This window comes from Streptomyces sp. NPDC002779, from assembly GCF_042888685.1.
Taxonomy (GTDB): Bacteria; Actinomycetota; Actinomycetes; order Streptomycetales; family Streptomycetaceae; genus Streptomyces.
In genome coordinates, this window is the sequence record NZ_JBIAQC010000011.1 from 1 (window position 1) to 56,922 (window position 56,922).

Genomic DNA, 56,922 nt, shown 5'->3' on the forward strand with positions numbered 1-56,922 from the left:
CTGGCCATCTTCCTGATCCTGCTCGTCGGTATCGCCATCGACCTGCTGATCTTCAGCCCGCTGGAGCGCTGGGTGCTGCGCAGCCGCGGCCTGCTCGCGAGGAGTTGAGTCCCATGCGCCACCAGCCGGTCCTCCTCGTCATCGCGCACGGCAGCCGCGACCCGCGGCACGCCGCGACCGTGCACGCCCTCGTACGACGGGTGCGCTCGGCGCGGCCCGGACTGCGCGTGGAGACCGGCTTCCTGGACTTCAACATCCCCACCGTGCAGGGCGTGCTGGAATCCCTCGCGGCGGAGGGCGTGCGCGATGTCGTGGCGCTGCCGCTGCTGCTGACCCGCGCCTTCCACGCGAAGGCGGACATCCCCGCGGTGCTGCGGGACGCGCCCCGGCGGCTGCGGATCCGGCAGACGGAGGTGCTCGGCCCCTCCCCGCTGCTGCTCGGTGCGCTGGAGCGGCGGCTGTACGAGGCGGGTCTCACGCCCGCCGACAAGTCCTCGACCGGGGTCGTGCTGGCCTCGGCGGGGTCCACCGACCCGGAGGCGAGCGCGGTGATCGCAGACATCGCGCGGGAGTGGCGGCGCACCGGTTGGTGTGCCGTGCGGCCCGCGTTCGCCTCCGCATCCCTGCCCCGCACGGAGGACGCGGTACGGGAACTGCGGGCCCTCGGCTGCGAACGGGTGGCCGTCGCGCCGTACGTCCTCGCCCCCGGCTTCCTGCCGGACCGGATCGCGCGGGGCGCCGCCGGGGCGGACGTCCTGGCCGATGTCCTCGGCCCGGCACCGGAGGTCGCGCGGCTGCTGCTGGACCGCTATGACGCGGCCCGGGTACCGGTGCTGGCGGCCGTGGGCGCCTGACGGCGTCTCCCGGGAGCGGGCTGCCTACCCTCCGGTCATCTCCACCAGCTTGACCACGGTGTTCCAGTTCCGGGTGGTCGCGGTCAGGCCCTTGTTCAGGCGTGGCCTGGCCAACTGCTCGGCGAGCTTGGAGCGGCCGAGGCCGTTCGGGGCGTACAGGTACAGGCAGCGTTCGCCGAGCCGGAACTCCTCCGGCAGGAAGGCGGCCGGGGCGGTCTCGGCGAAGCGCTCGGCGGTGACCGGCTCGGAGAAGTACGTGACGTGCAGCTGCTTGCCCTCCAGCTCGGCGGCCGGGAAGGGACAGCCCTCGACGACCGCCGCCAGATAGGCGTGGTCGCGGACGATGACGTCCACGGCGAACCCGAACCGCTTCTCGACCGCCCGCGTGATCTCCGCGGCCCAGGTCTCCTCGTCGCCGCGCGCGGCGGAGAAGACGGCCTGGCCGCTCTGGAGGTAGGTGCGCACGTCGTCCAGGCCGAGCCCGGCCATCAGGACGCGCAGCTCCGCCATCGGGACCTTCTTGGCGCCGCCCACGTTGATCCCCCGCAGCAGCGCCGCATACCTCGTCGTCATCCGCACACCATAAGGCTGCGCGGGGGTGGGCAGTCGGCACATAGATGTAAGGGGCTTCCTCCTCCCCAGTGGGGAGAAGGCGGGGTCCAGGGGGATGATTCCCGCCGCGTTCAGCTCACCGATCAGCACGACGAGATGCCTTTATCCGCCGCATACCTTCAAAGCGGAAGGTGGCGGCAGGGGGCTGCCACCGCATACAAGGGGGCAAGCCCATCATGGGGAACGGAGACATACGGGTGCGGGGTCTGGCCGCCCGGGCAGGCGGCTGGAGCGTCCGGCACCGATGGGCTGCCGTCGGCATCTGGGTGCTGTTCGTCGTCCTGGCGATGGGGCTCGGTTCGGCGGCCGGCCGGGTGGACGTGGACGAGAGCCAGGCGCTCAAGGGCGAGACGAAGACCGCCGCGCAGATCATCGACGATTCCGGGATCGACGAGCCGGCCGGCGAGACCGTCCTGGTTCAGGCGAAGGACGCCGGCCTGAAGGCCACCGACACCGAGTTCCGCGCCGCGGTCACCGCGGTGATGGACGCGGTCGAGGCGACCGGCAAGGTCACCGGCGTCACCTCGCCGTACGACGCGGACACCCTCTCCGAGGACGGCCGCAGCGCGCTGGTGCAGTTCGACATGCGCGGTGACGCGGAGACCGCGAGCGAGCGGGTCGAGCCGGTGCTGAAGGCGGTGGCCGAGGTCCAGAAGGACCATCCGGCGCTGACGATCGAGGAGATCGGCGCCGCCAGCATGATGAAGACGTTCGACGACGCGTTCGGGGACGACTTCAAGAAGGCCGAGTACTCGGCCGTGCCCGTGGCCCTCGGCATTCTGCTGATCGCCTTCGGCGCGCTCGTCGCGGCGCTGCTGCCGGTGCTCCTGGCGATCACCGCGATCATGGCGACGATGGGTCTGATGGGCATCGTCAGCCATGTCATGCCGATGGGCGATGTCGCCAACTCGGTGATGCTGCTGGTCGGTCTGGCCGTCGGCGTCGACTACTGCCTGTTCTACCTGCGCCGCGAGCGTGAGGAGCGGGCCGCCGGCAAGGACCCGCAGACGGCGCTGCGGATCGCCGCCGCCACCAGTGGCCGGGCGATCGTGGTCTCCGGTGTCACGGTGTGCGTGGCGATGGCGGGCATGCTGTTCACCGGTATCGCCGACTTCGAGGCGATGGGTCTTGCCTCGCTGATCGTCGTGGCGGTCGCCATGGTCGGTTCGGTGACCGTGCTTCCCGCGGTGCTGTCCCTGCTGGGCCACCGGGTGGAGAAGGGCCGCATACCCTACCTGCACCCGGAGAGCAAGCTGCGCCGCAAGCGCGGCAACGTCAACCGGGACAGCCGCCTGTGGACGGCCATCCTCGGTGCCGTGCTGAAGCGGCCGCTGATCTCGGCGGTCGTCGCGACCGGCGCGCTGCTCGCGGTCGCCGCTCCCGCGGTCGGCATGAAGACCCAGAACCTCACGCTGGACCAGGAGTTCGGCGACTCGCTGCCCATCGTGCAGACGTACAACCGGGTCAACGACGCCTTCCCCGGCGGCTCCGAGCCGGCCGAGGTGGTCGTCAAGGCGGACGACATCAACGCCCCCGAGGTGCAGAGCGCGCTCGCCGACTTCAAGCGGGAGGCCGTGGACTCGGGCGCCTCGCGCGGCCCGGTCGAGATCAAGCTGCACGACGAGCAGAACCTCGCCTTCGTCTACGTCCCGCTGGTCGGCGGCTCCGACCTCGACAAGGCGGGCGAGAGCCTGGAGAAACTGCGCGACGAGGTCCGTCCGGCCACGCTCGGCAAGGTCGACGGCCTGGAGGCGCCGATCACCGGACAGGTGGCGGGCAGCCACGACTTCAACAACCAGCTGGCCGGAGCGGTCGTCCCGGTCTTCGCGTTCGTGGTGGTCTTCGCCTTCCTGCTGATGCTGCTGTCCTTCCGCTCGCTGACGATCGCGATCACCTCGATCGCGCTCAACCTGCTGTCGGTGGGCGCGGCCTACGGCATCCTGGTCGGCGTCTTCCAGCACGGCTGGGGGGCGTCCCTGGTGGGCGCGGAGGGGGTCGGCGCCATCATCAGCTGGCTGCCGCTGTTCCTCTTCGTGATCCTGTTCGGCCTGTCGATGGACTACCACGTGTTCGTGGTCTCCCGGATCCGCGAGGCGCGGCTGAAGGGCCGTACGACGAACGAGGCGATCAAGCACGGGGTGGTCACCACGGCGGGTGTCGTCACCAGCGCCGCGGTCATCATGGTCGCCGTGTTCGGGATCTTCGGCACGCTGTCCATGCAGTCCATGAAGCAGATGGGCGTGGGCCTCGCGGCCGCGGTGCTCATCGACGCGACGATCATCCGGGGTGTGCTGCTCCCGGCGGTCATGGCACTGCTGGGCGAGCGCAACTGGTACCTGCCGAAGTGGCTGGAGCGCCTGCCCGACCTGACGCACGACGAGGCGCCGGAGGCGGTCGCCCAGCCGGCGCGGGACGACGAGGGGGAGCGCGTCCCGGTCTGATCCGGACCGCATGACACGAGGGCCCGTCGGTCACGGGGGAACCGACGGGCCCTCGGCTGTGCTCACCGGCCGGGGAGTTCGGCCTCGATGAGGTCGGCCGCCCGCCGGGTGCCGCCCTCCTCGGCCGTCCGCGCCGCGATGTCCTTCAGCCGCCCGGCCACCTCCGGGTCGTCGACGAGGGCGAGCGCGGTCTCCCGCAGCGCCTCGGCGGTCGCCTCCTCGGTGGACAGCTGCCGGGCCACACCGAGCGCCTGGAGCATCTCCGCGTTGCCGAACTGATCCACGGCCTGCGGTACGGCGATCATCGGGGTGGCCGTGGCCATCCCCTCCTGGCTGCCGCCCGCGCCGGCGTGGGTGACGAACAGGTCGGCCTGCTTGAGCACGGCCAACTGCGGCACCCAGGACCGCACTTCGACGTCGGCCGGTACGTCTCCCAGCTCGGCGGGGTCGACATGCCGGCCGATCTGGAGCACCAGGTGCCAGCCGGGCAGTTCCCCGAAGGCCTTGACGCACTCCCGGTAGAAGCCGGGCTGCTTGGTGAAGGACGAGCCGAGCGAGACGAGGACGACCTTCTCGGCCCCGGCGGGCCGCTGCCACTCCCCCTCGGCTCCCCGGTCGCCCTGGCAGGCGCCCACGAAGGAGTACACCGACTCGTCGACCCGGTCGGCGTTCGGCTGCAGCGCCTTCGGGATCAGCACGAGGGAGCGGTCGGGGCGGCCCGCGAACCGGTCCGGGTGCAGGGTGATGCCGTTCTCCTCCAGCCAGGACCGGAAGCGGGCGTAGTAGGCCCGGCCGCGCTCGGTGCTCTTCGGCTCCGCCCACATCGGCTCGGCGACCTCCTCCTCGTAGCCCTCCCAGGCGACGAGGTTCGGTGAGAGCGAGATGGCGGGGACGCCCCAGCGGTGGGCGAGGACGCGGGCGGGGTAGGCGGTGATGTCGTGCAGGACGAGGTCCGGCTCGTCGCCCCGGTAGGCCTCGACGAGCTGGGGCAGCGCCTGGATCGCGTCGGCCAGGAACGGCTCGACGTTGTCCAGCAGGGTGCTTCCCCAGGCCGCCGGGTCGGCGTCCGGGCCGGGCAGGGTGGAGTGCCACAGCTTCGGCTCGGCGCCGGTCTCGGCGACCTTCCCGGCGAACGCGGGCGGGATCGCGTAGGTGACCCGGTGTCCGCGCGCGACGAGCTCACGGATCACTTCGAGGCTCGGGTTCACGTGGCCGTGGGCGGCGATGGAGAACATGGCGATGTGCGCGGGTGAGGTCATGTCCCGGAGACTAAGCGAGACGATACGTCTCGTGCAACTTATATAGAGTGCGGGGCGGCGCCGGCACCTCTGGTTGTCGGGCTGTCACCTCTGGTAGCGGGCGAGGACCAGGTTTCCGTCCTTCTCCAGGCGCTCGCGCAGGTCGTCGAGTCCGATCGCTCCGCTGTAGTACTCCTGGAGGGCGGGGGTGGCGACCTTGTCCTTCCACTCCGGGTAGCCGCGGACCGACTGGGCGGGCGCCGAGCGCAGGTGCTCGGCGAGGGCGGTGCCGGTCGCCCAGTCGTGCTCGGCGGTGCGCAGCGCCGGGTCCTTCAGCGCCTCGGTGCCGGTGGGCAGCATCCAGTCGCCGAGGGCGAGCCGGACCATGTTCCGCGGCTGGAGCAGGAAGTCGATGAACTCGGCCGCCTCCTCCTGGTGCGGGCTGTCCGCGGCGATGGAGAGCGTCTGCGGGCTGACGCCCTGGGTGAGTCCGTCCGCGCCCGCGGGGGCGGGCAGCACCTGCCAGTCGAAGCCCTCCGGGGCCTGCTGCACGATCTGCTGGCGGTAGGAGAAGCCGAGCGGGACCATCGCGTACCGGCCGCCGAAGAAGCCGGGCAGGGTGTCCGAACCGCCGCTGCCCAGGGTCGAACCGGAGGCGCTGCCGTCGGAGTTGACCTGGTCGTGGATCGTCCTCGGGACCACCTCGTCGGCGGTCCCGAAGCGGATCTCGACCTTGCCGTCAAAGTCCCGGTGGAAGAGCTGCCCGCCCGCCGACAGGGAGAGGTTGAGGGTGGCGGAGACGGGTTCCTTCAGCGGCCAGGCCACGCCGTAGGTGCCGTCGCCGCTCAGCTCCTCGGTGATCTGCCGGAACTCCGGCCAGGTCCAGGGCCGTTCGGGGGTGGGGATGCGGACACCGGACTTCTTCAGCCAGGTGGCGTTGGCGATGAGCACGCGCGGCTCCTGGAGGAACGGCACGCCGTAGATGCCGTCCCCGAAGGTCACCGTCTGCCAACTGCGCTCGGGGATGTCCGCCTTGAGACGGCCGGAGAGCAGGCCGGTCAGATCGGCGAGCTGGCCGCCGTAGGCGAAGTCGGCGAGGTCGTCGGAGGCGTCGTGCACGATGTCGGGTGCCTCGCCGCCCTCGAAGGAGGTGAGCAGCTGGTCGTGGACGCTGTCCCAACTGCCCTGCACGTACTCGACCTGGACGTCCGGATGGCGCGCGTTCCACTCCTCGACGAGTTCCTTGTTGACGGCGACGGACTCCTCCTGCCAGGCCAGGGACTGGAAGCGGAGGGTGATCCGTCCGTCGTCGGGCTCACCGTCGCCGGAGCAGCCCGCGAGGAGGAGCAGGAGGACGAGGATCCAGCGTGCGCGCATCAGTTCTTCACCGCCCCGGCGAGCATGCCGCCCGTGATCCGGCGCTGGACGATCGCGAAGACCACCAGGGAGGGCAGGGTCGCGAGGAACGCGGCCGCGGCCAGCGGGCCGAGGTCGGCGACGCCCTCAGCGCCGATGAAATGGGTAAGGGTCACCGGCAGGGTCTGCTTCTCCGGGGTCTTCAGCAGGACCAGCGCGAAGAAGAACTCGTTCCACGCGGTGACGAAGGCGAACAGCCCCGTGGCCACGATGCCCGGGGCGAGCAGCGGTGCGGTCACCGAGACCAGGGTGCGCAGCTTGCCGGCCCCGTCGACGGCGGCCGCCTCCTCCAGTTCGGTGGGCACGGCCCGGACGTAACCGACCAGCATCCACAGCGCGAACGGCAGCGCCCACACCACGTACACCAGGATCAGCCCGGCCAGGGAGTCGATCAGCCGCAGGTTCTTCAGCACCAGGAACAGCGGGATGATCACCAGGACCAGCGGGAACGCCTGGCTGACGACGACCCAGCCGGTCGCGGCGCGCGCGAGCCGGGTGCGGTGCCGGGCCATGACGTACGCCATCGGAGTCGCGATCACTACGGCGATCAGGGCGGCCGAGACCGCGGCGATCAGGGAATTGCCCGCGGCCCGCAGCAGCGGCTGTTCGTCGAAGGCCTGGCGGAAGTTGTCCAGCGTGGGGTTCTCGGGGATCCAGGTGGGGTGGAGGCTGCCGAGTTCGCGGGGCGGCTTGAAGGCGGTGGAGATCAGCCAGAGGAAGGGGAAGGCGAGGAAGACCAGATAGCCGAGCAGGGCGGCGTACTGGCCGGCGCGGGCCGCGGGGCGCGTCCTCATGACTCGTCCCCTCCCCTGAGCCGGCCCACGAGGAACAGGGCGAGCAGGACCGAGACCAGGGCCACCATCACACATCCCATCGCCGCGGCGTAGCCGAACTGCCCGTAGCGGAAGGCCTCTTCGTAGGCGAAGAGCATCGGCAGCCGGGTGCGGCCGCCGGGGCCGCCGCTGGTCAGGACGTAGACCAGGGCGAAGGAGTTGAAGTTCCAGATCAGGTTGAGGGCCGTGATGGCGAGGGCGACCGGCCGCAGCGCGGGCCAGGTGACGGTCCGGAAGCGCCGCCAGGCCCCGGCGCCGTCCACGGCGGCGGCCTCGTGCAGTTCGCGCGGGGTGTTCTGCAGGCCGGCGAGCAGGGCGACGGTGGTGGTGGGCATGCCCGCCCAGACACCGACCACGATGACGGCGGGCAGGGCCGTGGCCAGGCCGCTGAGCCAGTCGCGTCCGTCACCGAGGTGCAGGTCGCGCAGGGTTTCGTTGAGGATGCCCGCGTCCGCGTTGTAGACCAGCCGCCACATCACCCCGACCACGACCTCCGGCATGGCCCACGGGACGATCGCCAGGGCCCGGGCCAGCCAGCGCAGTCTGAGGTCCTGGCTGAGCAGCAGGGCGAGACCGAGCGCCAGCAGGAACTGCGGCACGGTGACCCCGACGGCCCACACCAGACCGATCCGGAACGACTCCCAGAACAGGGTGTCCTGCCACAGGTCCCGGAAGTTGAGGCCGCCGATCCACTGGGTGGGCTCGGTGCGCCCGGACTGCGAGTCGGTGAAGGCCAGCAGGATCCCGTACAGCAGCGGTCCGACGCTGAGCAGCAGGATGGGGATCAGCGCGGGCAGCACCAGGAACCAGGCCCCGCGGTCCAGCGGCGCCTTCCGCGCGGACCGCCTCGTCGCGGTCACCAAGGTCACGTGAGCGGCTCCTCGTGGGGCTCGTGACGATCTCGGACTGGGCCTGGTCATGGTCGTGACCGGGGCGGGCGTCGTCAAGACACCGCGCACACGTTCCGACCTGTGCGAATGCGAGACTGGCCAACGGATGACCACTCACCGAGGGCGACATGGAGGCGGACGATGGACGAGATGCGGGCCCGGGAGGTCCTGGCCGCGGCGGGCGTGCTGCCCGGTCCGGCGCGGGACGCGGCTCTCCTCGCCCTGGGCGAGAACGCCGTGTTCGCCGCCGGTGACCTGGTCGTCAAGGTGGGCCGCGACGCCTCACTCCTGGAGCGGGCCCGGCGCGAACTGGACATCGCGGGGTGGCTGGCCGAGGCGGGCGTCCCGGCGGTCCGGGCGGCCGGGCCCGAGCCGCTGCTGGTCGAGGGACACCCGGTGACGGTGTGGCACCGGCTGCCCGATCCAGTACGCCCCGCGGAGCCGCACGATTTGGCCGAACTCCTACGGGTCGTCCACGCCCTGCCCGCGCCCTCCTTCGCCCTTCCGCCACGCGACCTGCTGGGCGGCGTGGAACGCTGGCTGCGGCTCGCGGGCGACGCGGTCGACCCGGCGGACGCGGCGTATCTGCGGGCGCGGCGGGACGGTTTCGCCGCGGCGGCGGCCCGGCTGACGCCGCGTCTGCCGGTGGGCCCGATCCACGGCGACGCGCTGCCGCGCAATGTCCACGTGGGCGCCGATGGGCCGGTGCTGGTCGACCTGGAGACCTTCTCCGCCGACCTCCGCGAGCACGATCTGGTCGTGATGGCGCTGTCCCGTGACCGGTACGGGCTGCCCGCGGCGGCCTATGAGTCGTTCGTCGCCGGGTACGGCTGGGATGTGCGGGAGTGGGAGGGGTGCTCGGTGCTGCGGGGGGCCCGGGAGACGGCCAGTTGTGCCTGGGTGGCTCAGCATGCGCCGGGCAATCCGAAGGCGCTGGAGGAGTTCCGGCGCCGAGTGGCTTCGCTGCGGGACGGGGATCCGACGGTGCGGTGGTATCCGTTCTGAGCGCCTTTTGATGGGGCCGTATGTCGTCGGGCGGCTGCGGGCATCCTGCGGCTGAGCGCGCAGTTCCCCGCGCCCCTAGGGGGCTTGGATCGAGCCGGCCGCTTCGCGCAGTTCCTTCAGTACGGTGCGGACCGCCTTTCTCGCCGTCCGCTCCGGGCGGTAGAGGGCGTCGATGGTGCGCCTCGCCCGGACTCCGCTGAGGGGTCTCAGCGTCAGTGCCGGGTGGGGGCGCATCGTCCAGCGGGGCATCAGCGCGATGCCTCCTCCGGCGGCCACCGCCTCGGCCACCACCGCGAACTCGTTGATGCGGTGGGCAATGCGGAGCCGCCGGCCGGCCGCCGCCGCGATGGCGTCGATGGTGGCCATCACCGGGAAGCCGTCGTGCACCGTGATCCAGGGCTCGTCGGCCACATCGCGCGGGGTGACGCGGCGCTTCGCGGCCAGCGGATGCTCCTTGGGCATGGCCACGTCCAGCGGCTCGCGCAGCAGCGTGGTCACCGTGACCGTGTCCGGCCAGGGCGGGGCGTGCTCCAGCCGGTGGGCGAGGACGATGTCGTACTCCCGGGTCAGCCGGGGGAAGTCCTCCTGCGGTACGTCCTCGTCGGCCAGCCTCACCTCCGGCTTGCCGGGACCGGCGAGGGCGCGCAGCAGGAGCGGGAAGAACGCGCCGCCCGCGCTGTGGAACGCCGCCACCGACACCTCCCCGTCCGGCCGCCCCACGAACTCCTCGACACTGCCCCGAGCCCGCGCCAGCGCCGTCTCCACCTCCACGGCCGCGCCGGCCAGCGCCTGCCCGGCGTCGGTCAGCACCAGCCGTCTGCCCTGCCGCTCGGTGAGCGGGACCGGGATCGCCCGCTGGAGCAGCCTGAGCTGCTGGGAGATCGCCGAGGGTGTCACCAGCAGCGCCTCGGCGACCGCCGTGACACTGCCCAGTTCGCCCAGCTCCCGCAGGATCCGCAGCTGTCGTTCGTCCACGCCCTCAGTGTAGGGACCCGATGTAGCGGCGCTAAAAGATCCTTTTAGAAACTGGCCCTGGGCTACAGAGACGATCCGGGGCACCGTAGGGGCGTGTCCGACGTCCGACGTACCGATGCGGTACTCCTCCTTGTCGCGATCGTCTGGGGATCCAGTTATCTCTCCGCCCAGACGGCCACCGCCGCCCTGCCCGTCCTGCTGGTGCTGTTCGCCCGCTACGCCCTCTCCGCGCTCGCCTGTCTCGGCGTCGTCCTCTCCCGGCGCGGCGCCCGCCGGTGGACCCGGGACGAGCTCCGCGCCGGGGTGCCGCTCGGTCTGACGCAGGCCGCGGTGCTCATCGTGGAGACGTACGGCGTCGCTCACACCACCGCCGCCAACGCCGGGCTCATCATCAGCCTGACCATCGTGCTCACCCCCCTCCTCGACCGCGCCGGGCGCTCCGGCGGCATGCCGGCCGCCTTCTACGCCGCGACCGGCGTGTGTGTCCTCGCCGTCGCCCTGCTGATGTCCGGCAACGGCTTCCACGCGCCCCGCCTCGGCGACCTGCTGATGCTGGGCGCCGCGCTGATCCGGGCCGGCCATGTCGTCCTGGTCGGACGGCTGACCGTCGGGCGGGCGATCCGTCCGCTGCAGCTGACGACGGTGCAGACCCTGGTCGGCACGGTGCTGTTCCTGCCGGCCCTCGCCGGCTCGGGGCTGCCGACGCTGGCCCGCGCCGACGCGGCGACCTGGACCCAGCTGGTCTATCTGGCCCTGTTCTGCAGTGTGTTCGCCTTCCTGGCGCAGACCTGGGCCGTGCAGCGGACGTCCGCGAGCCGGGCCAGCCTGCTCCTGGGCACCGAGCCGCTGTGGGCGGTGGCGGTGGGCATCGCCCTGGGCGGCGAGCACCTGACCGCGCTGACCGGTCTGGGCGCCGCCCTGATGCTCACCGGCACCTACTGGGGCCAGGCCGTGGAACGCACCCACCGCACCCCTCCTGCCCCGCCCGATCTGCCCGCCCCTCGCACCGAACAGGACCCCGCATGTCCGAGCACGCCACTTACCAGCGCCTGATCTCCCTGCTGGACGGCGCCGGCGTCGGTTATGAGCTCCTCGACCACGCACCCGAGGGCGCCACCGAGGCCGTCTGCGCGCTGCGCGGCCACCCCGCGTCCCAGGCGGCGAAGTGCATCGTGCTGCGCGTCAAGACCGACCGCCGGACCACCCGGCACGTCCTCGCTGTGGTCCCCGGCGACCGCCGCGTCGACCTGGACGCCGTCCGCTCGCTGTACGCGGCGCGCTACGCCGGCTTCAGCGACCCGGAGACGGCCGAGCGGCTGGCCCGCTCGGTGCCGGGCACGGTCCTGCCGTTCAGCTTCGATCCCGAGCTCGACCTCGTCGCCGATCCGGAGGTGGTGCGCAGCCGAAGCTGTACTTCAACGCGGCCCGGCTGGACCGGTCGATGCGGATCTCGGGCGCCGACTACGCACGGCTGGCCGAGCCGCGGATCGAGCGGATCGCGGGGCCCGCCCCCGAGTGACCGGAGGGCTCACACGGTCTCGTCCGCCGGCACCCGCAGCGGCCAGGTGCCGTCCACCACTGCCTGCTCGTCGCCCTTGCGGCGCAGGAAGTCCTGGAAGTCCGCCGCCCACTCGGCGTACCACGCGATCTGGCGGCGGTGGAGCTCCGCCGGACCGAGGGACGCGATCTTGGGGTGGCGGTCGGCTATCGCGCAGGCGAGCCGGGCCGCGGCCAGGGCGTCCGCCGAGGCGTCGTGGGCGGCGTCCAGCCGGACGCCGTACTCCGCGCAGACCGCCTCCAGATTGCGCTTGCCGCGGCGATAGCGGTCGACCCAGCGGTCGATCGTGTACGGGTCGACGACGGGCGCGGGGGCCGTCCCGCCGAGGCGCTCCCGCAGCGACGGCAGGCCGTAGCGCCGCAGTTCGGCGGAGAGCAGGCTCAGGTCGAACGCGGCGTTGTAGGCGACGACCGGCACGCCTGTCTTCCAGTAACCCGTCAGGACATCGGCAATGGCGTCCGCCACCCGGTCCGCGGGCCGGCCCTCGCCGGCCGCGCGTTCGTTGCTGATGCCGTGCACCGCCACCGCGTCCGCCGGGATCACCACGCCCGGGTCGGCCAGCCACTCCCGGCGCCCGAGCTGCTGCCCGCCCCTGACCTCGATCACGGCCCCGGTGACGATACGCGCCTGGCCCGGATCCGTCCCGGTCGTCTCCAGGTCGAATCCGATCAGCAGCTCACGGTGCCAGCCCATGGGCGGTCCCCCTCCTTGGTGGTGCTCTCCCCCAGTGGTCTCCACCCTCCCACGGGCCACTGACAATCAGAGGAGCGCGTTCCGCTTACCCCTTCGGGCACTTCGGGCAGACCGCCCGAAACGCCCGCATGGATTCAGGACACCGGCCTCGAATCCGCCCACGCCACCTCGAACTCCTCGCGGTATGTCGGAAAGAGCCCACTGTCATGCCGGTCGCCCGACTTGACCACCCGGCTCCCGCCGCGCAGCACCAGCACCGGCGCCTCCATGCCCCGGGTGCGGCGCAGATAGGACTGCAGGACCGCGATGCCGTCCGAGCCGTCGCCGTCGACCAGGTAGGCGGTGAAGCGCGGCGTCTCGTCGTAGACCTGGATCTCGAAGGCCCCGGGGTCGCGCAGCCGGGCGCGGACCCGGCGCATGTGCAGGATGTTCATCTCCACCGAGCGGCTCAATTCGCCGCGCTTGATGCCCAGTTCCCGCTCGCGCCGCTTGACCGCGCTGGACGCCGGGTTCAGGAACAGCAGCCGCACCCGGCAGCCCGACTCGGCCAGGCGCACCAGACGGCGGCCGGAGAAGTTCTGCACCAGCAGGTTCAGGCCGATGCCGATGGCGTCGAGCCGGCGGGCCTCGCCGAAGATGTCCTCGGCCGGGAACTGCCGCAGCAGCCGCACCCGGTCGGAGTGCACGGCCACCACATCGCCGTACCGGTCGCCGACCAGGTCCTCGACCGCGTCCACCGGCAGTCGGCGCGCGGACGGTACGTCGCCACCCGCGCCGAGCACCTCCAGCAGCCGCGCCGAGGCCCGTTCGGCCTGGCCGAGCACCGCCTCGGACAGCGCCCGGTTGCGGGAGACGACGTTCCGGGTCACCTCCAGCTCGTCCAGGGCGAGTTCGACGTCCCGGCGCTCGTCGACATAGGGCGCGAAGCACGGCCAGTGCTGCACCATCAGCTCGCGCAGCTGCGGCAGCGTCAGGAAGCTGAGGACGTTGTCGTCGGCGGGGTCGAGCAAGTAGCCCTTGCGGCGGCTGACTTCGCGGACGGCGACCGCGCGCTGCACCCACTCCTGCCCGGCGGGGCCGGCCGCGGCCACCACCCAGTCGTCGCCGTGGACGGGCTCGTAGACGGGACGCAGAACAGCGGCCACCACCGCGCGCAGCCGCTGTTCGACGAGGTTCAGCCAGATGTAGGCCCGGCCGGCCCGCTGCGCGCGGGTCCGCACTTCCTGCCAGGCGTCGGCGTCCCAGTCCAGTTCCGGTCCGATGGCGCCGGCGTCCATGGGGCGCGCCAGGGACACCGTGCCGGGCGGGACGTCTGTGGAGTTCCCCTCGTGACCCTCGTCACCAGGGGGCAGCTCCCGCCCTCCCGAGCCCACCCGCGCACCGCCTTCCGCTCCCCCGAGCACTCCCCGTGTCAACGATCAAGGAAGGGTACTCCGGGACCGGTGGGCGGTGCAGCCCGATGGACAGGGTCGTTTCCCAACTGGCTCAGTCGAGACGCCCGTTCGCGCCGGCCAGCTCGGCCGGAGTGAGCGGATTCATAGCGGTGACGTCACGCGGCGCGAGCGAGAAGCCCTGCCAGTGGACCGGCATGGGCTGCTGGTCCTCGTCCCGGGCTATGTGGTGGAAGCCGACGTTCACCCACATGATGGGGTTGGTCAGGGTCTGGCCGTCGACCCACTTGTCGACCGACTTGGGGTGCCCGGTGGGGCAGTTGCCCTTGTTGTTGCTGGCGTACTGCTCGCACTTGTTGTACTGCGTGAAGTACACGTCGTGCTTGGTGAACCCGCGGCCGCTGTACTTGGCGTTGGGGCCGGCGACGAGCTCGTAGGAGCGCGGGTGGCCGTCCTTGTTCTTGCCGGTCGCGCTGACCACGCGCCACCAGCGCATGTTCTTGGCGTCGCCCGCGGTCTCCTTGGTGATCTTGGTGCGGGTGGTCTTGTTGGTGGGCGCGCGGTCGCCGGGTGCCTGCGCGGTGACCTTCGAGTCGTACTGCTCGACACGGCCCTTGGAGGAGCCGTCCAGCCCGAAGTTGAGCCGCCAGAAGACGTTGTGGCTGTGGCTGAGGGGCCTGGCCTTCGGGCCCTTGCCTATCGGCCAGCCCTGGCCGTCGCCGGCGTCGTAGTCCTGCGGTGCGAGGCTGCCGGTGGCGCCGACGTTCAGGTGGATGGTGCCGTCGTCCGAGAAGCGCCACTCGGTGATGTACTCGTACCAGCTGACCTTGTTGACGGCGTAGACGAGCAGGTCCTTGCCCTGCTTCTGGTAGAGCTTCTGGCCGCCGCTGACCGGCTGGTTCAGCATCCGGTACGCGTGCCCCCGCGCGCGTGTCGTGGTGCACAGGCCCTTGACGTTGCGGGTCTCGGTCGACTCGGGCGCCCGGACCTTGACGGTGCGGATGGTGCCGCCCGGGCACTCGCCCGCGGCCAGGTTCTCCAGACCGTCCCCGAAGTAGTAGCTCGTGATGTCGTCGTACTCCTCCGAGCCGTCGTCGTAGGGCACGTGGATCTGGGCGAGCTTGGAGCTGTTGAGGACCTTGATCGGCTTGCTCTCGCCGGGCGGCTGGTAGGTGATGTCCTCCAGGATCATTCCGGCCATGGCCTCGTGGCGCCAGCACATGCGCCAGGTCGTGCCGTTGGAGAGCTTCTGCTCGATGCGGTAGGCCGCGCTGCAGTCGGGGGCGGCGGCGGGCGCCGCCACGGGCTGGGCGGTGGCCGGTCCGGCGCCCGTGGCCGCGCCCGCCGTCAGCCCGGCCACGGCGAAGGCGGCCAGGGCCGTCCGCGTGCGGGCACGGCTCACTCTGTTGACGCGCATGAGGAATGGACTCCCTTGCATAAGGAGCGAAGGCGGAAATGGAGTGAAGACGGAGAAGGAGTGAAGGCGAGAAGGAGTGAAGGCGGAGAAGGAGTGAAGGCGGAGAAGTGAAGTGATCAGCGGTCGAGTTCGGCGACCGTGCGGGCGCTCAGGTCGATCACCAGGTGCCGCATGTCGATCCACGGCCCGTTGAGGGCCTTGGGGAACAGCCGGGCACAGCGGTGTTCGCCGCACCGGTCCAGTGCGGCGGGCTGGGCGCCCGGAGCGGCCCGGAAGACCATGCTGTCGACCTCCAGCTGGTCCGGGGAGGTCAGTTCCTTGCCGGTGGCGTCCTTGTAGTCCGCCTTCAGACCCGCGCTCAGCGGGCTGGCCAGCAGGATCTTCATGGCCTCGGTGTTCTCGGAGCGGCCCAGCGGCGGCTGGACGCCTTGCTCGGTGCCGGTGTGCTCGACCTTGCCGGTGTCGAGGTTGACCGTCTTGATGACCAGCGTGTCGTCCTTGTAGTCGTAGAACGTCACGTCGGCGCGCCGCGGCGCGGCCGGGTCGTCGAGTTCGTCGGTCTCCGGCTCGGCGAGGTCGATGCCGAGGGTCTGCGGGCCGCGGTCGCCGTCGACGTCCTCGCTGGACCGCTGCAGCTGGCGGTTCAGGGCGATCCGCTCGACCCTGGCCAGCTCGTCCTCGGTGAGCGGGTCGCGGCCGGTCCCCCGCTCGCCCTCGGCGGGCGCCTCCTGGACGACGCCGGGCTCGACGGCCTGGTCCTGGCCCGCTCCCTGCGCCTGTCCCGGGGCGCTCTGCCCGGTCCCCGTGTTCCGGTCGCCGGTGTCGTCGGCTCCGGCCGTGCCCGGCAGGGTGACCGCGACCATGGCCGCGGTTCCGGCCAGCGCTATCGCCGCGCCGGCCACCACCTTGCCCAGATGGCGGTGCACTGTCTTGCGCACGTTTTTCCCCCTACTCCCCCTGGGTCCCCGGGAGTATGTGATGTGCCCCACTGGTTCGGCATACCTGGGTATGCCTGGTCGATCGATAAGAGGGACATAAGTCGGGGGTGGTTCCCTCACTTTCGGGGAGACTCGAAGCCAAGGCGCCCCGACGGGGGCACTCCACCTGAAAGAGTCGTGTGCATGCAGGTCTGGCCTGGAGAGGCATATCCACTCGGTGCCACGTATGACGGCGCCGGCACCAACTTCGCGGTCTTCACGGAGGCCGCGGACAGAGTAGAGCTGTGTCTGCTGCATGACGACGGCTCGGAGACGGCGGTGGAACTGCGCGAGAGCGACGCGTTCGTCCGGCACGCGTACGTGCCGGGCATCATGCCGGGACAGCGGTACGGATTCCGGGTGCACGGGCCGTACGCCCCCGAGCACGGCATGCGCTGCAACTCGGCGAAGCTGCTCCTCGATCCGTACGCCAAGGCGGTGAGCGGCTCGATCAGCTGGGGCGAGGAGGTGTACGGCTACCACTTCGGCGCGCCCGACAAGCGCAACGACCTGGACTCGGCGCCGCACACCATGTCGTCGGTCGTGGTCAACCCCTACTTCGACTGGGGCGACGACCGGCGCCCGCGCACCGAGTACCACCACACCGTGATCTACGAGGCCCATGTCAAGGGCCTCACCATGCGGCACCCGGGGCTCCCGGAGGAGCTGCGCGGCACCTACGCGGGCCTGGCGCACCCCGCACTGATCGAACACCTCACCGAACTGGGCGTCACCGCGCTGGAACTGATGCCCGTACACCAGTTCGTGAACGACCACCGGCTGGTCGACATGGGGCTGAACAACTACTGGGGCTACAACACCATCGGCTTCTTCGCCCCGCACAACGCCTACGCGTCCTGGGGCGACCGCGGCCAGCAGGTGCTGGAGTTCAAGTCGGCGGTGAAGGCGCTGCACGAGGCCGGCATCGAGGTCATCCTGGATGTCGTCTACAACCACACCGCCGAGGGCAACCATCTGGGCCCGACCCTGTCCTTCCGGGGCCTGGACAACCTCTCCTACTACCGGCTCACCGACGACCCCCGCTACTACATGGACACCACGGGCACCGGGAACTCCCTGCTCATGCGGTCCCCGCACGTCCTCCAGATGATCATGGACTCGCTGCGGTACTGGGTCACCGAGATGCACGTCGACGGCTTCCGCTTCGACCTCGCGGCCACCCTGGCCCGGCAGTTCCACGAGGTGGACCGGCTGTCGTCGTTCTTCGACCTGGTGCAGCAGGACCCGGTGGTCTCCCAGGTGAAGCTGATCGCGGAGCCGTGGGACGTCGGCGAGGGCGGCTACCAGGTGGGCAACTTCCCGCCGCTGTGGACCGAGTGGAACGGCAAGTACCGCGACACCGTACGGGACCTGTGGCGGGGCGAGCCGCGCACGCTCGCGGAGTTCGCCTCCCGGCTGACCGGCTCCTCCGACCTGTACCAGCACGACGGGCGGCGGCCGCTGGCCTCCATCAACTTCGTCACCTGCCACGACGGCTTCACCCTGCACGACCTCGTCGCGTACAACGACAAGCACAACGAGGCCAACGGGGAGGACAACCGCGACGGGGAGAGCCACAACCGGTCGTGGAACTGCGGAGCGGAGGGAGAGACCGACGATCCGGCCGTGCTGGAGCTGCGGGCCCGCCAGATCCGCAACTTCCTCGCCACCCTGATGCTCTCCCAGGGCGTGCCGATGATCAGCCACGGTGACGAGTTCGCGCGCACCCAGCACGGCAACAACAACGCCTACTGCCAGGACAGCGAGCTGGCCTGGCTACGCTGGCCGGACCCCGACGACGAGGACGGCAACCGGCTGCTGGAGTTCACCCGCGCGATGGTGTGGCTGCGCCGGGACCATCCGGTCCTGCGCCGGCGCCGCTTCTTCCACGGGCGTCAGGTGGAGGGCACGCACGACGACCTGTCGGACATCGCCTGGTTCACCCCGCAGGGCAAGGAGATGACCCAGCGGGACTGGAACTCGGCGCAGGCGTCGGCGCTGACGGTGTTCCTCAACGGCAACGCGATCTCCGAGCCGGGCCCGCGCGGGGAGCGCATCAGCGACGACTCCTTCCTGCTGATGTTCAACGCGTCGCCGAAGACCCTCGACTTCGTCGTACCGGTCGACCACGGCCGGCAGTGGCAGGTGGTCGTGGACACCGCGCGCGTGGACGGCGTTCCGCCCGGCACCGGGCCCAAGGTGCAGGACGGGGACCGGCTGACCCTGGTGGACCGCAGCCTGGTGGTGCTCCAGCGGCCGGTCTAGGAGCGGGGGTGCGGACGCCCGGCCACGCGCGCGTGGCCGGGCGCGTCATGTGAGGGGTACGACCCCGCCCGCGCGGTCAGCGCGAGGACGCAGGCGAGGGCGGCGGCCAGGCTCGCCGCCCCGAAGGCCGCGGCGGGGCCGTACGTCTCGGCGAGGCGGCCGGTCACGGCGACCGCCAGGGCCTGGCCGCCCACCAGGGCGCTGGTCGCGACGGCCATCGCCTCGGCCAGCCGGACCGGCGGCACCACCCGCTCGGTGAGCCCGAACACCGTGATCAGATGCGGCGCGTAGGCCACCCCGAGGACGGTGACCACGGCGTACAGACCGGCCAAGCCGTTCGTCCACAGCAGGGGCAGCGACAGCGCGAACGCCGCCGCGGTCGCCGCCCGCCACCGCGCCGGGAGCCCCACGCGCGCGGGTACGGCGGCCATGGCGAGCCCCGCGACGGCGCTCATGACCCCCATGGCCGCGTACACGAGTCCGGCCTGCTCCGGCCGCCCGAGCCGCTCGGTGAGCGCGGTGATGCCCGCCTGGCAGGCGCCGAACATAGCTCCCTGGAGGGCGAGCGCGGCGCGCAGCGAGTGGACGGCGCGGGGCATGCGCCCGAGCCGCTCGGTGCGGCGCGCGGCGGCCGGACCGGTCACCGTGGCCGTCGGGTGGAGGGCGAAGGCGCCGCCGCACAGGGCCACCAGGAACGCCGCGCCGAGCAGGGCGTGGGCGGGGTGGGCCAGGACCGCGGCGAGGCCCACCAGGGCGGGGCCCAGCACGAAGGAGACCTCGTCCAGGGTGCTCTCGAAGGAGAGCGCGGCGCCGACCACCGGCTCGGGTGCCCGGTGCCGCCGGGCGAGGGCGACCAGGCGGGCGCGGGCCAGGGGGCCGACCAGCGGCACGCTCGCGCCCGCGCACGCGCCGAGGAGCGCGAGCCAGGGCGTGGCGAGCCCGGCGAGCGCCCCGGCCACCAGCGCGGTGATCGCGAGGGCGTTGGCGAGCGAGAAGGCGAGCACGACCGTGCGCTGCCCGTGCCGGTCCGCGAGCCGGCCCACGAGCGGTCCGCAGACCACCTGCCCGACGGCCAGCGCCCCACCGGTCAGACCGGCGGCGGCGAGGGAGCCACTCGTGCGGGCGACGAGGAGAACACTGCCGAACTGGATGGTGGCCGTGGGCAGTCTGCCGAGGAACGACACCCCCGGCAGCAGCGGCCCGGTCAGGCCGATCACCTCACGGTATGTGTCCAGCGCCCGGCCCCGCCCCACGGATCCCATCGCTCGAAACTAGCCACGCGCGCGGGGCCACGTGGAGGGGACGATGACACGAAGGGCGGCTGGGCGGGTACGTACGTTTCCATGACACCTGAGCGACCTGACACGGTGGCGCCCACGGCCACGTACCGGCTGCAAGTGCAGCCCGAGTTCCCCTTCGCCGCCGCGGCCGAGGCGGTGCCGTACCTGGCCTCGCTCGGCGTCTCGCATCTGCATCTGTCCCCGGTGCTGGAGGCGGTGCCCGGCTCGGCGCACGGGTACGACGTCGTCGATCACGGGCGCGTGCGGGAGGAACTGGGCGGCGAGGACGGGCTGCGCGCGCTGGCCCGTACCGCCCGGGAGCACGGCCTCGGCCTGATCGTGGACATCGTGCCCAACCACATGGCGATGGCGCCGCGCCACAACCGGGCCCTGTGGGAGGTGCTGCGCGAGGGCCCCAAGTCGCCGTACGCGCGCTGGTTCGACATCGACTGGGAGGCACAGGGCGGGCAGGTGCTGCTGCCGGTGCTCGGCGGACCGCTCGGCCAGGAGCTCGGCCGCCTGGAGGCCGACGGCGACGTGCTGCGCTACTACGACCAGGCGTTCCCGCTGCGCCAGGGCACCGAGGACCTGCCGCTGCCCCAGCTCCTGGACGCCCAGTGGTACCGCCTCGGCTGGTGGCGGCTGGCCCGCACCGAGCTGAACTACCGCCGGTTCTTCAGCATCTCGGAGCTGATCGGGGTGCGGGTGGAGGACCCGGAGGTCTTCGAGGCCACGCACGACAAGATCCTCGCGCTGCTCCACGAGGGCGTGATCGACGGGCTGCGCGTCGACCATCCCGACGGGCTCGCCGACCCCGACGGGTATCTGCGGCGGCTGCACGAGGCGACCGGGGGCCGCTGGACGGTCGTGGAGAAGATCCTCTCGGACGGGGAGCACCTGCCCGCCGCCTGGCCCGTCGCCGGGACCACCGGCTACGACGCCCTGCGGCACATCGACGGCCTCTTCACGGACCCGGCGGGGCACGAGGAACTCCTCGGCGAGTACCGGCGGTTCGCGGCCCCGCAGACGGACCGGGGCGGACAGTGGGAGACGACCGTGCGGCGGGCCGCGTACAAGGTCCTCACGCACGAGCTGGCCGCGGAGACCGAGCGCCTGACCCGGGTCGCCGACCGGGTCTGCACCACCTCGGCGGATCCCGCGCTGCGCGACCGCGCGCCCTGGGCGCTGCGCACCGCGCTCCAGGAGCTCCTGGTCCGGCTGGAGGTCTACCGGCCCTACGCCTCCGGCGACCCGGCCGCCGTCGTCACCGAGGAGGCGGCGGCCGAGGCACGGCACGCCTTCGTGGTCCCGGAGGAGGCCGACGCGGTCGACGTCGTACGGGACCTGGTGCTCGGCCGGGACGGGGACGGGCCCGACCGGACGGAGTTCCGTACCCGCTTCGCGCAGACGGCGTCGGCGCTGCGGGCCAAGTCCGTGGAGGACACCGCGTTCTACCGCTATGTGCCGCTGCTGTCGGCGACCGAGGTGGGCGGCAACCCGGGCGGTCCCGCGATGTCCCCGGAGGACTTCCACGCCTACTGCGCGCGCGTGCAGCGCGACTGGCCGACGACGGGCATCGTCGTGTCGACGCACGACACCAAGCGCAGCGCCGACGTCCGGGCCGCGCTCGCGGTGCTCACCGAGTGCCCCCAGCGGTGGGCGGACGTGCTGTCCGAGGTGACCCGCGCCGGTGAGAACGTGCCCGACGCGCAGCTGGCGTGGGCCGCCTGGCAGACGGTGTTCGGGCTCGGCCCCGCGGACCCGGAGCGGGTGCGGGAGGCGCTGCTGAAGCATGTGCGGGAGGCCGGCCTGTACACGAGCTGGACGGAGCAGGAACCGCCGTACGAGGAGGCGGTGGCGGCCTACGTCGAGGCGGGGCCCTGCGGTCCGCCCAGCGCCCACGTGGCCGCCCTGCGCGACCGCCTCGGCCCGCACATCCGGGCGAACCTGCTGGGCACCGCCCTGGTCCACCTGACGATGCCGGGCGTGCCGGACGTGTACCAGGGCACGGAGGGTGAGTACCGGGCCCTGGTCGACCCGGACAACCGGCGGCCGGTGCGCTTCCCGCCCCTGGAGACGGGGGAGAAGAACACGCTGACCGCGGCGGCGCTGCGGCTGCGCGCACGCCGGCCGGCCGCTTTCGGTGCGGCGGCGACGTACACCCCGCTGTCCGCGCAGGGTCCGGCGGCGGCGCACTGTGTGGCGTTCGCGCGCTCGCAGGAGGTGGTCACCGCGGTGACCCGGCTGTCGCTGCGGCTGGCGGAGGCGGGTGGCTGGCGGGAGACGGCGCTGGAGCTGCCGCCGGGGCGGTGGGCCGACGTGGTGACACCGGGACGGGAGTTCACGGGGCACGTGCGCGTGGAGGAGCTTTTCGGGCCGCTTCCGGTGGTGCTGCTGGAGCGGGTCTGAGGGCACGGGGGGCGGGCGCGCGCCACGGTGGCGCGCGCTGCTGGGCGGGCCGTACGACCGGCTCGCCGCCGCGCGCGCTCCCCGCGTCCGCCGCGTGCGGGCGGCGCGTCGTGGTGTGCGGGCGGCGCGTCGTGGTGTGCGGCGCCGCTCCCTCCGTTCCCGGCATGTCGGGGGCCGCCGGTGCCCGTCCCCTCCCCCACGGCTCCCGTCGGCACCGGCCGCCCCGCCGGTCGGCGTGGCATGCCCCTGGGCGCCCCCTGGAGCCTCCCCCTGGGTCTCCTTGACAGTGCTCGGCGGCCGTGGGGTACTGCGGATTGCGAGGCCGGGCGGATGTGACGGGGGTGAGTCTCCTGCCGGAGCTGCGCTACCCCTCGGTGACCGAAGTCGTCTCGGCGGCCCGGGCGTTGGCAGCCCAACGGCCGGGCCTGTGCACGCTGCGGGAGGTGGGCCTCTCCCGCGCGGGCCGCCCCCTGCAGCTGCTGTCCGTGGGCCGTGGGCGGCGTGCCGTGCTGGTCGTCGCGGGCGCCCACGCCAACGAGCCGACCGGCGGCCCGACCCTGCTCGCGCTGGCCGAACGGGTCCTGGACGAGCGGACGCTGCGGTCCGGCACCTCCTGGCACTTCCTGCTGTGCGCCGATCCCGACGGGGCGAGCCTGCATGTCACTCCGGCGCCGCGCAGCCTGTTCGACTACCACCTCGGCTTCTTCCGGCCGGCGGGCCCCGAACAGCCGGAGTGGTCGCCCGCGGTCCTGCCGCCCGACCGGCTGCCGCCGGAGACCCGCGCCCTGACCGGGGTCATCGACGAACTGCGCCCCTACCTCCAGGCGACCCTGCACGGGACCGAGCTGGGCGGCAGCTGGGTGCAGCTGACGAAGGACCTGCCCGGGCTCGCCGAGCCGTTCGCCAAGTCGGCGGCGGAGCTGAACATCCCGGTGGAGACGGGCGCCTCGGACGCCGCGGGCTGGCCCGCGTCCGGGCCGGGCGTGCATGTGATGCCGGCCGCGGGGGCGGGAGCGGCGTACCCGAGCATGCCGGACGACGCGCGGCAGAGTACCTGGCACCACGTGCACCGGTACGGGGGGATGACGGCGGTCGTGGAGGTGCCGATGTGGGCGAGCGACCTGGTGGACGACCCGGTACCGCATCCGGCGCCGACGGCGGCGATGCGGCGGCTCGCGGGCCGGCTGCTGCGGGACACGCGGGAGGTGGAGCGGGTGCTCACCGAGGTGCTGCCCCGGCTGGACGGCGCCGACGGACCGCTGCTGCGGGCCACCCGGTGGGCGCTGGAGCTGGTGCCGGGGCTGGCGGCGGACTGGACGCGCGGGGCGCCGGTGGACGACACGCGCGCGTACATCGGCAGTGTGGACGCCTTCGCTCGCCGGCTGCCGCTGCGGGCGGCGGCCATGCTGCTACGGGTGCTGCAGGAGACGGACGACCGGGCGGCGCCGGGTCTGGAACGGCTCGTGGCGTCCTGGAGCAGCTCCTTCGAGCGACGGTTCCGGGCCCGCTGGGTGCCCTTGGAGCACCAGGTCGAGCACCAGTCCCGCACGGTCGTCGCGGCGGCCCGGCACGCGCGCGACCGGGTGGCCTGAGAGCCGCCACGCGCGCGTGCCGGGGGCGCGCACCGCTCAGTGGTCCAGGGCGAACACCGCCCCCGTCCGCGCCGCCAGCTCGCACGCGTTGCTGAACTCCCGCCGGTACTCGACCGGACGGCCGTTCCACTGGCCGCTCGCCCGGGCGGAGACCGGGGCGTAGATCATCGGGCAGATCGCGTCCCGCTGGGACAGGCGGTCGAGGGTGCCGTCGACCGCCGCGAGGGCCGCGCAGGCCTCGGCGGCGCGGGCGTGGCCCTGGGGCGGGCCGCACATCAGCAGCGTGCCGCGGGTGTGACTGGAGTGGGCGTCGCCCGTGGTGAGCGTGAGGTAGAGCCAGTTGCCCGGGAGGGTGTCCCGCTCGCCGGCCTGCGCCGGAACCGTCGCGAGGACGAGGAGGGAGGCGGCCGCGAGCAGAACGCCCCGGACACCGGCCCGTCCCGCCTTCACCGTGGTGGAGTGTGTCATTCCCGGTGCATCGGCACCGCGGCCTCGGAACCCCACCCCTGCTCACCCGAACGGGAACCCCCGCGGGCGTGGCGGGAGGCCAGGTCGAACGCGGCGAGCACCACCCGGGACTGGTATTCGACCTGGCGTGCGACCGGTATCCACCGCGCGCCGCAGCCGTCGCGGTAGTCGGCGCACCACAGGTCGATGAGCCGGTCCAGCTCGGGCAGCACACCGGCCGGGTCGCGGCCGGAGCCGGCCACCAGCCGGTGCAGCAGTCCCGCGGTGCGCAGCGCCAGCCGCCGCCCGGCGATGCGCAGGGTGGCCAGGTGGGCGGTGCTGAGCGGGGGCAGGGGATGGGCGTCGGCGGTGACGATGTCGGGGTCCCACGCGTCGGCGAGCCCTGGGCAGACCAGGACGTAGTCGTCGACCGGGGCGAGCAGGCGGGCGGTGTCCTGGGTGGCGGGCAGGTGGTGGCGCAGGCGGACGAGGAGCCGGGCCAGCAACCGGGAGTCGTGCCGCAGGGCGCGGCTGACCGTGCGCAGGACGGCCACCGCGTCGGCGGGTGCGGTGTCGTCCTCCACCGCGGCCACGCCCCACATGGGTGCCTCGACCACCGCGGTCACCGTGCCGTAGCGGTAGGGGTGGAACCAGGTCGACTCCACGGCGGCCTCGGTGATGGCCGCGGCGAGGTCGCCCCGGCGCGGCGGCGGAATCAGGTAGACGGCCGGCCCCAGGCGCGGCCAGTACAGGGTGTCGTACGGGCCGAGTTCGCGGGGGATGCGCAGGCGGGCCGCGGTGTGCGCGAGGCGACGCGGGAAGCCGGGCAGGTCGTGGGTGAGCTCGGCGAAGCCGCCGCCGACGTCGACGCCGTGCAGCGAGCACTGCAGGAAGGGGCGCAGTTCGTCCTGGAGGTCGAGCAGGGCGCGGGTCTCGGGCAGCGTGACGCGGTCCGCCCCGTCGGGCAGCCACTCGGGCTGTTCCAGGAAGCCGGGGCGGAAGAAGTTCCGGAAGTAGCGGCCGAGGGTGTACGGGCCCTGGAGCCAGCCCTCGTTGCGGCGCAGACCGTCGGGGTCGAGGCACAGCAGGAGGTTCCAGGTGGCGTCGGCGTCCTGGTGCCGGCGGGGGTCGGCGAGGGCGCGTTCGGCGAGCCGGAGGGCGGTGGCGCCGCCCACGGGTTCGTTGGCGTGCGGTCCGGCGACGACGAGGGCCTGGCGGCTGCCGTGGCCGACGGAGAGCAGCCACAGCGGGCTGCCTCCGCGGGAGGTCCCGACGCGGCGCAGCCGGGCGTCGGCGGGGTGGCGGGTGACGAGCGCGGCCGCCCGGACGCCCAGCTCGTCGGCGGTCGGGTAGCGGAGGAGTGGCAGCAGGGCGCACCTCCGCGAGCCGGTGCCGTCGGTTCACCTGTTGTGCCTGAGGTACGTCCAGTCAGTCACGGCTGCGGCGGGTACGTCAACGCCCGCGCAAGCAAAGGGATTTCCCCCACCGCACCCCGTAAAGCCAAGGCCAGAGCTAAGGTTCGGCTTAGTTCACGGTGAGCCGGAAGGCCAGCTGTCCAAAGCCGACCTGGTCGCCCTCGCGGACCACGGCCGCCCCGATGACGCGCCGTCCGTTCACCGTGGTGCCGTTGGTCGAGCCGAGGTCCCGCAGCACCCACATGCCGCCCTGGCGGGTCAGCTCGGCGTGCACCCGCGAGACCGTCTCGTGGGTGAGGCGCAGTCCGCTGGCGGGGTCGCGCCCGATGCGCAGGGGGTGGCCGCCGCCGGGGTGGGGCAGCAGCAGCTTGGGCAGCCGCTCGGCCTGCCAGGCCCTGCGCAGCCGTACCCCGAACCCGGAGACCGCCTCGACGCTGCCGAGCACCATCTTGGAGAACCGGTTCTCCTGGGGCAGGTCGGCGGTGAGGGCGAGCAGTTCGTCGGCGCGGCGGGCGGCCAGGGCCAGCTCCATGCGCCGGATGAACGTGTCGTGCGAGAGCCGTCCCAGGGCGACGCCGTCACGGAGCACCTTCAGCGCCTTGTCGCGCTCCGCGTCGGAGAGCCGCGCGGGGTACGTGGGGAACTCGAAGGACGACGTCACGTCGTGATTGTCGGTCAGCCGGGCCCGGGGTGTCCAGAAGACGAGAGAACACCCGCCACGCGTGCGTATCCGACGACACCCGCCGCAAAAGGGAAGATTCAAAAGCGGATCGATCTCGTTTGAAGCACCATGGACGGGCTACATCACGGTGAGCAGACGAAGGGGAACCGTCCGTGCAGTTCGAGGTGTGGGCACCGCAGGCCGGCCGTGTGACGCTCCATTGCGGGGACGCCACGCGCGCGTTGGAGCGCGATCCGGAGCGAGAGGGCTGGTGGCAGGGGGAGGCGGACGCCGAGGACGGCACCCGGTACGGCTACGCGCTGGACGACAGCCCCGTCCTGCCCGACCCGCGCTCGCGCCGCCAGCCCGACGGGCCGGACGGACGCAGCGCCGTCGTGGACCACGGGCGCCACACCTGGCGCGCCGCATGGGCCGGACGCCCGCTGCCGGGCGCGGTCCTCTACGAGCTGCACGTGGGCACGTACACCCCCGAGGGCACCCTGGACGCCGCCGCCGAGCGGCTCGGGCACCTCGTGGAACTGGGTGTCACCCACGTCGAGTTGATGCCCCTGTGCCCCTTCCCCGGCCGGCACGGCTGGGGGTACGAGGGGGTGTCGCTGTGGGCGGTGCACGAGCCGTACGGCGGCCCCGAGGCGCTGAAACGGTTTGTCGACCGGGCGCACGACCTCGGACTCGGGGTGGTGCTCGACGTGGTGCACAACCACCTCGGCCCCTCGGGCAACTACCTGCCCCTCTTCGGGCCCTACTTCACCGAGACCCACCACACGCCCTGGGGCGCCGCCGTCAATCTCGACGCTCCCGGCTCCGACGAGGTGCGCGACTACTTCGTGGGCAGCGCCCTGGCCTGGCTGCGCGACTACCGGGTCGACGGACTGCGCCTGGACGCGGTGCACGCGTTGCGGGACACGCGCGCGTGCCACTTCCTGGAGGAGCTGTCGACGGCGGTGGACGCGCTGTCGGCCGAAGTGGGGCGGCCGCTGTTCCTGATCGCCGAGTCCGACCTGAACGACCCGCGGATCATCACCGCGCGCGAGAACGGCGGACTGGGACTCCAGGCGCAATGGAACGACGACTTCCACCACGCCCTGCACACCGCGCTGACCGGCGAGGCCCAGGGCTACTACGCCGACTTCGGGCGCTCCCCCCTGGCGTCCGTCGCCAAGACGCTCACCGGCGGGTACTTCCACGACGGCACCTACTCCAGCTTCCGCGGACGCCGGCACGGACGGCCCCTGGACCGCGCGCGGACGGCCGGACACCGCCTGCTGGGCTACACCCAGACCCACGACCAGATCGGCAACCGCGCCCTGGGCGACCGGCTCGCCGCCTCCCTCTCCCCCGGCCTGCTGGCCTGCGCGGCCACGCTCACCCTGACCGCGCCGTTCACGCCGATGCTGTTCATGGGCGAGGAGTGGGCGGCCGGCACGCCCTGGCAGTTCTTCACCGACCACACCGACCCCGAACTGGCCGAGGCGGTACGGCGGGGCAGGCGCCGGGAGTTCGCCGCGCACGGCTGGGCCGAGGAGGACGTGCCCGACCCGCAGGACCCGGCGACCCGGGACCGCTCCTGCCTGGACTGGTCCGAGCCCGAGCGTGAGCCCCACGCGCGCGTGCTGGCCTGGTACCGCCGGCTCATCGCCCTGCGGCACGAGCAGCCGGACCTGACCGACCCGGACCTCGCCGACACCAAGGTGGCCTACGACGAGCGGCAGCGCTGGCTGGCCTTCCGGCGCGGGGACGTCCGGGTGGCCGTCAACCTCGCCGGGGAACCGGCGCGGATCCCGCTGGGGCCCCGTCAGGCGCGCGTTCTGGCCGCGTGGGAGCCCGTGGAGGCACCCGGCGCGGACGGGGTGCTGCAGCTGCCCGGGGAGTCGTGCGTGGTGCTGCTCCAGGAGTGAGCGCCAGCCCCTTCCGCTCGGACAGGGCCTACGACTCCTCGTCGTCCCGCAGTTCGGTGACCCGCTCCAGCAGGATCGCCTCCCAGGCCAGGTCCAGTTGCCGGCGCAGCTGCGGCAGGGGGGCGGGGCGGGTGCCGGCGAGGGCCTCGGCGAGGTGCAGGACGGTGTCGCAGCGGGCCAGCCACAGGCCGCGCAGACAGGGGCGGGCGCCGTAGCCGGCGAGGGTGGCGGCGCGGACGGCGGCCGGGGAGCCGACGGCGCGGGCGAGTCCCGCGATGTCCTCGGCGGGGTCCCCGGCGACGGTGTCGGTCCAGCCGAGGACGCCCCGCACCCGGCCGTCCGCGCTGACCACCAGGTGCTCGCCGGTCAGGCCGTGGTGGACGAGGACGGCGCTGCCGGACTGGGCGGCGAGCTGCACCGCGGCCGGCTGGGTGAGCTGGTGCAGCCGGGCGGGATCGAAGTCGTCGGCGGGGTCGAGGCGCCGGGCGGCGCGTTCGGCGGCCCGGCGCAGCCCTTCCAGGGAGCGCGGTCCGGTGCGCGGCACGCCGAGCGCCTCGGCCTGCCGCAGGGGCACCTCGCGCAGCCCGGTGAGCAGCCCGGCCAGGTCGGCCTCGCCGAGGGCGGACACGTCGTGCACCTCGGCCGAGCCACCGGACACCCTGGTGTCCAGCGTGTAGGTCAGCCCGGTCGCCCACTCGCCGTGCGCGACGCTCGTCGGCACGGCGACCGGGACGTACGGCCGGACCAGGTCGCGCAGCCGCAGCTCGCGGCGCTGCCGGGCGGCGGCCTCCCGGTCGGGCGCGAGGCGCAGCACATGGCGGGGGCCGACCCACCAGGTGGCGGACCCGCCGCCCTCGGCGACGGGCCGGACCTCGGGTCCCGCGGTGTCGTCCGCACCGTCCTTGAGCAGGGAACGGACCAGTCGGCGGACGGTGTCCGCGGTGGGTGTCGGTGCCTGGGTCATGGGTCGCGCCGTAGGTCGGGGGGAGGGTGCCGGGGCTCCTGGGGCCGTCTCAGTCCACTATGACCATCTCGCGGGTCGTGTCGTTGAGGCGGCGGCCGCCGTCCTCGGTGACCGTGACGATGTCCTCGATGCGCACCCCGAACCGGCCCGGCAGGTAGATGCCCGGCTCCACGGAGAAGCACATCCCGGGCACCAGGGGCTGGTCCTCGCCCTCGATCATGTACGGCGGCTCGTGCGTGGTGACGCCGATGCCGTGCCCGGTGCGGTGGATGAAGTACGCGCCGTACCCGGCGTCCGTGATGACCGCGCGGGCGGCCCGGTCCACCTCCTGGCAGGCGACACCGGGCCGGACGGCCTGGAATCCGGCCTCCTGGGCCGCGCGCACGAGGTCGTGGATCCGGCGCTCCTCGTCGGTGGGCTCGCCGACGTGGACCGTGCGGGAGGTGTCGGAGCCGTAGCCGCCGAGGAGGCCGCCGAAGTCGAGGACGACCATGTCGCCGCGCTCGATGACGCGGTCCCCGGGTTCGTGGTGCGGGTTGGCGCCGTTGGGGCCCGAGGCGACGATCGTGAAGTCGACCGTCTCGTGTCCGTGTTCCCGCAGCAGCCGGGCCAGGTCCGCGGCGACCTCGGTCTCCTTGCGGCCCGCGAAGGGAACCTGCCGGATCTCCTCGTACGTGGCGTCCGCGGCCGCGCCCGCGGCTGTCAGCCGCTCCAGTTCCGCCGCGTCCTTGACGGCCCGGAGCATCGGCAGCGCCTCGGTGAGGGAGGCGTAGGAGGAGTCGGGCAGGGTCTTCGCCAGGCCCAGAAGGTGCATGGCCCAGGCGTTGTCGCTGATGCCGAACCGGCCGTCCCGCTGCAGCAGGGCCGCCGTGACGGCGTAGGGGTCCTTGCCGTCGGTCCAGTCGAGCAGGGTCAGCGCGGGCGCGCCGGTCGCCTTGGCGGCGTCGGGGGCCTCCAGCGCGGGGACGATCAGGCCGGGGTCCCGGCCGGGGACGAGGACGAGCAGGGTGAGCCGTTCGGTGACGGCGGTGGGCGCGTATCCGGTGAGCCACACCAGGTCGGGTCCGGGCGCCACGAGCAGCCCGGCGAGTCCGGCGTCGGCGGCCGCCCGCGCGGCGCGCTCCATACGGGCGCGGTAGTCGTCGGCGGTGAAGGGAGCGGGCGTAGGGGCGGTCATCCGGGCCTCCCTGGGCGGGTGAAGGTGACTACGGGCAGCATCCTGCCCGGACGGCGGGGGCGGCGCGAGCCGGTCGGCGGACCCGGGCTCATCCCTCCAGGGCCATCCTGGCGCCGAGGAGCAGCAGCACCCCTCCGGAGACCTGTTCGAGCCGGCGGCGCACTCCCGCGCGGGACAGCAGGCTCCTCAGCCGGCCGACGAACCACACGTACAGGCCGTAGTAGCCGATCTCGTAGACCGCCCAGAGCGCGGCGAGGCCCACCATGGCGGGCAGGTGCGGGGCGCCGTCGGGCACGAACTGCGGCAGGAAGGAGAGGGCGAAGACGGCTGCCTTGGGGTTGGCGAGGTTGAGCAGCAAGCCCGCGCGGTAGGACGCCCAGCCACTGCGGCCACCGGCCTCCCCGGCCTCGCTCGCCGGTTCGTCCCGCGTGCGGCGGGCCGCCCGCAGCGTCTGCACGCCGAAGCCGACCAGGACGACCGCGCCGACGACGCGCATCACGTCGTACGCCACTTCCGAGGCGGTCAGCAGGGCGGTGAGGCCGAAGGCGGCGACGACGCCCCAGACGAAGACGCCGGTCTCGTTGCCGAGCACGGTCAGGAAGCCGGAGCGGCGGCTGTGCAGCGACTGCCGGATGATCAGGACGGTGCTGGGTCCCGGCGAGGCGGCCACCAGGGTGCAGGCCCCCAGGAAGGCGACGAGAGTGGTCAGCATGGGGTCATGGTGGCGGGGAGGCCGCCGTGGGGACAGTGGTTTTCCGGCAGCGCTCAGGTGACGACGCCTGGGGTCACGGTCAGCTGCTGGTAGCCGCCGCTGCGATGACGCACCGTCAGGGCGACCTCGGTACCGGGGCTGATCCGGGCCACCGCGCGGGCGAGGTCGGCGGCGTCGTCGATGCGGGTCGTGCCGAGGACCAGGAGGACATCGCCGCGGACCAGGCCGGCCGAGTAGCCGGGGCCGGGCACATGGACGCCGATCACCTCGGCGCCCGCCTTGTCGGCGTCCACGGCCTCCACCCCGAGGGTGGCGGTGGCCGGCGCGGGGGCGGGGCTCGGGGTGGCGGGCGGGGCGGGGCTCGGGTCCGCCGGGGCGCTCATGGGGCCGGGGCCCGCCTGCCGCAGCTCGGCGAGCTTGCTCATGCCGATCACCGTGGCGGCGACCGTGCCCAGTCCGACGCCGGACAGGACCAGGACCGTGCCGACGAACAGCGCGAACAGCACGGTCCTGAGCCGGCGTCCGCGCCGGCGCGCGGCATGCGGGCGCCGGGGGGCCGGGGGCCTCGTGCCGCCGCCGGGCTCCTGGCCGGGCATCGGCTTGGGACGCAACGCGGTGTGTTCCATGGCTCGCCTCCCGGCGGAGGTTACGGATCGCCTCCGGCTGGAGGACTACCCGGGGCGCCGGCGCACGACGTGCCACGAACGAGTGAGACTGACCGCTGGTCAGGAGCGGAAGTCTCCCTGGTCACGGGAGGCGAGTGCGGCCACCAGCTGACGCGCCGCCCCCTGGAGCGGACCGGTGTGCACCAGTTCCGTGCGATGCACGAGCCGGGGTGCGGTGACCGGCACGGCCACGCCGCCCGGCACGTCCGTGGCCGCCGAGCGCGGGAGCAGGGTCAGGCCGTGCCCGGCGACGGCCAGCGCGCTGAGGCCCCGTACGTCGGTGCCCTCGTAGCGCAGGGACGGGCGGAAGCCCTGGCCGCCGTTGGCCGCGCGGAGCTGGGTGAGCGGCAGTCCCGCGTCGGGGGCGTCGAGCCAGCGGGCGTCGGCGAGATCGGCGAGGCCCAGCCCGGGGCGCCGGGCCAGGGGGTGCGCATGCGGCAGCAGCACGCACACCGGTTCCTCGCCCGCGCCGCGTGTGGTCAGCGGTGCCACGTCGGGCAGCCGCAGCGGGTCGCTGGGGGCGGCCAGGCCGTCGACGAGGCCCAGATCGGCGGAGCCGGTGGCGACGGCCGCCGGGATCTCGTCCCGGGGCAGCGCCTTGAGGGTCACCCCGGCGGCCGGGAGCGCGGCGAGGACGCGGGGTCCGAGCGCGGTGGGCGCGGCGGCGAGGGTCAGTCCGTGGGCGGGCGCGGCGGCCATCCGGACCACGTCCGCACGGGCCGCGTCCAGGCGCAGCAGCAGCGGGGCCGCGTGTTCCAGCAGCCGTGCGCCGGCCGCCGTGGGGGCGACGGGCCTGCGGGTGAGCAGGGGGGTGCCGAGGTCCTGTTCGAGGGCCGCGATGTGCTGGGACACGGCCGACTGGGTGTACCCGAGGTCGCGGGCGGCCTCGGAGAAGGAGGCGAGACGGGCGACCGTGACGTAGCTGCGCAGCAGATGCGGGTCCATGCCCTTGAGGATGGCATCAGCAGCGCTTATCGAGCATGCAGGAATCATCGTTGGACGTGAACTCGAGGGCACGCCCAGGATGGCGGGCATGACCGAGACCTTCGCGCGGATCGCCCTGGTCGGCGACCGCTCCCCCAATGTCGTGTCGCACACCCGGATCCCGCTGCTGCTGGACGCCCTCGCCGCCCGTGAGCGGCTGGTCCTCGACGCGTACTGGATCCCGACCGAGGAGGCCGGCGAGCCGGGCGCCGTGGACGGGTTCGACGCGCTGTGGGTGGTGCCGGGCAGCCCGTACCGCAGCGAGGCCGGGGTGATCGGGGCGATCCGGACGGCGCGCGAGCGGGGCATCCCGTTCCTGGGGACGTGCGCCGGGTTCCAGCACGCGGTGCTGGAGTACGCCCGCCATGTCTGCGGGCTCACCGGCGTGGCGCACGCGGAGAACGACCCGTCCGCCGAGGACCCGATCATCGAGCCGCTGGCCTGCTCGCTGGTGGGCCACGAGGCGGCGGTCGCCGTCGAACCGGGCTCGCTCGCGCACTCCGTGATCGGCTCGGAGCGGACCGTCGAGCGTTACTTCTGCGCCTACGGCCCCTCGCGTCACCTCGACACGCTGACCGCTCACGGCCTGCGCTTCTCCGGGCGCGACGAGGACGGCCAGGTCCGGATCGCCGAACTGCCCGGCCACCCCTTTTTCCTGGCCTCCCTCTTCCAGCCGGAGCTGTCCGGGGACGGCTCCCGACCACACCAGGTGGTCACGGCCTGGGCCAGGGCGGCCGTCGAACACGCAGGTCAGCGCTTTTGAGGCGGGCGGGCCGGTCCCGTTGTCAGTGGGGGCTGTTACGTTCTGTGACATGACCGATCACGCACTGCAGAGGCTGCGCCAGGATCCGCGGCCGGCCGAACTGGCCGCCCTGCACTTCGACTTCGACCTGAGCCGTGCCGCCCACGGCCATGTCGAGCCGGTCCGCCTCGCCTCGGGCGGCCCGATCGAGGTCGTCGCGGGCAGCGGCGCGGGCGGTACGTACTTCGTGTGCGCGGACGGCTCGATGCTCTACGCCGATTCGGAGGGCGGGGCCGGGATCATCGGCTCCACCGTCGACGAGGCGCTCGAGGTGGTGATCGGCCTGCCCTGCTGGTTCGACTGCGTGAACCTGTCCCCGCGCGACGGCGAGCAGGCGGTCCTCGCGCGTGTCGCGGAGCTGGAGGCGGAACTCCGCGCGGACGACGCCGGCTTCGACGCGGCCCGGACCGAACTCCGCGCCACCCTGGGCCTTGCCGAGCGTTCCCCGCTCAGACTGGTCACCCTGCTGCACACCGCGCTCCTGCGCACGGAACCCGACTTCCTGCTGCTCACCGAGGAGGAGGGCGGCGCCTACCGACTGCTCGACGAGCACCCCCGTCCACCGCTGTGGGAGCCGGTGCTCGCCCGCGGCCGGGCGGATCTGGCCCTGCTGCGGGCGGGCGACCGCACCGCGTGGGACGCGGTGGCCGGGGATCCCGTACGGCGTCGACTCGCGCTGCGCGCCGCGCAGTTCGACCGCCGGGACGGCGACCTGGAGCTGCTCCGGCAGTTGCTGCGGCGCGAGACGGAGTCGTCGATGACGGACGAACTGCGGCTCGCCGCGGTCCTCGTGGGGCGGCACGGGGACGTGACCGATCTGCCCCTGCTGCACGAGGTCCGCGAGACGGACTTCGACACGCACTGCGGGCTCAGCGAAATCCCCGAACCGGGAGCGGGCTCCGCGGAGTTGTCGCGCTGGGCCGAGGAGCTGGACGACGCGATGTTCGGCACCGATCCGGCCGACGAACCGCTCGCCACCTGGACCGAACTCGCCCTGGACCAGGGCCTGACCGAACTCGCCCGGGTTGCGCTGATCCGCGCACTCGACGAGATCTTCCTGGATCAGAGCACCCTGCGACGGCCCGACGATCCGACCCGGCTGGAGACGTCACGGATCAACTGGCTCGCCCATGACCTGGAGCGGACCGGCGACCTCCCCCAGGCCCTGCGCGCCCAGCGCCTGTACGCCACGCTGCAGGACACGGCGTGGGACCGGATCTCGGCGCTGCTGGACCAGGCCCGGCTGGAACGCGCCTGCGGACAACTCCCCTTGGCGAGAACCACCTTGGCGTCGGTGCGCGCGCTCCTGGCCGACCCCGGCGACGACTCGCTGCGCCACTGGACCCGGGTGAACTTCGGCCGCTTCATCGCCGAGGAGCACTACGCCCTCACCCGGGCCCTCGCCGACGCCGGCCTCCCGCGGGAGGCCCGCGCCCTGCTCACCGCGGCCGACGCGATACTCGGCGAGCTCTCGGAGAACCCCGCCGAGGGCCTCCGGGAGCTCGCCGGGAAGACCGCCGAGCGGGTGGGTGACGTCGGGGGCCTCAGCTGACGGGCAGCGCGGGCGGCCGGTCCGGCAGGAAGCCGTGGGCCCGGCGGGCGAGGTAGGCGGGCTTGTAGCGGTCGACCTCGCGGTGCCAGTTCAGGATGCCCGCCATCCAGTTCCGCAAGTCGGCCACATAGGTCCGCATGGCGTCGCGCGCCTCCTGAGAGAGGCCGAAGTCGTCGTACAGGACCGGTAGTTCATGCGCGACGACGTGCTCGAACTGCTGCATGCGCTGGGTCGTCAGGTCGTGCACCACGCCGAGCGCGGTCGGGTAGTCGCAGCCGAAGAAGTTCTGCACGACGAGGATCGCGTTGTGGATCTCGCCCTCGTACTCGATCTCCTTCTGGTACGAGAAGACGTCATTGAGGAGGCAGGCGTAGTCGACAGCGGCGTTCTCCAGCGAGCGCACCGGACCGCTGCGGTAGACCTCCGGCGGTACGGAGGGGCCGTGGCCCATGCGGCACAGGGCCATGGTGAGGTCGGAGCCGAAGGTGGCGCGGCGCATCTCCAGGTAGTCGACCGGATCGGGGATGCGGTTCTGCATCTGGTTGGACAGCTCCCACACCCAGCTCTCGGTCATGACGTTGACCGCGTCCTTGAGGGTGCGCCGCTGCGCGGGCGTCATCCCGGCGGTGGTGCGGGCCCACAGGTCTGCGAGCGCGCGTTCCATGGCGTTGGCAGGGGCCGGGGTCTCCTCGCCGGCGACGGGCATGCAGGCCGCCAGGCGCTGGGTGGTGAGGCGGGCGGCGGCCAGGTCGCGGCGGTGGCCGAAGACGAGGGGGTAGTAGTCGTCGCCGTAGGTGCCCCAGGCGAGCCAGTCGGCGCTCAGATCGAGGGCCTCCTCGGTCGCGTCCGGGTCCAGGCCCGCCGAGCACAGGGCCAGGTCGGCGGCGGCGAGCTTGTCCTCGTCCCAGACGCCCTCCTCCAGCATGCCCATGCGGTGCGTCCAGTCGACGAGCCGCCGTCGGGCGCCGGGCAGATGGGGGCAGAGCTGCACCTGGAAGGGCATGTAGAGGTCGGGGATCAGGGACGGTCCGACCTTCTGGTACGGGACATGGGTGTAGGCGCGCAGGCGTTCGGCGCCGGCCGAGGCGAGGAGGGCGCCGACGTCGGCGGCGGAGGTGCCGGGGCCGGTGAGGCCGTGCCAGGGGCTGGTGGAGCGGGCGCGCTCGTTCATGTACCGGCTGGAGCGCATGTGCCATTCGTGGCCGCCGGACTGCCAGTCCTGCAGTCCCTGGGTGTAGGCGGCGACGGCGGCGACCTCGTCCGGGGTCAGGCCCCGTTCCACGGCCAGCGCCGGGACCTCGGTGAGGGCGGTGTGCTCGAACTGGTGGAGGCGGGAGGTGAGGACGTCGTTGACGGTGTCGGCGGCCTCCTGGGTCGTACAGCCGAAGAAGGTCTCCAGCACCAGGACGCCGTTGCTGAGCTCTCCCTCGTCCTCGACCTCGCGCTGGTAGGAGAACAGGTCGTTGCGCAGGTGCACGGCGTCGGAGAAGGTCTCCATCAGCACCCGCAGGGGCCGGGCGTCGGCGACCGCGGCGGGCACCTCGGCCCGCGCGTACTCCACCAGGCCCGCGGACCAGGGGGCGCCGCCCACCTTGCGGCGCATCTCGATGTACTCGACGGGGTTGGAGATCCGCCCCTCGTTGATGTTGGACAGCTCCCACATCGACTCGTTCAGCAGATGCTCGGTGGCGACGGCGAAGCGGCGGCGCCAGTCGGCGGACATCGCGGGGACCGTGCGCGTCCAGAGGTCGGCGAGACCGGCCTCCACCGGGTTCTCCGGCTCGGGCGTCGGCGTGGTGAGGTCCAGCGGCATGAACAGGGCGAGCCGGTCGAGGTGGGCCTTGCCGGCGGCACGGTCCTGGGTGCGCTTGTACATGTCGAGGAAGTGGTCGTCGAAGAAGAAGACCCACACGTACCAGTCGGTGATCAGGGAGAGGGCGGGGCCGTCGCACTCGGGGTGGGTGTAGGCGCAGAGCAGTCCGTAGTCGTGTGCTTCGAGATCGGACTGCTCCCAGATCCCGGATCCCTCCAGCATGCCCATCTCGCGGGCCCACGCGGTCGAGTGGGCCCGGGCCTCGTCGACATGGGGATTGAGCCGCGCGGGATACGGCATGTAGAAGTGCGGGAGTTCGAAGGGCTGCGTCATGGCCGGGCACTACCCGGCGCCACCGGCGACCATCCTCGGGCCGGGACATGATCACACCATCGCGTGAATCCGGGATGAACCTCCGCATTCCCAAGGGCCCTTGTGGCGTTCACCTCTACGCGCGCAGACTACGGAGGTTCTCGCGTCCCTCCTCCCCTCCGGAGTCCCGATGGACCAGCCCCGAGCCCTGTCCCGCCGTACCGCCCTCGCCTCGCTCGCCGGGGCGGCGCTGGCCGGCACCGCCGCGTGGCCCGCCTCGGCGGGCGAACGCCACGGCCGCGCGGTCCGGTTCGCCACCTTCAACGCCTCCCTCAACCGCTCCGCCGAAGGGGCGCTCGTCACGGACCTGTCCACGCCGGACAACGTCCAGGCGCGCAATGTCGCGGAGACGATCCAACGGGTCGACCCCGATGTGCTGTTGATCAACGAGTTCGACTACGTGGCCGGTGGCGCCGCGGTTCGCCTCTTCCGGGACAACTACCTCGCCGTGGGGCAGCGCGGCGCCGGGCCGGTCCGCTACCCGTACGCCTTCACCGCGCCGGTCAACACCGGTGTCGCCTCCGGGGTCGATCTGGACGGCCGCAACGGCGCGGTGACGACGCCCGGTTCGGACGCGTACGGGCAGGACGCCTTCGGGTACGGCTGGTTCCCGGGGCAGTACGGCATGGTGGTGCTCTCCAAGTATCCGATCGCCACGCGCGCGGTGCGCACCTTCCAGCGCTTCCTGTGGAAGGACATGCCCGGCCACCTGATGCCGCCGGGCTACTACAGCGCCGAGGCGACGGCGGCCCTCCGGCTGTCCTCCAAGAGCCACTGGGACGTGCCGGTGCGGATCGGCCGGGACACCGTGCACTTCCTGGTGTCGCACCCCACGCCGCCCACCTTCGACGGCCCCGAGGACCGCAACGGCCGCCGCAACCACGACGAGATACGGCTGTGGGCCGACTACATCGGCGGGCGCGGGCGCGGCGCCCATCTGTACGACGACCGGGGTGTGCGCGGCGGACTGCGGCCGGGTGCGCGGTTCGTGCTGGCCGGCGACCAGAACGCCGACCCGTACGACGGCGACAGTTACGGCGGCGCCATCCGGCTGCTGCTGGACCACCCGGCGGTCCGCCCGCCCGCCACCGCGCCGTCCAGCGCGGGAGCCGTGGAGGCGGCGCGGCTGCAGGGCGGCGCCAACGCCTCGCACACCGGTGATCCGGCGTACGACACCGCGGACTTCAACGACACCGCCCCGGGCAATCTGCGCGTCGACTACGTGCTGCCCTCCCGCGGTCTGGCACCCGGCGCGAACGGCGTGTTCTGGCCGACGTCCGACGATCCCCTGTACCGGCTGGTCGGTGGCGGCGCGAACGTTCCCACCTCGGACCACCGGCTGGTGTGGCAGGACGTGTACGTCCGCTGAAACGCGCGCTCTTGCCGAGGCCGGGCCGGGACGCCACCGTAAGCGCATGACCTCCTTCACGCTCCCTCATGAGCTGCACGGCGACGGGCCGCACAAGGTGTTCGCGGTGCACGGCTGGTTCGCCGACCGGTCCGCGTACGCGAGCGTCCGGCCCGACCTCGACGGTACGTCCTTCACCTACGCGCTGGTCGATCTGCGCGGCTACGGCGAGGCGAAGGACGCCGCCGGCCGCTACTCGACGGCCGAGGCGGCACAGGACCTGCTGGACCTGGCCGACCGGCTCGGCTGGGAGCGGTTCTCGGTGGTGGGGCACTCGATGGGCGGGTCGGTGGCCCAGCGGCTGCTGGCGCTGGCGCCCGGGCGGCTGCGCCGGATCGTGGGTGTCTCCCCGGTGCCCGCGTCGGGGCTGCCGCTCCCGGCCGAGCAGTGGGAGCTCTTCGCGGACTCGGCGCACCGGCCGGAGAACCGCCGTACGATCATCGACTTCACCACCGGGGGCGTCCGGCCCGCGGCCTGGCTGGACCGGATGGTCAGCCGTTCGCTCGCGGTGAGCGACGCGAAGGCGTACCGGGCCTGGCTGGACTCCTGGGCCCGGGAGGACTTCCACGCCGAGGTGGCGGGCGCCCGGGTGCCCGCGCTGGCCGTCGCGGGCCGTCTCGACCCGGCGCTGTCGGCGTCGCTGCTGCGCGACACCTGGCGGCGCTGGTACCCGTACGGCGAGGTGCGAGAGCTGTCCGGCGCCGGGCACTACGCCATGGACGAGACCCCGCTGGAGCTGATCCAGGTGGTGGAGGCCTTCCTCGACGCGGGCGACGAGGACGACACCGGCCCCGAGGGCGGGGCGGAGCGGTCCGGCGCGGCGGCCGAGGGCGAGGAGGCGTGACCTTCCGCCCGTCCCCGCCCGTCCCCGACGTCTTCGACCCCCGCCAGTACGCCACCGGCGTGCCCTACGCCGCCTACCGCGTCCTGCGCGACCATCACGCCGTGGCCTGGCAGGACGAGCCCGAGGTGCTGGGCTGGCCGGCCGGTCCCGGGTTCTGGGCGGTGACCCGGCACGCGGACGTGGTCCGGGTGCTCAAGGATCCGCTGACGTACTCCTCCCAGCTGGGCGCCACCCAGATCCGCGACCCCGACCCGGAGGACCTGCCGTTCATCCGGCGCATGATGCTCAATCAGGACCCGCCGGGGCACGGCAGGTTACGGCGGCTGGTGAGCCGGGCGTTCACCCCGGGCCGCGTCGACCGGTTCACCGCGGTCGCCGAGAAGCGCGCGCAGGACCTGTTCGCGCGGGCGGTGGAGACGGCCCGCGAGGCGGACGGCACCGTCGATCTCGTCGCCGCCGTCACCGACGACTACGCCCTGCTCAACCTGGCCGACCTGCTCGGCGTCCCGGAGCCGGACCGCGGGCTGCTGCTGCACTGGACCCAGCGGGTCATCGGCTACCAGGACCCCGACGAGGCGGGTCCGCCGGTCCTGGACGACGCGGGCAAGCCGGTCAACCCCCGCTCCCCGGCGATGCTGCGGGACATGTTCGCGTACGCCCGTCAACTGGCCGCGTACAAGCGGCGGTACCCGGCCGACGACGTGCTGACCATCCTGGCGCACGACGCCGAACTCACCGCGGCGGAGCTGGAGATGTTCTTCTTCCTGCTCACCGTCGCCGGGAACGACACCGTGCGCGGCGCGGCGCCGGGCGGCCTGCTGGCACTGGCCGAGCACCCGCAGGCGTACGAGAGACTGCGCGCCGGGGACATCGAAATCGAGCCCGCAGTGGACGAGTTGCTGCGCTGGCATCCGCCCGTGCTGACGTTCCGCCGTACGGCCGACCACGACACCGAACTCGCCGGGCGGCGGATCCGTGCCGGGGACAAGGTCGTCGTCTTCCATGCCTCCGCCAACCGGGACGAGCGGGTCTTCGCGGAGCCGGACCGGCTGGACCTGACCCGGGCCCCGAACCCGCACGTCTCCTTCGGGGACGGCCCGCACGTCTGTCTCGGCGCGCACTTCGCCCGGCTGCAACTGCGGGTGCTGTACCGGGAGGCGACGCGGGTCCTGCCGGTGCTGCGCACCGCGGGTCCGGGCGGGCGGCTGGTGTCGAACTTCATCAACGGCATCAAGTCGCTGCCGGTGCGGGTGACGTGAGTCAGCGGCGCACCTGGATCAGGGCGTGGGTGCCGCCGGTGCGCCAGCGCTGGTCCTCTGCGGCGGTCAGGGCGGCCTCCGTACCGGCGTCCAGGCCGGTGATCACCTCCGACTTCAGGGTGCGCAGGGCGGCGACCGGGCCGGGGAAGCCGGCGGTGACGTCGGCGAAGGGGGTGGTCGGCGGCCATCTCCGGTCGCCCACCAGGCGACGGTAGTTGAGGTCGCCCTTGAGCACGGTCAGTGTGGCGGCGGTGAGTTCGTCGCGGAAGTCGGTGGGCATCCGCTCGTAGGGCAGGGGCGCGCAGGAGAACGGGTGGGCGCGGATGGTGAGCCGGCCGTCGGTCAGCGCGGCCCACAGTGTCTCGCCGTACGTCCGGGCCGCGCCCTGCGCGGACCTGAGCCGGTGCAGGGCGTCGAGGACGTCGGCGGGCGTGGCGTCGGAGACGAAGTACGGGTACGGCTTGACGTGCAGGACGGCCCGCCGGACGCGCCCGCCGGTCAGGAGGTGGGCGATCAGGAGCAGGTCGGGGATGAGTTCGCGGCCGGCGTTGTCGGCGATCAGGCAGAGCAGCGGGGCCGCCGGGCCGGGCGTCAGCAGCGACCACAGGGCCGCGCTGTCGTCGGCGACCAGGGGCGGGGTGCCGCCCGGCGCCGTCCCGTCGGCGGCGGAGAGCCGGAAGCCGAGGTCCGCGCGGTTGCCCCACAGGGAGCCGTGCAGCAGGGCCCGGTCCTGCTCGTCCGGGGACAGCGGGGCGAGGTCGTCCAGCGCGGCCAGTTCCTGGTCCGTCTCCGCGGAGTTCAGTTCGGCGAGCTTGGCGGGCCGGAAGGGGTCGATGCCCTGCCAGGGGCCGGGGGTGAAGTAGCCGACGGCACCGAGGAGCCGGCGGTAGAAGTAACTCTCCGCCCACAGCCACGGCACGTCGGTCCAGGGCCGGCCCGCGTAGGCGGTGGTGCCCCATTCCCGCCATCGGTCCCGGTCGTGGGCGTCGTGGGGAAGGGGTTCGATCACACCCTTGGTGCAGTTGTCGAGCAGCACGTCGAGCGCGTCCTGATGCTCGGGCCCGTACGGAACGGCCTCGCGGACCTGACGGATGATCGCGGGGTGCCGCTCGGTGAGCACACGGTGCGGGAAGGAACCGGGTTCATCGCCGAGAATCACGGCAGGGATCGCGCGCATACGCCCGACGGTACCGCGCGCGGGATGGCCCGCAGCGCGTCACGTCTCGGGCCCCGGCCGACCGGTGAGGGCGAGGAGCGGGTGCGACGGGGCACCGGCACCATGCTGCGGATCAGCAGGGGCACATCTCGGCGGGTAGGCGGGGCCGGGCGGCTGGTGGCCAGGGCTTGGGCCTGGGCTTGGGGCAAGGGCATGGGCCGGGAGGGCCGGGCGTCGGAGGGCGCGGAGGGTACGGGGATTGATGGCGACCGTATCGCGCGCAGGCCCGCTCTCAGCAGCGTCCCTCTCGCACTCCGGCCGGCCGGCCGGTGAGACGACGGGTCGCCAACACCACGCCGCGGATCAGCAGGAGCGCACCTCAACCACCTGCCAGCCGGCGAGCCGGGGCTCAGCGGGCCGGCGGGCCCGAGGGGCAGCGGGCCGGGAAGCCGGGGGCGACCCCGCGCGCCGCCGCTCGACGGGACACTGCCACCACACCGCGGATCAGCAGATGCCACGCCTCGGCAGGCCGGGGCCGACGGGCTGGCGGGCCCGGGAGGCCCCGGCGGCCGAGGGCCGGGGGCCGGGAAGCCGGGGGGGGGCGACCCCGCGCGCCGTCGGGTGGCGGGACACTGCCGCCGCGCCGCGGATCAGCAGATGTCACGTCTCGGCGGGCCGGGGCCGACGGGCGGACGGGCCCGGGAGGCCCCGGGGGCCGGGAAGCCGGGGGCGGCCCCGCGCGCCGTCGGGCGGCGGGGCACTGCCGTCGCGCCGCGGATCAGCAGGCGCCACGCCCCGGCGGCCGGGGGCCGACAGGGCCGGGGAGCCCGGAGGTCCGGGAACCCGGGCTCAGCAGGCTCGGGTCTCGCGTTCCAGTTGGCCCGTGAGGGCGAGGTAGCGGGGGCGGCGGGGTACCGGGACCATGCCGCGGATCAGTAGGTGCCACATCTCGGCGACGCGGCGGGGCTGGCGGGCCACGGGTTCGAGGGCGCGGCCGACGACCCGGGTGCCGACGAAGAAGCAGGCGAGGGAGTGGGCCGCGGCGTCGACGTCGACGTCCGGATGGACGTCCGACTCCTTGACCGCGCCCAGGAGTTTGCGGGTGGAGATGTCCAGCCACTCCGTGAAGGGGTGCCGCAGGGGCGCCTTCACGGCCACACCTCCGGTGGCGAGCCGGAGCCCGGCCCGGGGGATCGGGCCCTCGACGGAGAGCCGGGTGATGCCGAAGGTGGTGCGCATCAGCGCCTCCAGGCAGGAGTAGCCGCGGGCGTCCATCTCGTCGGCGATCTGGCGGGAGGCCTGGGACTGCAGCTCCATGATGGCGTGGGCCAAGTCCTCCTTCGCGGCGAAGTGGAAGTACAGCGCGCCCTTGGTGACTTGGGCGTGCTCGACGATGTCGCTCAGACTGGTCGACTCGTAGCCGCGCCGGTCGAACAGGTCGGCGGCAGCGGTGATGATCGTCGCGCGGGTCTGTTCAGCGCGTAACTGCCTCGCCATCGGCTGGACACTCCTGGGGCGGAAAAGAACGGGTCATGCCGTTTGTTTTTTACTCCCCGTACACAATAGCTCAACACTCCACGATGCCTACCCGGCATGCGAAGACTGCCGAATCCCCTTGGACGCCGAGGACTTGGAGCTCGCCGTCGGCACCGCACTCCGCCTCGATCCACGTGGGCCGGTCCAGTTCGGCGTACCGGTCGAAGGTCGCCCGGTAGGACACCGGCACGCTCTTGCCGCCACTTACCACCTGAACGGCCTGACGGGCCGCCTCCAGCAGCAGCATCCCGGGGACATGGTCGAGCGGATGGTCGAAGAAAACGGGATGCGCGGTATCTACCCGCAGTTGCCACCGCCCCGGCCGGTCCGTCGCCGCCAGCACGACATCGCCGGGCACGGTGCGGTCCACCTCGGTGGGCGACAGCCCGGGCGGCGGGGCCAGCGCGGTGACATCGGCGGCGCCGCGGCCGCCCCGCAGCCTGCGGTAGACGGGCTCGCTGGTCCAGGACGCGGCGAAGTACGCGCTCGCGACCTGCGTGTCGTCGATGGTCACGGCCGCGGAGAGACGGAACGCGGCCGGGCGCCCGGCCCGTTGGCGAACGTCGAAGATCTGCACGTCCACGTCCGGTTCGGCGGGCATGCGGCCTACCCTGAGGTACTCGGGGCGGGTGGCGACACGCAACTCCTGGAGCACGAACCGGTATCCCAGCGGCACCTCGTACTCGGCGTGGGCGAGGAGTGTCCCGCTCTGCCGGACGGTTTCGGTGACGAGCAGCGGCTCGTATGCGGTACGGTCGCTCGACACGTGCAACGGGTGCGCCCGCGGCCACTGCGCGGCTACCCTGAACTGGTCGGTTCCGGTCCGGCGCCAGCCGGTGAGCAGGGTCTCGGCGACGGCCGCGCGATGCACCAGCTGACGCGGCACCGTGGCCGTGAGGGGCTCGGACACCGTCGGGACAACGGCGGGTTGCGGCAATTCAGGCATGTCTCTCCCTGGCTCCCCCGACAGTGTTGACAGACGGCGAGGTGCCCGTGCCGTGAGCGCTACAGTACGAGCCGACCGGTTTGTTTTCAATGAGACCAGGGATGACCGGGATCGGTCCGCGTCCGGGCCGTCGTACCGTGGGCCATCCGGTCAACTCGGCGCATCGAAGGGGCGCTTATGGCGAAGCAGGAGCGCGCCATCAGGACGCGCAGAGCGATCCTGGAAGCCGCGGGCGCGGTGTTCGACGAGCACGGCTACGCCTCGACGACGATCTCCATGGTGCTGGAGCGCGCCGAAGTCACCAAGGGCGCCCTGTACTTCCACTTCCCCTCCAAGGAGTCGCTCGCCCAGGCCGTCCTGGACGAGCAGGTGCCGTTCGGTGCGGTGCCGCCGCAGCCGTGCAAGCTCCAGGAAATGGTGGACATGAGCTATGTCCTCGGCCGGAGACTGCTGCGCAACCCGCTGCTGCAGGGCAGTGTGCGCCTGACCGTGGACCAGTGCACACCGCCCGGAGTCGACCACAGCGGGCCGTTCCGGCAGTGGGCGGACCATCTGATCGACCTGCTGGAAGAGGCCGACAAGCAGGGCGAGTTGCTGCCCACGGTCGTGCCGAGGGACACGGTGGAACTGCTGGTCGGCTCCTTCGCCGGAATCCAGCTGATGTCCCGGGCGCTGACCGGGCGGGAGGATCTCGCGCACCGCATCTCGGTGCTGTGGGCGCACGTCCTGCCGAGCATCGCGGTGCCGGCGCTGCTGGTCCGGATCGACACCGCACCGGACCGGGGCGCGCGGATCCTGGCCTCGCTCGACGAGGACGCGCAGTTGTTGCAGGGGGCCGAGCCGTGATCCTGCTGACCGGAGCGACCGGAACCGTCGGCGGACTGGTCGCGCGCCGACTGCGCGGCACCACCGCGCTGCGCCTGCTGACCCGACGGCCGGACCGGGCAGCGCACCTCTCCGGGCCCCGATCGGAGGTCTGCGGCGGCGACTTCGACGACCTGGCGAGTCTGCGGCGCGCCCTGACCGGGGTGACCTCCGCCCTGCTGGTCTCCGCGAACCCGCTGACGCACACCCATGACGAGCACTTCCTGGCGGCGGCGCACGCGTGCGGGGTACGGCAGGTGGTGAAGCTGTCCGCGCTCGCGGTCACCGACCCCGACGCCACCGACCTGATCACGGCCTGGCAGCGCGGCAATGAGCAACTCCTCACCGACTCGGGACTGTCGTGGACCCTGCTGCGGCCGCGTGCGTTCATGTCCAACACCCTCGGCTGGGCCATCTCCGTCCGCGCCGAGGGCGTCGTACGGGCGGCGGGCGGGAGCGCGGCCAACGCCACCGTCGATCCGCGGGACATCGCCGATGTGGCCGCGCTGACACTGCTGGAGCCCGTCGCGCACGCCGGCCGGGCCTACGCCCTCACCGGACCCGAGGCCATCAGCGCCGTGGACCAGACCCGGATCCTCGGTGAGCTGCTGGAACGGACGGTGAACTTCGAGGAGTTGACCGAGGCCGAGGCGCTGCGCCGGTTGCGCGGCCGCTATCCGGCACCGATCGCCGAGGCGCTCGCCGAGAGCGCGGCGCGCGGGCGGGCCGGGGCCAAGTCGCAGGTGGACCCTACGGTCGCGAAGCTGCTGGGGCGGTCCGCGGGGAGCTACCGGGAGTGGGCGCGGGATCATCTGGGCGCCTTCCGGGTCGGGACATGACGACGGGCCGGCCGATGCCCCATCCGCACCGGCCGACCCGTCCGCTTCAGTGGAACGGCTCGTTCAGAAGGTCAGCTTCCAGCTGTTGAGCGTGCCCGTGTCCTGCGTCGCCGTGTCCTGCACCCGCAGCTTCCAGGTGCCGTTGGCGACCTCGCTGGAGGCGTTCACCGTGTAGGTGGCCACGACGTTGTCCGCGGAGTCCGAGGAGCTGGCGGACTTCAGGCGGTAACTCGTACCGTCCGGCGCGACCAGGTCAAGCACCAGGTCACCGCGGTAGGTGTGGGTGATGTTCACCCCGACCTGGAGCGCCGAGGGCGCGTTGCCGGTGCGGCCGGAGACGGTGATCGGGGACTCGATCGTGCCGTTGTCCGGGACCGCGACGGCCGAGGTGCTGGAGAAGGTGGTGCCCCCCGTGGAGCCGCCGCCGGAACCGCTCACCGCCTGCACCGTCCTGGCCGCGTCCGCGAGGCCGGCGCCGCAGCCGCCGGAGCAGGTGCCGGGCAGCGCACGCGCGTTGGTCTTGATCGCGGACTCGATCTGGGCCGGGGTCAGCGCGGAGTTCTTCGACTTCAGCAGCGCGGCGAGACCCGCGATGTGCGGGGCGGCCATGCTGGTGCCCTGGTAGTACTCGTAGCTCTCGGCCCCCGGGCCCTGCGCGCCGGCGTTCAGCGTGGACAGGATGCCGTTGGTGGTGACGGAGTTGGTCTCGCCACCGGGGGCGGCGATGTCGACGACCGTGCCGTAGTTGGAGTAGTAGGAGCGGTTGCCCTGGCGGTCAGCGGCGGCGACGCTGATCACGTTGGAGCAGCTGGCCGGCGAGTAGTTGGCCGCGTTGGCGTTGCTGTTGCCCGCCGCGACGACGACCGTGGTGCCGCGGTTCACGGCGGCGTTGATCGCGTTCTGGGTGGCGGTGGTGCAGGCGCCGCCGCCGCCGAGGCTCATGTTGATGACCTTGGCGACGTTGGTGTTGGCGGGGACACCGGAGACCGTGCCGCCGGACGCCCAGGTGATGGCGTCGATGATGTCGGAGTCGTAGCCGCCGCACTTGCCGAGGACCCGCAGCGGGGAGACCTTCGCGCCGTAGGCGATACCGGCGACGCCCTTGCCGTTGTCGGTCGCCGCGGCGATGGTGCCGGCGACGTGGGTGCCGTGCCAGGAGGAGTCGTAGGCCGGGTCGCCGGACTGGCACTCGCCGGCGGCGGTCCAGTCGCCCGGGTCGGCCGGGTTGCTGTCCCGGCCGCCGCCGTCGTTGGCGACGGTCGCGTCCGCGATGAAGTCGTAGCCGCCGACGATGTTCGCCGCGAGGTCGGAGTGGGCGACATAGCCGGTGTCGATCACGGCGACGGTCACCCCGGTGCCGGTGCTGACATCCCAGGCACCCGGCACGTTCATGCCCGCGGTGGTCTCGAACAGGTCCCACTGCTTGGCGTACTCGGTGTCGTTCGGCGTGGCCAGCGGCTTGTTCAGGCGGTCCGGTACGACGTAGGCGACCTGCGGGTCGGCCTCGTACTCGGCGATGACGTCGGAGACGTCCGCCTTGGTGAGGTCCTCATCGAGGTCGACGAGGGCGGCACCGGTGCCGAGCCGGCGCTGGAAGTCCAGCTCCTCGCCGGCCTCCTTGCCCTTGGCGGCGGCGTCCGCGTCGGCGGCCTTGTTCGACTTGGCCTCGGCGGCACCGGACTTGTAGCCGACGATGAGCCGTTCGGCCGGGGCGCCGGGGGCGGCCTCGGTGCTCGCGGCGGGGACATCCTGGGGAGCGGCGGACTGCTGGGCGACGGCGGCCGTGGCGGTAGCGGCCGTGAACAGCGCGGCGGAGACCGCGGCGACGGATATCAGCTTCCGTCGCACGGAGGGGGAGGTACGCAAGGGCTTGGCCTTTCGTGGCCGGACTCCGGGCAGCGCGGAGCGGCGGTCGATGCGCTTCGTCCTCGAAGCGGAGGGGGGTGAACCGAAAACCGAACAGCGTGCGCAGTGGCCGGCCAGGCGCGGTGGGGGGCCGATCCGTCCGGGGTTACCTGTGGGTCGGCTGTGCAGGAACGATAGGCAAACGGAAGGTCATAGGGATACAGGGGAAACCCTCGATCCGGCCGGAAACGAACCCTCGCCGTCCAGGAGTTGACCGCCTGTGTCCCCTTTTGCACGGGCACGTGCCCGCTGAACGCGCCGGGTCCGCGTTCCGTACTGGACAGCGGCAGTCCGTCCCGCCCCGGCCGAGGAGATCCTTCATATGACCCGGACCCGCGCCCGGCGCGCCCTCGCGGTGGCGGTCCCGCCGCTGCTCGCCCTGGGAGCCGCGACCCCGGCCGCCGCGCATGGCGCGCCCACCGATCCGGTCAGCCGGGTGGTGGCCTGCTCCCCCGAGGGCGGCAGCGCCGCCGGGTCGGCGGCGTGCCGGGCCGCCGTCGCCGCGAACGGCACACCCTTCCTGGCCTGGGACAACCTGCGCATCGCGAACGTGAACGGCCAGGACCGGCGGATCGTCCCCGACGGACAGCTGTGCAGCGGCGGTCTGCCCGCCTACCGGGGCCTGGACCTGCCCCGCTCCGACTGGCCGTCGACCCGGCTGCGGCCGGGTTCCGGGCTGACTCTGCGGTACGTCTCGACGATCCCGCACACCGGCACCTTCCGGCTCTACCTCACCCGGCGGGGCTACGACCCCATCCGGCCGCTCACCTGGTCCGATCTGCCGGAACGGCCCTTCGCCGAGGTACGGGACCCCGCGCTGACGGACGGCGCGTACCGGATCCGGGCGACCCTGCCGACCGACCGGACGGGGCGGCACGTGCTGTACACGGTGTGGCAGAACAGCAGTACGCCGGACACGTACTACTCCTGCTCGGACGTGGAGTTCGTGACGAAGGAGAAGGATCTCCCTGTGCAGGACAGGGCGGAGGAGACCGCCAAGGCGGCGGTCCCCGCCCCGGACCCGGGCCCGTCGGCCCCGTTGCTCGCGGGCGGCGCCGCCGCGGTGCTGCTGCTCATCGGGGGCGCCGCTGTCGCCGTACGACTTGGGCGCCGGTGACGAAAGCGGCGTCAGCCACCGAGCGGAAATCGGCCACCACCGCCGCCCTCATTGACGCGCACCCGTCACCCCCCTACGGTCTGACCGACTTGCCGAACCACGTTCGATATACCGGCAATCGTCGACTCGCATCGGCCCTCCCCCAGGAGTCCGGATGACCTCCCTCCCGCACCCGACCCGCAGAGCAGTCCTCGGTCTGGCGGCGGCCACGCCCCTGGCCGCGACGGGCGTGCTGGCCCTCGGCGCCGGTCCGGCCCACGCCGCCGACGCGGCGTACGTGATGGCGTACTTCACGGAATCGACCAACCACGGCGACGGCACCGACTACGGCCTGCATCTCGCCGTCAGCACGGACGGGCTGAACTGGACGCCGCTGAACCAGAACAACCCGGTGGTCACCCCCACCCAGGGGGCCGGCGGACTGCGCGACCCGTTCGTCCTGCGCAAGCAGGACGGCACGTTCGTCGTGCTGGCCACCGACCTCAAGGGCACCGACTGGAGCTACAACAGCCAGTACATCCACGTCTGGAACTCCGCCGACCTGCGCACCTTCACGGGCTACCACCGGCTGAAGCTGCACGACATGGTGACCCACAGCTGGGCCCCCGAGGCGTTCTGGGACGCGAGCCGCGGCCGGTACGCGGTCATCTACTCGTCGGTCGACTCCAGTGGCCACAACGTGATCATGGTCAACTACACCAGCGACTTCGTCACGGCCTCGGCGCCCCAGGTCTTCTTCGACCCCGGCTACGACGTCATCGACGGTGACATGGCGGTGGGGGTGAACGGGGTCAACTACCTCTACTTCAAGCGCAACGGCACCCTGGTGGGCGCCCGCTCCACCTCCCTGGACCCGGGCAGCTTCACCCCCTTCACCTCGGGCGTGGCGCAGGGCGGCACGGAGGCGCCGACCCTGGTGAAGTCCCTGGCCTCCGGCACCTGGTGGCTGTGGGGGGACACCTACACGCCCAACGGCGTCTTCTACGCCTGGCAGTCCGCCGATCTGTCGGCGGGCACGTGGACGGCCGTCGACCAGCGGACCTACACCCAGCCGGTCAACTCCAAGCACTGCGGCATCACGCCGATCACCGCGGCGCAGTACGGCAACCTGCTCGCCCACTGGGGCGCGCCCGCCTGGAACCGGCTGAAGTCCTACAACTTCCCCGCCCGTTACGTCCGGCACTCCGGCTTCGCCGGGCGGATCGACCCCTACCCGGTCGAGCCGTACAGGGACTCGCTGTGGAAGCTCGTCCCGGGTCTCGCGGACGCCTCGGGGGTGTCCTTCCAGTCCGTCAGCCACCCGACCCGCTACCTGCGGCACGCCGACTACGCGGTGCGGCTGGACGTGAACGACGGCACGTCCGTCTTCGCGGGGGACGCGACCTTCCACCGTACGGCGGGGCTGGCCGACGCGTCCTGGTCGTCGTTCCGGTCGTACAACAACCCGACGCGCTATCTGCGGCACTACGGCTACGCCCTGCGCGTCGACCCGGTCTCCACGGCGACCGAGCGGCAGGACGCGACGTTCAGGGTGGGCTACTAGGAGCCCGGGCGGGGTCGTGCGGGCACGGCCCCGCCGGGAGGGGCGTCAGCCGTCCAGGCCGACCGACTTCAGCCAGTCCTTGGCGACGTCGAGCGGGTCCTTGTTCTCCAGCTGCACCTGGGAGTCCAGGTCGAGCAGGGTCTTGGTGTCGAGCTTGGCGGAGACCTCGTTGAGGGCGTCGACGCCCTCCTGCGGCAGGCCCGACTCGTAGACCAGCGGGGTCACGTTGGCGAAGCCGAAGAGGTTCTCCGGGTCCTTGAGGACGACGAACTTCTCCTTGGTGATCGTCGGGTCCGTGGTGAAGATGTCCGCGGCCTGCACGGTGTTCTTCGTCAGCGCCGCCTGGGTGAGCGGACCGCCGGCGTCGAGCGCCTTGAAGGACTTGAACTCCAGGCCGTAGACGTCCTTGAGGCCCACCAGGCCCTGCTGCCGGGTCTGGAACTCCGGGGAGCCGCCGATGACCAGCTCGGGCGCGATGTCCTTGAGGTCCGCGAGGGTGGACTCGGCGGTGAGGTTGTACTTCTTGGCGGTCTCCGCGTTGATGCTGACGGAGTCCTTGTCCTCGGCGGGCGAGGACTCCAGCAGCGTCAGCTTCTTGTCCAGCTTGGTCTTCACCGCCGCGTTGACGGCCTCGGTGCTCTTCTGCTCCGCCTTCGGGTCCAGGTACGCCAGCAGCGAGCCGTTGTACTCCGGCAGCACGGTGATGGAGCCGTTCTTCAGCAGGCCGTACGTGGTCTCGCGGCTGCCGATGTTGGGCTTGTAGGTGACCTTGATGCCCTTGGCCTTCAGGGCCTCGCCGTAGATGTCGGCGAGCAGGATGGACTCGGCGAAGTTGTTGGAGCCGACGACGACGGTGTCACCGCTCGCCTTGTCCTCCGCCAGGGGGTTGTCGGACTCGTCGTCGGAGGAGCCACATCCCGCGAGCAGGGCCGCGGTGGCGGCGAGCACGACGATGGACCTACTGCGTGAGACGGTAGAAGTCACGATTCCCGTTCCGGACTCAGAGATGAAGGACGGTGGTTCTCCAGTTTCTTGAACTGATCCAATCCAGCGGCTTCTTGATCAGTCAAGGGAATCCTGGTCACCGATTGGCCTCAATGAGTGCTCGGTTGTGATCGTATGTGAAGAGATTCACCTCAAGAGGCGATAGTCTCCCCGCAGTTGACACCCGGTGTGCGATCACTCGAGGAGGAATGGTGTCCGCGACAGAGGTGGACGCGTCCACCGCGACACACGGCTCCCCTCCCGGCGCACGGCGGCTCACCGACCGCTGGCCCTTCCGGCGCAAGCTCAATGTGCTGGTCGGCGTGCCGCTCGCCGTCGTCGCCGTGCTGCTGGCCTACCTGATCACCGATCAGCTCGGCCAGTCCTCCTCCGCCTCCGACGCGGCCCGGCTGGTCCGGGACAGCGCCGAGGTGGCCACGCTGGTGGACCGGGTGGCGGCCGAGCACCAGCAGGCGATCCTGCTCTCCGTACGGCACGAGGCCGCAGCCGGCAGCGAGGCCCGGCCCTCCACGGCCGCCTACGACCAGGCGCAGGCCGCGGTGGACGCCCAGGTCGTCAAGGTCCGCGAGACCTTCGGGGACCGCCTCCCGGACACCGAGGCGCGGGCGCTGAGGGAGATCGGCGCCCTGGGCAGCCTCCGCGACACCATCGAGCAGGGCTACCTGCCCGCGGACAACATCGACCCGGCGTACGCGGGCGCCGCCAAGGGCGTCATCGACGGCCTCGGCCTGGACCGCAACGCCGACCTCGCCGGCACCTTCACCGGCAACCTCCTGGACTCCCTGCTGCGCGCCGACGCCGCCCACAGCGCCTTCGAGACCGGCGTGTTCTCCGCGGCGACCGGGGACTCCAACGCGCTCATCGAGTTCATCGGCGCGGTCGGCTCCTACGAGGTGTACACCTACCAGGCCGACCGGTTCGCCCGGTTCGCCACCGCCGAGCAGGCCGAGGAGCTCAGCGGCATCGAGCACAGCTCCCCGCAGGCCACCATCCGCCGCCAGTACGCCGAGCTGCAGATCGACCCCAGCTCGCTCCAGGCCGACTCGCCCGCCGAGATCCGCGAGGCGTTCCGGGCGGCGCTGGAGTCCTACCCGGCCTACCGCGAGCAGGCCGAGATCCGGCTCGGGATCACCGCCTCCCTCATCGACCAGATCGCCGACCGGGCCGACGACGCCTCCAGCGACGCCGCCTGGCGCGCGGGGCTGCTCCTCGCGCTCGCCCTGTTCGGCTTCGCCCTGTGGCTCGGCCTCTCGGTCGCGGTCCGCCGCTCGGTGGTCCGGCCGGTGCAGGCCCTCACCGGCGCCGCCCGCGAGGTCGCCGAGGTCGCGGACCGCGAGCTGGCCCGGGTCGCCGACGACGACGCCGAGGACGACGGCCCGCCCCGGCTGCGCCCGATGCCGGTCACCGCGCGCGACGAGATCGGCGACCTCGCCGCCGCGTTCAACCGCGTCCAGTCCACCGCGGCCGCGCTGCTGGAACGCCAGGTGCTCAGCCGCCGCAACGTCGCCGAGATGTTCGGCAACGTCGGCCGCCGCGTCAGCAACCTCACCACCCGCCAGCTCGCCCTGATCGACGCCGTGGAGCGCGGCGAGACCGACCCCGAACTGCTGGAACGGCTGTACAGCATCGACCACATCGCGGTCCGGCTGCGCCGCAACGCCGACAGCCTGATGCTGCTCGCCGGCATCCGCGAGGCGGGCCTCGGCTCCGGTCCGCTCGCGCTGACCAACGTCGTCCGTGCCGCACTCGGCCAGATCGAGGGCTTCCAGCGGGTACGGCTGACCGCGCGCTCCGAGGCCGCGGTGGAACCGGACGTCATCGGCGACCTGACCCTGATGGTGGCCGAACTCCTGGAGAACGCCGTGTCGTTCTCCCCCGCGGGCAGCCCCGTCGAGGTGACGGTGGCGACCGCCGAGGACGACACCGCGTCGATCGTGATCGCCGACCACGGTCTCGGCATGAGCGCCGAGCGGCTCGCCGAGGAGAACGCCCGGCTGATCCGCCGCGAGCGCCTGGACCTGGTGCCGACGAAGGTGCTGGGCCTGTTCGTGGTCGGTACCCTGGCCCGCCGCTGGGAGATCGGCGTGACGCTGACCCGGACGCCGGGCGGCGGTGTCACCGCCGAGGTGAGCGTGCCGACGTCGCTGCTTCTTGCGGCGCCCGCGGAACCGGAGCCGGTGCCCGCGGCGGCCGAGGTGCCCGTCCCGGCCGAGGTGCCCACGGCGGCTCCGGCGGCCGGGCCGCTCCCCTCGGCCGCCGCGGACGACTCCGGCCCCCTCCCCCGCCGGGTCCCCCGGCGCGAGGGCGCCGCCCCGGACGTACCCCCCGTCGATCACGCCCGGGCCGACCGTCCCGAAGCCTCCCCCCGGGCCCATGCCGACACCCCCGGCGCCCGCCCGCTGCGCCGCCGCGTCCGCGGGGCCACCCTGCGCGGCGGCGGCGAGGACACCGGCGCCCACCAGATCCTGCGCCGGCCCGCCCAGCCCGCCGACGCGGACGCCGTACGGTCCGCGCTGGAGGAGTTCGAGGCGGCCGTGGAGCGGGCGCACCGCGACAGCGACACCACCGAGCAGCCGATTCCCGGCCAGCAGGACCCGAACCACCTCCCGGAAGGAGCGGAGCAGTGAGCACATCCACAGGAGGCACCACGCCGGCCGAACTCCAGGCCGCCGCAGCCGACTTCACCTGGCTGCTGAATCGCTTCGCGACGGAGACCGCGGGTGTCGTCGACGCCATCGCCGTCTCCTCCGACGGACTGCTGATCGCGGTCTCCGAACTGCGGGAGCACGCCGACTCCGAGCGGCTCGCCGCGATCGTCTCGGGCATCACCAGCCTGGCCGCCGGGGCGTCCGGCAACTACGGCCTGGGCGGACTCAACAAGGTGATCATCGATCTGGAGGGCGGCCATGTGCTGGTCTCCGCGATCGGCAGCGGCGCCGTGCTCGGCGTGGTCACCGACAAGGAGGCCAAGCTGGGCAACATCGCCTACGAGATGACGCTGTTCGCCAACCGTGCCGGTGCCGCGCTCAGCCCGCAGCTCGTGCTCGAACTGAAGAACAGCGTCGGCGCCGCGTCGGCCCGCTGACGGTTCGAGAAGGACGGTACACACCCCATGGCGGACGGCATTCCTCCCCCGGGCGACGACCCGGTCGGCCCCGCTTCCGCCGTACGGCCGTTCCTGGTCACCGCCGGCCGGGTGGCGCCCAGCGTCGCCGGCCGGACGATGCCCGTCGAGACCCAGGTGGTGGCCACCGCCTCGGGGCTCGCCGCGCTGTCGCTGCTCTCCTTCGAGCAGCACGACATCGTGGCCGCGTGCCGGCAGCCGCAGTCCATCGCGGAGATCGCGGCCCGGCTGCGGCTGCACCTCAATGTGGTGCGGGTCCTCGCCGAGGACCTGCGGGCCGAGGGACGGCTGACGGTGCATGTGCCGAACTCCGACGCCGTCCACGATTCATCCGTCCTGCGAAGAGTGATCGATGGCCTGCGCGCCATCCCCGACTCCCGGGGGGTTCTCCGTGACACCGACTGAACCGGCCGCCGCCGTACGACCGCCGCTGCCGGTCAAGATGGTGATCGCGGGGGGCTTCGGCGTGGGCAAGACGACCGCCGTCGGCTCCATCTCCGAGATCGAGCCGCTGACGACCGAGGCCGCGATCACCGAGGTCGCCGCGGGCGTCGACGACCTCACGCACACCCCGCTCAAGACGACGACCACGGTCGCCATGGACTTCGGGTGCATCACCATCGACCCGACGCTGAAGCTCTATCTGTTCGGTACGCCCGGGCAGGAGCGGTTCGGGTTCATGTGGGACGACATCGTCGAGGGGGCGGTGGGCGGGCTGGTCATCGTGGACACGCGGCGGCTCGACGACTGCTATGCGGCCGTCGACTACTTCGAGCACCGGCAGATCCCGTTCGCGGTGGCGGTGAACGCGTTCGACGGTCGCGTCGAGCACGCGCTGGACGAGGTGCGGTGGGCGCTCGACGTGAGTGACGGGGTGCCCGTGGTGGTGTTCGACGCGCGGGAGCGGGGGTCCGTGCGGGACTCGCTGCTGGTGGTGCTGGAGCTGGCGCTGGCCCGCAGCGAGGGGTGAGCCGGGGGCGGCGGGCCCGAAAGGCCGGCGCGCGGCCCTAGCCGGTACTCCCGCGCCGCACTCCCGGGGACACCGTGAGGCGTCCTGCCGCCCAGAACAGCCCCAGCGTCGCCAGCGCCAGCGCCGCCACCAGCGTCGCGCCGCCCACCACCTTCTCGTAGTCCCGCTGGTAGAGACCGTCCACGATGTAGCGGCCCAGGCCGCCGAAGCTGACGTACGCCGCGATCGTCGCCGTGGACACGATCTGGATCGCCGCCGAGCGCAGGCCGCTGAGGATCAGCGGGAGCGCGACCGGGAGTTCGACCCGGAACAGGACCCCGGTCTCCGCCATCCCCATGCCGCGCGCGGCGTCCACCGGGGCCGGGTCGACCGAGCGCATCGCCTCGTAGGTGGTGACCAGGATCGGCGGGATCGCCAGGACCACCAGCGGGATCATCACCGGTGCCATGCCCAGGCCCAGCAGCACGAACATCAGCACCATCAGACCGAAGCTGGGCAGGGCCCGGCCGGCCGTGGCGATCAGCGACACGGTGTGGCCGCCGCGGCCGGTGTGCCCGGTGAGCAGGCCGGCCGGGAGGCCGATGCCGGCGGCGATGCCGAGGGCCATCAGGGTGTAGCCGAGGTGTTCGGCCAGCCGGGTGGGGATGCCGTCGTAGCCCGTCCAGTGCGCGCTGTCGCTGAAGAAGGCGTCGATGTGGTGGAGGAGGTTCATCGCGTGGCCTCGCGGGGCATCCAGGGGGTCAGCAGCATCCGTATGACGATCAGGGCCGCGTCCACCAGGATCGCGAGGACGGCCGTGCCCAGCACCGAGAGCCACACCAGGCGGGGCTGGTTGTAGATCATGCCGCTGTTGAGGAGGTTGCCGAGCGCGCCCTGGTTGCCGATCAGCATGCCGACGCTGACCAGGGAGATGCTCGACACCGCCGCCACCCGCAGCCCGGCGATGATCGCGGGGGTGGCGATCGGCAACTGGACCTGGAGATAGCGGCGTACGGGGCCGAAGCCCATCGCGGTGGCGGCCGCCAGCGTTTCCTGCGGGACCGAGCGGACGCCGTCGACGATCGCCGGGACCAGGAC

General features: G+C 72.6%; 47 protein-coding genes and 3 pseudogenes (1 of these 50 only partly in view). 23 read left to right on the top strand and 27 right to left on the bottom strand.

Translation table 11 applies throughout. The features are described 5' to 3' along the window. Both ACFYW5_RS27865 and ACFYW5_RS27870 read left to right on the top strand, forming a co-directional pair. A pseudogene (locus ACFYW5_RS27865) lies at positions 1–108 on the top strand (ABC transporter permease); the annotation flags it as partial. A gap of 5 nt (positions 109–113) precedes the next feature. Next, the gene (locus ACFYW5_RS27870; RefSeq protein WP_389419846.1) at positions 114–854 is read left to right on the top strand and encodes a sirohydrochlorin chelatase; all 741 of its coding nucleotides are present in this window, start codon (positions 114–116) and stop codon (positions 852–854) included. A gap of 24 nt (positions 855–878) precedes the next feature. On the opposite strand, the gene ACFYW5_RS27875 is transcribed toward ACFYW5_RS27870, so the two are convergent. Beyond that, positions 879–1,427: a DUF1697 domain-containing protein gene (locus ACFYW5_RS27875; protein WP_389419847.1), complete on the bottom strand. Its 549-nt coding sequence runs from the start codon at positions 1,425–1,427 to the stop codon at positions 879–881. A 215-nt stretch (positions 1,428–1,642) separates the two neighbouring features. Between ACFYW5_RS27875 and ACFYW5_RS27880 the strand changes: the two genes are divergently transcribed. Beyond that, positions 1,643–3,907 (top strand): MMPL family transporter, encoded by a 2,265-nt coding sequence (locus tag ACFYW5_RS27880; RefSeq protein ID WP_389419848.1) that lies wholly within the window; start codon positions 1,643–1,645, stop codon positions 3,905–3,907. Between the two features lie 62 nt (positions 3,908–3,969). On the opposite strand, the pseudogene mgt reads toward ACFYW5_RS27880, so the two are convergent. From mgt to ACFYW5_RS27900, 4 genes and pseudogenes are all read right to left on the bottom strand, one after another. Next, positions 3,970–5,233: pseudogene (gene mgt / locus ACFYW5_RS27885) on the bottom strand (macrolide-inactivating glycosyltransferase). A gap of 17 nt (positions 5,234–5,250) precedes the next feature. Next, entirely contained in the window at positions 5,251–6,522 is a 1,272-nt protein-coding gene (locus tag ACFYW5_RS27890; RefSeq protein WP_389419849.1) for an ABC transporter substrate-binding protein, read from the bottom strand. Continuing rightward, positions 6,522–7,355 carry a carbohydrate ABC transporter permease gene (locus ACFYW5_RS27895; protein ID WP_389419850.1) on the bottom strand — a complete coding sequence of 278 codons (834 nt, stop codon included), beginning with the start codon at positions 7,353–7,355 and terminating at the stop codon, positions 6,522–6,524. The genes ACFYW5_RS27890 and ACFYW5_RS27895 overlap by 1 nt, the downstream gene beginning before the upstream one ends. Further along, positions 7,352–8,263: a carbohydrate ABC transporter permease gene (locus ACFYW5_RS27900; RefSeq protein ID WP_250071378.1), complete on the bottom strand. Its 912-nt coding sequence runs from the start codon at positions 8,261–8,263 to the stop codon at positions 7,352–7,354. The genes ACFYW5_RS27895 and ACFYW5_RS27900 overlap by 4 nt, the downstream gene beginning before the upstream one ends. Positions 8,264–8,425: 162 nt before the next feature. Here ACFYW5_RS27900 and ACFYW5_RS27905 point away from each other — a divergent pair, with 162 nt between their 5' ends. Then, positions 8,426–9,289, top strand: coding sequence for a phosphotransferase enzyme family protein (locus ACFYW5_RS27905; RefSeq protein ID WP_389419851.1), 864 nt, complete (start codon positions 8,426–8,428; stop codon positions 9,287–9,289). Positions 9,290–9,364: 75 nt separating this feature from the next. On the opposite strand, the gene ACFYW5_RS27910 is transcribed toward ACFYW5_RS27905, so the two are convergent. Next, the gene (locus ACFYW5_RS27910) at positions 9,365–10,264 is read right to left on the bottom strand and encodes a LysR family transcriptional regulator (protein ID WP_389419852.1); all 900 of its coding nucleotides are present in this window, start codon (positions 10,262–10,264) and stop codon (positions 9,365–9,367) included. 93 nt (positions 10,265–10,357) lie between these two features. On the opposite strand from ACFYW5_RS27910, the gene ACFYW5_RS27915 reads away from it, so the two are divergent. Together ACFYW5_RS27915 and ACFYW5_RS27920 are read left to right on the top strand one after the other, a co-directional pair. Continuing rightward, complete coding sequence (locus tag ACFYW5_RS27915) at positions 10,358–11,317, top strand: DMT family transporter (RefSeq protein ID WP_389419853.1); 960 nt, start codon at positions 10,358–10,360, stop codon at positions 11,315–11,317. Beyond that, a pseudogene (locus ACFYW5_RS27920) lies at positions 11,287–11,783 on the top strand (YbaK/EbsC family protein). Before ACFYW5_RS27915 ends, ACFYW5_RS27920 begins: the two are co-directional and overlap by 31 nt. A gap of 9 nt (positions 11,784–11,792) precedes the next feature. On the opposite strand, the gene ACFYW5_RS27925 reads toward ACFYW5_RS27920, so the two are convergent. The 4 genes from ACFYW5_RS27925 to ACFYW5_RS27940 all read right to left on the bottom strand — a co-directional run bounded on the left by ACFYW5_RS27925 (position 11,793) and on the right by ACFYW5_RS27940 (position 16,261). Then, positions 11,793–12,515: a 3'-5' exonuclease gene (locus tag ACFYW5_RS27925; protein WP_389419854.1), complete on the bottom strand. Its 723-nt coding sequence runs from the start codon at positions 12,513–12,515 to the stop codon at positions 11,793–11,795. A gap of 134 nt (positions 12,516–12,649) precedes the next feature. Continuing rightward, positions 12,650–13,888 (bottom strand): SAV2148 family HEPN domain-containing protein, encoded by a 1,239-nt coding sequence (locus tag ACFYW5_RS27930; protein WP_389419855.1) that lies wholly within the window; start codon positions 13,886–13,888, stop codon positions 12,650–12,652. Between the two features lie 112 nt (positions 13,889–14,000). Beyond that, positions 14,001–15,323 (bottom strand): copper amine oxidase, encoded by a 1,323-nt coding sequence (locus tag ACFYW5_RS27935; RefSeq protein ID WP_389419856.1) that lies wholly within the window; start codon positions 15,321–15,323, stop codon positions 14,001–14,003. A gap of 116 nt (positions 15,324–15,439) precedes the next feature. Then, positions 15,440–16,261, bottom strand: coding sequence for a Tat pathway signal sequence domain protein (locus ACFYW5_RS27940; protein ID WP_389419857.1), 822 nt, complete (start codon positions 16,259–16,261; stop codon positions 15,440–15,442). Between the two features lie 183 nt (positions 16,262–16,444). Between ACFYW5_RS27940 and glgX the strand changes: the two genes are divergently transcribed. Then, entirely contained in the window at positions 16,445–18,565 is a 2,121-nt protein-coding gene (glgX, locus tag ACFYW5_RS27945) for a glycogen debranching protein GlgX (RefSeq protein ID WP_389419858.1), read from the top strand. Here the strand turns inward: glgX and ACFYW5_RS27950 are convergent. After that, positions 18,562–19,827: an MFS transporter gene (locus ACFYW5_RS27950; RefSeq protein ID WP_389419859.1), complete on the bottom strand. Its 1,266-nt coding sequence runs from the start codon at positions 19,825–19,827 to the stop codon at positions 18,562–18,564. The genes glgX and ACFYW5_RS27950 overlap by 4 nt on opposite strands. Positions 19,828–19,908: 81 nt before the next feature. Between ACFYW5_RS27950 and treY the strand changes: the two genes are divergently transcribed. Together treY and ACFYW5_RS27960 are read left to right on the top strand one after the other, a co-directional pair. After that, positions 19,909–22,254, top strand: coding sequence for a malto-oligosyltrehalose synthase (treY, locus tag ACFYW5_RS27955; protein ID WP_389419860.1), 2,346 nt, complete (start codon positions 19,909–19,911; stop codon positions 22,252–22,254). 341 nt (positions 22,255–22,595) lie between these two features. Then, positions 22,596–23,846 (top strand): M14 family zinc carboxypeptidase, encoded by a 1,251-nt coding sequence (locus tag ACFYW5_RS27960; RefSeq protein WP_389419861.1) that lies wholly within the window; start codon positions 22,596–22,598, stop codon positions 23,844–23,846. Positions 23,847–23,882: 36 nt separating this feature from the next. Here the strand turns inward: ACFYW5_RS27960 and ACFYW5_RS27965 are convergent, their stop codons facing one another. From ACFYW5_RS27965 to ACFYW5_RS27975, 3 genes are all read right to left on the bottom strand, one after another. After that, a complete protein-coding gene (locus ACFYW5_RS27965; RefSeq protein ID WP_389419862.1) occupies positions 23,883–24,314 on the bottom strand; it encodes an SSI family serine proteinase inhibitor in 432 nt (143 codons plus the stop codon). Beyond that, a complete protein-coding gene (locus ACFYW5_RS27970) occupies positions 24,311–25,663 on the bottom strand; it encodes a M14 family zinc carboxypeptidase (protein ID WP_389420075.1) in 1,353 nt (450 codons plus the stop codon). The genes ACFYW5_RS27965 and ACFYW5_RS27970 overlap by 4 nt, the downstream gene beginning before the upstream one ends. Positions 25,664–25,817: 154 nt before the next feature. Then, the gene (locus ACFYW5_RS27975) at positions 25,818–26,369 is read right to left on the bottom strand and encodes an FHA domain-containing protein (RefSeq protein WP_389419863.1); all 552 of its coding nucleotides are present in this window, start codon (positions 26,367–26,369) and stop codon (positions 25,818–25,820) included. A gap of 173 nt (positions 26,370–26,542) precedes the next feature. Between ACFYW5_RS27975 and treZ the strand changes: the two genes are divergently transcribed. Then, positions 26,543–28,288: a malto-oligosyltrehalose trehalohydrolase gene (treZ, locus tag ACFYW5_RS27980; RefSeq protein ID WP_389419864.1), complete on the top strand. Its 1,746-nt coding sequence runs from the start codon at positions 26,543–26,545 to the stop codon at positions 28,286–28,288. Positions 28,289–28,316: 28 nt separating this feature from the next. Here the strand turns inward: treZ and ACFYW5_RS27985 are convergent, their stop codons facing one another. The 5 genes from ACFYW5_RS27985 to ACFYW5_RS28005 all read right to left on the bottom strand — a co-directional run bounded on the left by ACFYW5_RS27985 (position 28,317) and on the right by ACFYW5_RS28005 (position 32,751). Continuing rightward, on the bottom strand, positions 28,317–29,252 hold the full coding sequence (locus ACFYW5_RS27985; protein WP_389419865.1) for an aminoglycoside phosphotransferase family protein: 936 nt from the start codon (positions 29,250–29,252) through the stop codon (positions 28,317–28,319). 49 nt (positions 29,253–29,301) lie between these two features. Continuing rightward, positions 29,302–30,429, bottom strand: coding sequence for an aminopeptidase P family protein (locus tag ACFYW5_RS27990; RefSeq protein WP_389419866.1), 1,128 nt, complete (start codon positions 30,427–30,429; stop codon positions 29,302–29,304). 88 nt (positions 30,430–30,517) lie between these two features. After that, positions 30,518–31,141, bottom strand: coding sequence for a LysE family translocator (locus ACFYW5_RS27995; RefSeq protein WP_389419867.1), 624 nt, complete (start codon positions 31,139–31,141; stop codon positions 30,518–30,520). Between the two features lie 53 nt (positions 31,142–31,194). Further along, a complete protein-coding gene (locus tag ACFYW5_RS28000; protein ID WP_389419868.1) occupies positions 31,195–31,767 on the bottom strand; it encodes a PDZ domain-containing protein in 573 nt (190 codons plus the stop codon). A gap of 99 nt (positions 31,768–31,866) precedes the next feature. Beyond that, a complete protein-coding gene (locus ACFYW5_RS28005) occupies positions 31,867–32,751 on the bottom strand; it encodes a LysR family transcriptional regulator (RefSeq protein ID WP_389419869.1) in 885 nt (294 codons plus the stop codon). Between the two features lie 88 nt (positions 32,752–32,839). On the opposite strand from ACFYW5_RS28005, the gene ACFYW5_RS28010 reads away from it, so the two are divergent. Together ACFYW5_RS28010 and ACFYW5_RS28015 are read left to right on the top strand one after the other, a co-directional pair. Beyond that, entirely contained in the window at positions 32,840–33,553 is a 714-nt protein-coding gene (locus tag ACFYW5_RS28010) for a hypothetical protein (RefSeq protein WP_389419870.1), read from the top strand. A gap of 49 nt (positions 33,554–33,602) precedes the next feature. Then, positions 33,603–35,144: a hypothetical protein gene (locus ACFYW5_RS28015; RefSeq protein ID WP_389419871.1), complete on the top strand. Its 1,542-nt coding sequence runs from the start codon at positions 33,603–33,605 to the stop codon at positions 35,142–35,144. Here the strand turns inward: ACFYW5_RS28015 and cyc2 are convergent. Then, positions 35,137–37,290 carry a germacradienol/geosmin synthase Cyc2 gene (cyc2, locus tag ACFYW5_RS28020; protein WP_389419872.1) on the bottom strand — a complete coding sequence of 718 codons (2,154 nt, stop codon included), beginning with the start codon at positions 37,288–37,290 and terminating at the stop codon, positions 35,137–35,139. The genes ACFYW5_RS28015 and cyc2 overlap by 8 nt on opposite strands. Positions 37,291–37,459: 169 nt before the next feature. Here cyc2 and ACFYW5_RS28025 point away from each other — a divergent pair, with 169 nt between their 5' ends. From ACFYW5_RS28025 to ACFYW5_RS28035, 3 genes are read left to right on the top strand one after another with little or no spacing between them, the layout of a single operon-like run. Continuing rightward, the gene (locus ACFYW5_RS28025; RefSeq protein ID WP_389419873.1) at positions 37,460–38,698 is read left to right on the top strand and encodes an endonuclease/exonuclease/phosphatase family protein; all 1,239 of its coding nucleotides are present in this window, start codon (positions 37,460–37,462) and stop codon (positions 38,696–38,698) included. Between the two features lie 46 nt (positions 38,699–38,744). Beyond that, the gene (locus tag ACFYW5_RS28030; protein ID WP_389419874.1) at positions 38,745–39,581 is read left to right on the top strand and encodes an alpha/beta fold hydrolase; all 837 of its coding nucleotides are present in this window, start codon (positions 38,745–38,747) and stop codon (positions 39,579–39,581) included. Next, complete coding sequence (locus ACFYW5_RS28035; protein ID WP_389419875.1) at positions 39,578–40,840, top strand: cytochrome P450; 1,263 nt, start codon at positions 39,578–39,580, stop codon at positions 40,838–40,840. The genes ACFYW5_RS28030 and ACFYW5_RS28035 overlap by 4 nt, the downstream gene beginning before the upstream one ends. A 1-nt stretch (position 40,841) precedes the next feature. Here ACFYW5_RS28035 and ACFYW5_RS28040 read toward each other — a convergent pair whose 3' ends face one another. From ACFYW5_RS28040 to ACFYW5_RS28050, 3 genes are all read right to left on the bottom strand, one after another. Further along, positions 40,842–42,017, bottom strand: coding sequence for a damage-control phosphatase ARMT1 family protein (locus ACFYW5_RS28040; protein WP_389419876.1), 1,176 nt, complete (start codon positions 42,015–42,017; stop codon positions 40,842–40,844). A gap of 828 nt (positions 42,018–42,845) precedes the next feature. Continuing rightward, positions 42,846–43,493 (bottom strand): ScbR family autoregulator-binding transcription factor, encoded by a 648-nt coding sequence (locus ACFYW5_RS28045; RefSeq protein ID WP_389419877.1) that lies wholly within the window; start codon positions 43,491–43,493, stop codon positions 42,846–42,848. Positions 43,494–43,563: 70 nt separating this feature from the next. Beyond that, a complete protein-coding gene (locus ACFYW5_RS28050; protein WP_389419878.1) occupies positions 43,564–44,442 on the bottom strand; it encodes a ScbA/BarX family gamma-butyrolactone biosynthesis protein in 879 nt (292 codons plus the stop codon). A 213-nt stretch (positions 44,443–44,655) separates the two neighbouring features. Between ACFYW5_RS28050 and ACFYW5_RS28055 the strand changes: the two genes are divergently transcribed. Further along, a complete protein-coding gene (locus tag ACFYW5_RS28055) occupies positions 44,656–45,324 on the top strand; it encodes a ScbR family autoregulator-binding transcription factor (protein ID WP_389419879.1) in 669 nt (222 codons plus the stop codon). Further along, the gene (locus tag ACFYW5_RS28060) at positions 45,321–46,181 is read left to right on the top strand and encodes an NAD(P)H-binding protein (protein ID WP_389419880.1); all 861 of its coding nucleotides are present in this window, start codon (positions 45,321–45,323) and stop codon (positions 46,179–46,181) included. Before ACFYW5_RS28055 ends, ACFYW5_RS28060 begins: the two co-directional genes overlap by 4 nt. 63 nt (positions 46,182–46,244) lie before the next feature. Here the strand turns inward: ACFYW5_RS28060 and ACFYW5_RS28065 are convergent, their stop codons facing one another. After that, on the bottom strand, positions 46,245–48,047 hold the full coding sequence (locus tag ACFYW5_RS28065) for a S8 family serine peptidase (RefSeq protein ID WP_389419881.1): 1,803 nt from the start codon (positions 48,045–48,047) through the stop codon (positions 46,245–46,247). Positions 48,048–48,408: 361 nt separating this feature from the next. On the opposite strand from ACFYW5_RS28065, the gene ACFYW5_RS28070 reads away from it, so the two are divergent. Together ACFYW5_RS28070 and ACFYW5_RS28075 are read left to right on the top strand one after the other, a co-directional pair. After that, positions 48,409–49,203, top strand: coding sequence for a lytic polysaccharide monooxygenase (locus ACFYW5_RS28070; protein WP_389419882.1), 795 nt, complete (start codon positions 48,409–48,411; stop codon positions 49,201–49,203). Between the two features lie 154 nt (positions 49,204–49,357). Beyond that, positions 49,358–50,746, top strand: a complete 1,389-nt coding sequence (locus tag ACFYW5_RS28075; protein ID WP_389419883.1) for a glycoside hydrolase family 43 protein — start codon at positions 49,358–49,360, stop codon at positions 50,744–50,746. A 45-nt stretch (positions 50,747–50,791) separates the two neighbouring features. Here ACFYW5_RS28075 and ACFYW5_RS28080 read toward each other — a convergent pair whose 3' ends face one another. Beyond that, positions 50,792–51,730: an ABC transporter substrate-binding protein gene (locus ACFYW5_RS28080; protein WP_389419884.1), complete on the bottom strand. Its 939-nt coding sequence runs from the start codon at positions 51,728–51,730 to the stop codon at positions 50,792–50,794. 212 nt (positions 51,731–51,942) lie between these two features. Here ACFYW5_RS28080 and ACFYW5_RS28085 point away from each other — a divergent pair, with 212 nt between their 5' ends. From ACFYW5_RS28085 to ACFYW5_RS28100, 4 genes are read left to right on the top strand one after another with little or no spacing between them, the layout of a single operon-like run. Next, positions 51,943–54,378: an ATP-binding protein gene (locus ACFYW5_RS28085; protein WP_389420076.1), complete on the top strand. Its 2,436-nt coding sequence runs from the start codon at positions 51,943–51,945 to the stop codon at positions 54,376–54,378. Continuing rightward, on the top strand, positions 54,375–54,836 hold the full coding sequence (locus tag ACFYW5_RS28090) for a roadblock/LC7 domain-containing protein (protein WP_093720602.1): 462 nt from the start codon (positions 54,375–54,377) through the stop codon (positions 54,834–54,836). Before ACFYW5_RS28085 ends, ACFYW5_RS28090 begins: the two co-directional genes overlap by 4 nt. A gap of 27 nt (positions 54,837–54,863) precedes the next feature. Next, on the top strand, positions 54,864–55,280 hold the full coding sequence (locus ACFYW5_RS28095) for a DUF742 domain-containing protein (protein ID WP_389419885.1): 417 nt from the start codon (positions 54,864–54,866) through the stop codon (positions 55,278–55,280). Next, positions 55,267–55,845 carry an ATP/GTP-binding protein gene (locus ACFYW5_RS28100; RefSeq protein ID WP_389419886.1) on the top strand — a complete coding sequence of 193 codons (579 nt, stop codon included), beginning with the start codon at positions 55,267–55,269 and terminating at the stop codon, positions 55,843–55,845. Before ACFYW5_RS28095 ends, ACFYW5_RS28100 begins: the two co-directional genes overlap by 14 nt. Before the next feature lie 37 nt (positions 55,846–55,882). Here the strand turns inward: ACFYW5_RS28100 and ACFYW5_RS28105 are convergent, their stop codons facing one another. Together ACFYW5_RS28105 and ACFYW5_RS28110 are read right to left on the bottom strand one after the other, a co-directional pair. Next, positions 55,883–56,557, bottom strand: a complete 675-nt coding sequence (locus tag ACFYW5_RS28105) for an ABC transporter permease (protein WP_389419887.1) — start codon at positions 56,555–56,557, stop codon at positions 55,883–55,885. Then, on the bottom strand, positions 56,554–56,922 hold the 3' portion of the coding sequence (locus ACFYW5_RS28110) for an ABC transporter permease (protein WP_389419888.1). 282 nt of this gene lie beyond the right edge of the window; 369 of the gene's 651 nt are visible here — the last part of the coding sequence; its start codon lies beyond the right edge, outside the window — the gene reads right to left on this strand; its stop codon occupies positions 56,554–56,556. Before ACFYW5_RS28110 ends, ACFYW5_RS28105 begins: the two co-directional genes overlap by 4 nt.

Excerpts from the sequence above, each read along its gene's own strand:
- ACFYW5_RS28055 (WP_389419879.1), top strand. The coding sequence starts at position 44,656 with ATGGCGAAGCAGGAGCGCGCCATCAGGACGCGCAGAGCGATCCTGGAA.
- glgX (WP_389419858.1), top strand. The coding sequence starts at position 16,445 with ATGCAGGTCTGGCCTGGAGAGGCATATCCACTCGGTGCCACGTATGAC.
- ACFYW5_RS27905 (WP_389419851.1), top strand. The coding sequence starts at position 8,426 with ATGGACGAGATGCGGGCCCGGGAGGTCCTGGCCGCGGCGGGCGTGCTG.
- ACFYW5_RS28075 (WP_389419883.1), top strand. The coding sequence starts at position 49,358 with ATGACCTCCCTCCCGCACCCGACCCGCAGAGCAGTCCTCGGTCTGGCG.
- ACFYW5_RS27925 (WP_389419854.1), bottom strand. The coding sequence starts at position 12,515 with ATGGGCTGGCACCGTGAGCTGCTGATCGGATTCGACCTGGAGACGACC.
- ACFYW5_RS27895 (WP_389419850.1), bottom strand. The coding sequence starts at position 7,355 with ATGAGGACGCGCCCCGCGGCCCGCGCCGGCCAGTACGCCGCCCTGCTC.
- ACFYW5_RS27880 (WP_389419848.1), top strand. The coding sequence starts at position 1,643 with ATGGGGAACGGAGACATACGGGTGCGGGGTCTGGCCGCCCGGGCAGGC.
- ACFYW5_RS28105 (WP_389419887.1), bottom strand. The coding sequence starts at position 56,557 with ATGAACCTCCTCCACCACATCGACGCCTTCTTCAGCGACAGCGCGCAC.
- ACFYW5_RS27990 (WP_389419866.1), bottom strand. The coding sequence starts at position 30,429 with ATGACCGCCCCTACGCCCGCTCCCTTCACCGCCGACGACTACCGCGCC.
- ACFYW5_RS27965 (WP_389419862.1), bottom strand. The coding sequence starts at position 24,314 with ATGACACACTCCACCACGGTGAAGGCGGGACGGGCCGGTGTCCGGGGC.
- cyc2 (WP_389419872.1), bottom strand. The coding sequence starts at position 37,290 with ATGACGCAGCCCTTCGAACTCCCGCACTTCTACATGCCGTATCCCGCG.
- ACFYW5_RS28045 (WP_389419877.1), bottom strand. The coding sequence starts at position 43,493 with ATGGCGAGGCAGTTACGCGCTGAACAGACCCGCGCGACGATCATCACC.
- ACFYW5_RS28095 (WP_389419885.1), top strand. The coding sequence starts at position 54,864 with ATGGCGGACGGCATTCCTCCCCCGGGCGACGACCCGGTCGGCCCCGCT.
- ACFYW5_RS28040 (WP_389419876.1), bottom strand. The coding sequence starts at position 42,017 with ATGCGCGCGATCCCTGCCGTGATTCTCGGCGATGAACCCGGTTCCTTC.
- ACFYW5_RS28015 (WP_389419871.1), top strand. The coding sequence starts at position 33,603 with ATGACCGATCACGCACTGCAGAGGCTGCGCCAGGATCCGCGGCCGGCC.
- ACFYW5_RS28025 (WP_389419873.1), top strand. The coding sequence starts at position 37,460 with ATGGACCAGCCCCGAGCCCTGTCCCGCCGTACCGCCCTCGCCTCGCTC.
- ACFYW5_RS27985 (WP_389419865.1), bottom strand. The coding sequence starts at position 29,252 with ATGACCCAGGCACCGACACCCACCGCGGACACCGTCCGCCGACTGGTC.
- ACFYW5_RS28070 (WP_389419882.1), top strand. The coding sequence starts at position 48,409 with ATGACCCGGACCCGCGCCCGGCGCGCCCTCGCGGTGGCGGTCCCGCCG.
- ACFYW5_RS28030 (WP_389419874.1), top strand. The coding sequence starts at position 38,745 with ATGACCTCCTTCACGCTCCCTCATGAGCTGCACGGCGACGGGCCGCAC.
- ACFYW5_RS27995 (WP_389419867.1), bottom strand. The coding sequence starts at position 31,141 with ATGCTGACCACTCTCGTCGCCTTCCTGGGGGCCTGCACCCTGGTGGCC.
- ACFYW5_RS27875 (WP_389419847.1), bottom strand. The coding sequence starts at position 1,427 with ATGACGACGAGGTATGCGGCGCTGCTGCGGGGGATCAACGTGGGCGGC.
- ACFYW5_RS27935 (WP_389419856.1), bottom strand. The coding sequence starts at position 15,323 with ATGCGCGTCAACAGAGTGAGCCGTGCCCGCACGCGGACGGCCCTGGCC.
- ACFYW5_RS28000 (WP_389419868.1), bottom strand. The coding sequence starts at position 31,767 with ATGGAACACACCGCGTTGCGTCCCAAGCCGATGCCCGGCCAGGAGCCC.
- ACFYW5_RS28010 (WP_389419870.1), top strand. The coding sequence starts at position 32,840 with ATGACCGAGACCTTCGCGCGGATCGCCCTGGTCGGCGACCGCTCCCCC.
- ACFYW5_RS28005 (WP_389419869.1), bottom strand. The coding sequence starts at position 32,751 with ATGGACCCGCATCTGCTGCGCAGCTACGTCACGGTCGCCCGTCTCGCC.
- treY (WP_389419860.1), top strand. The coding sequence starts at position 19,909 with ATGACACCTGAGCGACCTGACACGGTGGCGCCCACGGCCACGTACCGG.
- ACFYW5_RS27870 (WP_389419846.1), top strand. The coding sequence starts at position 114 with ATGCGCCACCAGCCGGTCCTCCTCGTCATCGCGCACGGCAGCCGCGAC.
- ACFYW5_RS27890 (WP_389419849.1), bottom strand. The coding sequence starts at position 6,522 with ATGCGCGCACGCTGGATCCTCGTCCTCCTGCTCCTCCTCGCGGGCTGC.
- ACFYW5_RS27950 (WP_389419859.1), bottom strand. The coding sequence starts at position 19,827 with ATGGGATCCGTGGGGCGGGGCCGGGCGCTGGACACATACCGTGAGGTG.